Origin of the sequence: Pannonibacter anstelovis (assembly GCF_036881715.1) — a bacterium.
GTDB classification, from domain to species: domain Bacteria; phylum Pseudomonadota; class Alphaproteobacteria; order Rhizobiales; family Stappiaceae; genus Pannonibacter; species Pannonibacter anstelovis.
Window position 1 is genome coordinate 1 of record NZ_JBAKBF010000018.1, and the last position, 55,674, is coordinate 55,674.

55 protein-coding genes and 1 pseudogene (1 of these 56 only partly in view) are annotated in these 55,674 nt (G+C 67.3%); 41 read left to right on the top strand and 15 right to left on the bottom strand.

Annotation, left to right across the window (positions count from 1 at the left end):
* Positions 1 to 455: 455 nt before the first annotated feature.
* The 17 genes and pseudogenes from V6L75_RS19855 to V6L75_RS19935 all read left to right on the top strand — a co-directional run bounded on the left by V6L75_RS19855 (position 456) and on the right by V6L75_RS19935 (position 15,861).
* Positions 456 to 2,699: a hypothetical protein gene (locus V6L75_RS19855; protein ID WP_334253215.1), complete on the top strand. Its 2,244-nt coding sequence runs from the start codon at positions 456 to 458 to the stop codon at positions 2,697 to 2,699.
* Between the two features lie 76 nt (positions 2,700 to 2,775).
* Complete coding sequence (locus tag V6L75_RS19860) at positions 2,776 to 3,021, top strand: hypothetical protein (protein WP_334253216.1); 246 nt, start codon at positions 2,776 to 2,778, stop codon at positions 3,019 to 3,021.
* A 99-nt stretch (positions 3,022 to 3,120) separates the two neighbouring features.
* Positions 3,121 to 3,843: an RNA polymerase sigma factor gene (locus V6L75_RS19865; RefSeq protein ID WP_334253217.1), complete on the top strand. Its 723-nt coding sequence runs from the start codon at positions 3,121 to 3,123 to the stop codon at positions 3,841 to 3,843.
* Positions 3,844 to 3,927: 84 nt separating this feature from the next.
* Positions 3,928 to 4,122: a hypothetical protein gene (locus tag V6L75_RS19870; RefSeq protein ID WP_108220432.1), complete on the top strand. Its 195-nt coding sequence runs from the start codon at positions 3,928 to 3,930 to the stop codon at positions 4,120 to 4,122.
* Positions 4,123 to 4,160: 38 nt separating this feature from the next.
* Positions 4,161 to 4,457: a hypothetical protein gene (locus V6L75_RS19875; protein ID WP_334253218.1), complete on the top strand. Its 297-nt coding sequence runs from the start codon at positions 4,161 to 4,163 to the stop codon at positions 4,455 to 4,457.
* Positions 4,457 to 5,332, top strand: a complete 876-nt coding sequence (locus V6L75_RS19880; protein ID WP_334253219.1) for an ATP-binding protein — start codon at positions 4,457 to 4,459, stop codon at positions 5,330 to 5,332. The genes V6L75_RS19875 and V6L75_RS19880 overlap by 1 nt, the downstream gene beginning before the upstream one ends.
* Positions 5,333 to 5,433: 101 nt before the next feature.
* Positions 5,434 to 6,057, top strand: coding sequence for a hypothetical protein (locus V6L75_RS19885; protein ID WP_334253220.1), 624 nt, complete (start codon positions 5,434 to 5,436; stop codon positions 6,055 to 6,057).
* Between the two features lie 14 nt (positions 6,058 to 6,071).
* Positions 6,072 to 7,802: a DEAD/DEAH box helicase gene (locus V6L75_RS19890; RefSeq protein WP_334253221.1), complete on the top strand. Its 1,731-nt coding sequence runs from the start codon at positions 6,072 to 6,074 to the stop codon at positions 7,800 to 7,802.
* 204 nt (positions 7,803 to 8,006) lie between these two features.
* Positions 8,007 to 8,261, top strand: a complete 255-nt coding sequence (locus V6L75_RS19895; protein WP_334253222.1) for a DUF6511 domain-containing protein — start codon at positions 8,007 to 8,009, stop codon at positions 8,259 to 8,261.
* Positions 8,261 to 9,028, top strand: coding sequence for a hypothetical protein (locus tag V6L75_RS19900; protein ID WP_334253223.1), 768 nt, complete (start codon positions 8,261 to 8,263; stop codon positions 9,026 to 9,028). Before V6L75_RS19895 ends, V6L75_RS19900 begins: the two co-directional genes overlap by 1 nt.
* Complete coding sequence (locus tag V6L75_RS19905; protein ID WP_334253224.1) at positions 9,025 to 11,319, top strand: AAA family ATPase; 2,295 nt, start codon at positions 9,025 to 9,027, stop codon at positions 11,317 to 11,319. Before V6L75_RS19900 ends, V6L75_RS19905 begins: the two co-directional genes overlap by 4 nt.
* A 379-nt stretch (positions 11,320 to 11,698) precedes the next feature.
* On the top strand, positions 11,699 to 12,280 hold the full coding sequence (locus V6L75_RS19910) for a hypothetical protein (RefSeq protein WP_334253225.1): 582 nt from the start codon (positions 11,699 to 11,701) through the stop codon (positions 12,278 to 12,280).
* A complete protein-coding gene (locus tag V6L75_RS19915; protein WP_334253226.1) occupies positions 12,277 to 12,657 on the top strand; it encodes a DUF6362 family protein in 381 nt (126 codons plus the stop codon). The genes V6L75_RS19910 and V6L75_RS19915 overlap by 4 nt, the downstream gene beginning before the upstream one ends.
* A gap of 419 nt (positions 12,658 to 13,076) precedes the next feature.
* Complete coding sequence (locus V6L75_RS19920) at positions 13,077 to 14,453, top strand: site-specific DNA-methyltransferase (RefSeq protein ID WP_334253227.1); 1,377 nt, start codon at positions 13,077 to 13,079, stop codon at positions 14,451 to 14,453.
* Between the two features lies 1 nt (position 14,454).
* Positions 14,455 to 14,961, top strand: a pseudogene (locus tag V6L75_RS19925) (DNA cytosine methyltransferase); the annotation flags it as partial.
* 403 nt (positions 14,962 to 15,364) lie between these two features.
* Positions 15,365 to 15,649 (top strand): hypothetical protein, encoded by a 285-nt coding sequence (locus V6L75_RS19930; protein ID WP_334253262.1) that lies wholly within the window; start codon positions 15,365 to 15,367, stop codon positions 15,647 to 15,649.
* The gene (locus V6L75_RS19935; RefSeq protein WP_334253228.1) at positions 15,646 to 15,861 is read left to right on the top strand and encodes a DUF7220 family protein; all 216 of its coding nucleotides are present in this window, start codon (positions 15,646 to 15,648) and stop codon (positions 15,859 to 15,861) included. The genes V6L75_RS19930 and V6L75_RS19935 overlap by 4 nt, the downstream gene beginning before the upstream one ends.
* Positions 15,862 to 15,903: 42 nt before the next feature.
* On the opposite strand, the gene V6L75_RS19940 is transcribed toward V6L75_RS19935, so the two are convergent.
* From V6L75_RS19940 to V6L75_RS19950, 3 genes are all read right to left on the bottom strand, one after another.
* Entirely contained in the window at positions 15,904 to 16,572 is a 669-nt protein-coding gene (locus V6L75_RS19940) for a hypothetical protein (RefSeq protein WP_137457476.1), read from the bottom strand.
* A 204-nt stretch (positions 16,573 to 16,776) separates the two neighbouring features.
* Positions 16,777 to 17,349: a DUF3489 domain-containing protein gene (locus V6L75_RS19945; protein ID WP_334253229.1), complete on the bottom strand. Its 573-nt coding sequence runs from the start codon at positions 17,347 to 17,349 to the stop codon at positions 16,777 to 16,779.
* Between the two features lie 90 nt (positions 17,350 to 17,439).
* Positions 17,440 to 17,664 (bottom strand): hypothetical protein, encoded by a 225-nt coding sequence (locus V6L75_RS19950; protein ID WP_334253230.1) that lies wholly within the window; start codon positions 17,662 to 17,664, stop codon positions 17,440 to 17,442.
* A gap of 111 nt (positions 17,665 to 17,775) precedes the next feature.
* On the opposite strand from V6L75_RS19950, the gene V6L75_RS19955 reads away from it, so the two are divergent.
* From V6L75_RS19955 to V6L75_RS19990, 8 genes are all read left to right on the top strand, one after another.
* Positions 17,776 to 18,372: a hypothetical protein gene (locus tag V6L75_RS19955; protein ID WP_334253231.1), complete on the top strand. Its 597-nt coding sequence runs from the start codon at positions 17,776 to 17,778 to the stop codon at positions 18,370 to 18,372.
* Positions 18,320 to 20,326, top strand: a complete 2,007-nt coding sequence (locus tag V6L75_RS19960; RefSeq protein WP_334253232.1) for a phage terminase large subunit family protein — start codon at positions 18,320 to 18,322, stop codon at positions 20,324 to 20,326. The genes V6L75_RS19955 and V6L75_RS19960 overlap by 53 nt, the downstream gene beginning before the upstream one ends.
* Positions 20,317 to 20,538, top strand: coding sequence for a phage head-tail joining protein (locus V6L75_RS19965; protein WP_013654503.1), 222 nt, complete (start codon positions 20,317 to 20,319; stop codon positions 20,536 to 20,538). The genes V6L75_RS19960 and V6L75_RS19965 overlap by 10 nt, the downstream gene beginning before the upstream one ends.
* Entirely contained in the window at positions 20,538 to 22,079 is a 1,542-nt protein-coding gene (locus V6L75_RS19970) for a phage portal protein (protein ID WP_334253233.1), read from the top strand. The genes V6L75_RS19965 and V6L75_RS19970 overlap by 1 nt, the downstream gene beginning before the upstream one ends.
* A 5-nt stretch (positions 22,080 to 22,084) precedes the next feature.
* The gene (locus V6L75_RS19975) at positions 22,085 to 24,136 is read left to right on the top strand and encodes a prohead protease/major capsid protein fusion protein (protein ID WP_334253234.1); all 2,052 of its coding nucleotides are present in this window, start codon (positions 22,085 to 22,087) and stop codon (positions 24,134 to 24,136) included.
* Between the two features lie 78 nt (positions 24,137 to 24,214).
* Positions 24,215 to 24,550 carry a DUF2190 family protein gene (locus V6L75_RS19980; RefSeq protein WP_334253235.1) on the top strand — a complete coding sequence of 112 codons (336 nt, stop codon included), beginning with the start codon at positions 24,215 to 24,217 and terminating at the stop codon, positions 24,548 to 24,550.
* Complete coding sequence (locus V6L75_RS19985) at positions 24,550 to 24,861, top strand: head-tail joining protein (RefSeq protein WP_334253236.1); 312 nt, start codon at positions 24,550 to 24,552, stop codon at positions 24,859 to 24,861. Before V6L75_RS19980 ends, V6L75_RS19985 begins: the two co-directional genes overlap by 1 nt.
* Positions 24,862 to 24,866: 5 nt before the next feature.
* Positions 24,867 to 25,496, top strand: coding sequence for a DUF6441 family protein (locus V6L75_RS19990; protein ID WP_334253237.1), 630 nt, complete (start codon positions 24,867 to 24,869; stop codon positions 25,494 to 25,496).
* 23 nt (positions 25,497 to 25,519) lie between these two features.
* Here V6L75_RS19990 and chrA read toward each other — a convergent pair whose 3' ends face one another.
* Positions 25,520 to 26,887, bottom strand: coding sequence for a chromate efflux transporter (gene chrA / locus V6L75_RS19995; protein ID WP_164608642.1), 1,368 nt, complete (start codon positions 26,885 to 26,887; stop codon positions 25,520 to 25,522).
* On the bottom strand, positions 26,887 to 27,708 hold the full coding sequence (locus V6L75_RS20000) for a sulfurtransferase/chromate resistance protein (protein WP_334253238.1): 822 nt from the start codon (positions 27,706 to 27,708) through the stop codon (positions 26,887 to 26,889). Before V6L75_RS20000 ends, chrA begins: the two co-directional genes overlap by 1 nt.
* A gap of 170 nt (positions 27,709 to 27,878) precedes the next feature.
* Between V6L75_RS20000 and V6L75_RS20005 the strand changes: the two genes are divergently transcribed.
* Genes V6L75_RS20005 through V6L75_RS20070 form a run of 14 tightly spaced genes read left to right on the top strand, consistent with a single transcriptional unit; the run spans position 27,879 to position 41,533 of the window.
* Complete coding sequence (locus V6L75_RS20005) at positions 27,879 to 28,298, top strand: acyl-CoA transferase (protein WP_164608644.1); 420 nt, start codon at positions 27,879 to 27,881, stop codon at positions 28,296 to 28,298.
* 24 nt (positions 28,299 to 28,322) lie between these two features.
* A complete protein-coding gene (locus tag V6L75_RS20010) occupies positions 28,323 to 29,261 on the top strand; it encodes a phage tail tube protein (protein WP_334253239.1) in 939 nt (312 codons plus the stop codon).
* Positions 29,261 to 29,698 carry a hypothetical protein gene (locus V6L75_RS20015; protein ID WP_334253240.1) on the top strand — a complete coding sequence of 146 codons (438 nt, stop codon included), beginning with the start codon at positions 29,261 to 29,263 and terminating at the stop codon, positions 29,696 to 29,698. The genes V6L75_RS20010 and V6L75_RS20015 overlap by 1 nt, the downstream gene beginning before the upstream one ends.
* 8 nt (positions 29,699 to 29,706) lie before the next feature.
* The gene (locus V6L75_RS20020) at positions 29,707 to 29,925 is read left to right on the top strand and encodes a DUF7697 family protein (protein WP_334253241.1); all 219 of its coding nucleotides are present in this window, start codon (positions 29,707 to 29,709) and stop codon (positions 29,923 to 29,925) included.
* Positions 29,918 to 32,353, top strand: coding sequence for a phage tail tape measure C-terminal domain-containing protein (locus V6L75_RS20025; RefSeq protein ID WP_334253242.1), 2,436 nt, complete (start codon positions 29,918 to 29,920; stop codon positions 32,351 to 32,353). The genes V6L75_RS20020 and V6L75_RS20025 overlap by 8 nt, the downstream gene beginning before the upstream one ends.
* On the top strand, positions 32,353 to 32,979 hold the full coding sequence (locus V6L75_RS20030; protein WP_334253243.1) for a DUF2460 domain-containing protein: 627 nt from the start codon (positions 32,353 to 32,355) through the stop codon (positions 32,977 to 32,979). Before V6L75_RS20025 ends, V6L75_RS20030 begins: the two co-directional genes overlap by 1 nt.
* Complete coding sequence (locus tag V6L75_RS20035) at positions 32,976 to 33,326, top strand: hypothetical protein (RefSeq protein WP_334253244.1); 351 nt, start codon at positions 32,976 to 32,978, stop codon at positions 33,324 to 33,326. Before V6L75_RS20030 ends, V6L75_RS20035 begins: the two co-directional genes overlap by 4 nt.
* Positions 33,319 to 33,450 (top strand): hypothetical protein, encoded by a 132-nt coding sequence (locus V6L75_RS20040; RefSeq protein WP_334253245.1) that lies wholly within the window; start codon positions 33,319 to 33,321, stop codon positions 33,448 to 33,450. Before V6L75_RS20035 ends, V6L75_RS20040 begins: the two co-directional genes overlap by 8 nt.
* Before the next feature lie 5 nt (positions 33,451 to 33,455).
* Complete coding sequence (locus tag V6L75_RS20045; protein ID WP_334253246.1) at positions 33,456 to 34,100, top strand: lysozyme; 645 nt, start codon at positions 33,456 to 33,458, stop codon at positions 34,098 to 34,100.
* Positions 34,097 to 34,306: a hypothetical protein gene (locus V6L75_RS20050; RefSeq protein WP_334253247.1), complete on the top strand. Its 210-nt coding sequence runs from the start codon at positions 34,097 to 34,099 to the stop codon at positions 34,304 to 34,306. Before V6L75_RS20045 ends, V6L75_RS20050 begins: the two co-directional genes overlap by 4 nt.
* Positions 34,303 to 35,187, top strand: coding sequence for a DUF2163 domain-containing protein (locus V6L75_RS20055; RefSeq protein ID WP_334253248.1), 885 nt, complete (start codon positions 34,303 to 34,305; stop codon positions 35,185 to 35,187). Before V6L75_RS20050 ends, V6L75_RS20055 begins: the two co-directional genes overlap by 4 nt.
* A complete protein-coding gene (locus V6L75_RS20060) occupies positions 35,184 to 35,618 on the top strand; it encodes an NlpC/P60 family protein (protein WP_334253249.1) in 435 nt (144 codons plus the stop codon). The genes V6L75_RS20055 and V6L75_RS20060 overlap by 4 nt, the downstream gene beginning before the upstream one ends.
* Positions 35,619 to 35,627: 9 nt before the next feature.
* The gene (locus V6L75_RS20065; protein ID WP_334253250.1) at positions 35,628 to 39,599 is read left to right on the top strand and encodes a baseplate multidomain protein megatron; all 3,972 of its coding nucleotides are present in this window, start codon (positions 35,628 to 35,630) and stop codon (positions 39,597 to 39,599) included.
* Positions 39,600 to 39,610: 11 nt separating this feature from the next.
* Complete coding sequence (locus V6L75_RS20070; RefSeq protein ID WP_334253251.1) at positions 39,611 to 41,533, top strand: DUF2793 domain-containing protein; 1,923 nt, start codon at positions 39,611 to 39,613, stop codon at positions 41,531 to 41,533.
* 110 nt (positions 41,534 to 41,643) lie between these two features.
* Here the strand turns inward: V6L75_RS20070 and V6L75_RS20075 are convergent, their stop codons facing one another.
* The 7 genes from V6L75_RS20075 to V6L75_RS20105 form a co-directional block, all read right to left on the bottom strand.
* Positions 41,644 to 42,210 (bottom strand): ArsR/SmtB family transcription factor, encoded by a 567-nt coding sequence (locus V6L75_RS20075; protein WP_334253252.1) that lies wholly within the window; start codon positions 42,208 to 42,210, stop codon positions 41,644 to 41,646.
* A 7-nt stretch (positions 42,211 to 42,217) separates the two neighbouring features.
* Positions 42,218 to 43,579 (bottom strand): CopM family metallochaperone, encoded by a 1,362-nt coding sequence (gene copM / locus V6L75_RS20080; RefSeq protein WP_334253253.1) that lies wholly within the window; start codon positions 43,577 to 43,579, stop codon positions 42,218 to 42,220.
* A 325-nt stretch (positions 43,580 to 43,904) separates the two neighbouring features.
* Positions 43,905 to 44,315, bottom strand: a complete 411-nt coding sequence (locus V6L75_RS20085; protein WP_147273360.1) for a hypothetical protein — start codon at positions 44,313 to 44,315, stop codon at positions 43,905 to 43,907.
* A 163-nt stretch (positions 44,316 to 44,478) separates the two neighbouring features.
* Entirely contained in the window at positions 44,479 to 44,964 is a 486-nt protein-coding gene (locus tag V6L75_RS20090; protein WP_155044760.1) for a DUF411 domain-containing protein, read from the bottom strand.
* 100 nt (positions 44,965 to 45,064) lie between these two features.
* Complete coding sequence (locus V6L75_RS20095; protein WP_334253254.1) at positions 45,065 to 47,449, bottom strand: heavy metal translocating P-type ATPase; 2,385 nt, start codon at positions 47,447 to 47,449, stop codon at positions 45,065 to 45,067.
* 29 nt (positions 47,450 to 47,478) lie between these two features.
* On the bottom strand, positions 47,479 to 48,987 hold the full coding sequence (locus V6L75_RS20100; RefSeq protein ID WP_155044758.1) for a multicopper oxidase family protein: 1,509 nt from the start codon (positions 48,985 to 48,987) through the stop codon (positions 47,479 to 47,481).
* A gap of 75 nt (positions 48,988 to 49,062) precedes the next feature.
* Positions 49,063 to 49,443 (bottom strand): hypothetical protein, encoded by a 381-nt coding sequence (locus V6L75_RS20105; protein ID WP_334253255.1) that lies wholly within the window; start codon positions 49,441 to 49,443, stop codon positions 49,063 to 49,065.
* 151 nt (positions 49,444 to 49,594) lie between these two features.
* Between V6L75_RS20105 and V6L75_RS20110 the strand changes: the two genes are divergently transcribed.
* Both V6L75_RS20110 and V6L75_RS20115 read left to right on the top strand, forming a co-directional pair.
* A complete protein-coding gene (locus V6L75_RS20110; protein ID WP_052174987.1) occupies positions 49,595 to 49,999 on the top strand; it encodes a c-type cytochrome in 405 nt (134 codons plus the stop codon).
* 206 nt (positions 50,000 to 50,205) lie between these two features.
* Positions 50,206 to 51,483: an ATP-grasp domain-containing protein gene (locus tag V6L75_RS20115; RefSeq protein ID WP_036709829.1), complete on the top strand. Its 1,278-nt coding sequence runs from the start codon at positions 50,206 to 50,208 to the stop codon at positions 51,481 to 51,483.
* Between the two features lie 359 nt (positions 51,484 to 51,842).
* Here V6L75_RS20115 and V6L75_RS20120 read toward each other — a convergent pair whose 3' ends face one another.
* The 3 genes in view from V6L75_RS20120 to V6L75_RS20130 are tightly spaced (at most 32 nt apart) and all read right to left on the bottom strand, a layout consistent with a single transcriptional unit that may run on beyond the window.
* A complete protein-coding gene (locus V6L75_RS20120; RefSeq protein WP_334253256.1) occupies positions 51,843 to 52,556 on the bottom strand; it encodes a M48 family metallopeptidase in 714 nt (237 codons plus the stop codon).
* Positions 52,543 to 55,614, bottom strand: coding sequence for a type I restriction endonuclease subunit R (locus tag V6L75_RS20125; RefSeq protein WP_334253257.1), 3,072 nt, complete (start codon positions 55,612 to 55,614; stop codon positions 52,543 to 52,545). The genes V6L75_RS20120 and V6L75_RS20125 overlap by 14 nt, the downstream gene beginning before the upstream one ends.
* 32 nt (positions 55,615 to 55,646) lie before the next feature.
* A protein-coding gene (locus V6L75_RS20130; RefSeq protein WP_334253258.1) for a restriction endonuclease subunit S crosses the window boundary here: on the bottom strand, positions 55,647 to 55,674 show its end. The gene runs 1,187 nt beyond the window's last position; only the last 28 of its 1,215 coding nucleotides appear in the window; its start codon lies beyond the right edge, outside the window; the stop codon is at positions 55,647 to 55,649.

Consider the following 55,674-nt stretch of genomic DNA (forward strand, 5'->3'; position numbering starts at 1 on the left):
GTCAGGCGTCGGTGTGGTCTTCAGCGCGGCCAGGCGGGCGGGGATGGGGTCGTGCGTCGTCATGCTTTCTCCGTTGGCTTCCGGGTTGCATGACGGCATTGGTCGGCCTGATAGTGTAGGCGAATTTCTCCAGTATCGTCAGAAGGTTCGCCCCGATTGCGCCGCATCAGGCGGACCAGCCCGAGGGCGAGCAGGCCACACAGCTCAATGCGGCGTTCGGCGGGCGTCATCTGGGCGGGAGGCAGTGGATTGGGGCGTTTCATGCGGGGATCGGCCGTGTTCGGTAGAGTTGCTACCGATCAAAAGCCATCCGGCCGATGGAGACGGGACATCACAGCGCCACGAGCTTCCTCGATGCGAACAGGTTAAGAACATCGGGTCTTGCAGGGTGCGGTTTTGTCCACAATTATCGGAAGTGGAATCAATCAAGAGAATGTATTCGTTGAGGTGGTTTCATGGCGCGAAAGGCATCCCCGGTTGGCCCGCACATCCATAGCCTAATCGAGGATGCCCGCATTGATCTCGTCCGGGCTGTCCTCGCGGTGCGAGAGGGCGACAACGAACCCGATTTCGGCCTGCCCACTGCTATTCCAGATCCCTCGGACGAGGAAATGGCACACGGGTTTCGGCAAAACCTGTTGCAGATCCTGTCGAAATTCGATGCAGACGAGTTGCGGCCCGCCGAGCAGAGATCACGCCGCGTCCTGGCACTCGCCGAAGGCAAGGGTATCGACTCCCTGACGGCAATCACCGAACAACAACTCGACGATGAGCAATCGCTCGAGTTCGATCGACAACCCGATCCGCTCTGCAAGAGCATCTGGGCATTTCTGAATGTCCGCCAGACATTCGAGGACGCCGAGAGTTTTCACTTCGCCCGCAAATTCAGGGACTATGGCAAGCTTTACGATGCCTTCGAGGTGGAACTCGAAAAAGCGGTCAATCTCAATTCGGGGTCGATCGACGAAGCAGCTCTGGCCGCGAAGATTACGTCGGTGCTGCAACTCAAGACGGCCTGCACGGTGAAGGCGCTGGATCTTCCCGCCACTGCCGCGCACCCAGCCTCGATCATGCTGATCGTTCGCCATGGCGGGCCGCTGTCGAGCGTCCATGACCATCGTGACGACGGACGCCGGGGCACGATCTATTATCGCCCGCCGAACGAGGCCACTCTCATCTACACGCCCGCCATCCGACAGATCGAGGTCTGCGCAGACAGCCCGGTCGTGCGGCAGGGCGTTGCAGGGTCATTCGCTGAGGAGGCCTTGGGGCACGACGTTTCACAGAAACCGTTGACCTGGAAGCGCTACAACCTTTCGCGTTTCCGCAGTTCGCTGCGGCTCGATCTGCCGCGTATCTCGGGCTACGAGATCACTGATGCGCGCGTCCTTGAGGCCGAAATCCGCCTCGGTTCCTGGAGCCGGAAGCTTCTTCTTAAGGTTGCGGCTGACGACGATATCGAGGAGGTCGCCGACCGCTATCTGAAGCCCAACAACATCTTCCGCCGCGCCGATGGCTTCAGCCGCGTGGGGATCGCCGTCACCTACAACCGCATCGGTGACGACAAGGTGCGCACGCTCAACATTACCATCTCCGGCTCAAAGAGCTGCAACCTTCAGAGCAACAAGGATCCCGATGAACGCAATCTCGGGTTCGCGCTTCTCGACGCGTGGGGCATTCTCAGCGCCTTCAAGCAGATCGAGCCCACCGACCTGCGCGGAATATTCCCGCAACTGGTCATGCTTCACGACCGGACCGAGGACGATGTCAGCGGCGAGTATCTGCGCGAGCTCGGCCTCGATCCGGACCGCATGATCCAGGGCGGTCTTCTCGACCGGCGGGGGCGGCAGGACATCGTGCTCATCGACGATGACGACATGGGCGGGGAAGCCGAGGTCAAGCCGTCCAGCACTGAGGGCATGTCGCGCGTTGTCGGTGCTTTCGGAAAAGATGGGGGCCTGAGGCCGACATCGGATCTCGAGATGTACGAGATCAACCGCGAGTGGCTGCACGAAACCGTGGTCGGGCTTCTGAAGCCGATGTTGAACAAAACCGCAGCGCAGGTGCTCGATCCGGACCTATCGCTGCTCGGCTCCATGCGGATCGACGGTGCCGATGTTCCGATCTACTTCGCCCGTCGCCTTCACGACCTCAAGACGATTTCGCGCCTTGATCAGCTGATGCGCGCGCGCAACGCGGCCGGTGTCGGGATCGTGCTGTCGGCAGGCAATGACGGTCCCGGATACCTTGGGCCGAACCTCGTCGTCCCCGTTTCTGGCTGCATGTCAACGGGCGCCGACGATCTTCTTCTCTCGCGAGATGCGCTCGAGCTCGCCTACCGAACCAATCGTTCGCTGGCGAGGGGCGGTGCGACGCCGCAGGTCCTGCGATCGGGCACGCAATCGGCGACGTTGCACATTCCCGGCAAGACATCGCTCGCGCTGACGGGTGCGGATCAGATCACGATCTTCGAACGACTGGTCGCAGCCGAGAAGGCTGGCAGCCCCGATGTCCAGGTCAAGCAGCTGATGGACGGGCTTGGGTCGCGCAGCCCGCAGCAGGCCTTCCGGAAGGAAACCTGGGACAGCATCCGCGACGTCTACATCGGCGCGGGCGCGAAACGGGGATACTGGCGCCTGCTGGTGGACGCACAGCCAGCCGAAGACGTAGCCGAAGCCCCGGTCGAAGAACCCGTCTAACAACGGTCTAACATGCGACGGGGGACGGTCTAACAAACCGCTGATTATTGGAAGGGCTCCACAGAGGAGCACTCCCATGCCGACTCCCTTCCCTTCGCGCCAGGCAACCCCGACAAGCTGGTCCGGCGCCGCGACGACCAAGCCCACCACCTCCAACTCGGAATGGCGCTGCACGCGCTGTGACAAGCTGCTCGGCGTCTGCCGGGACGGCCGCATGCACCTGCGCTTCGCGCGGGGGCACGAGTATCTCGTGGGCTTCCCGGTGCAGGCCACCTGCCGCGGCTGCGGCACGCTGAACCACGCGACCGCACCCGCGCGCTGACGCGCGCATTCATCCACCCCCCTGAAATCGCAGAGACGCGCGACGTCCTGACCTGGCCACGAGAAGGCGCCGGACGCCTGGCCGCAAGGCAGGCGTCCGATGTCCTTCGCGTGGCACGAGATCCGTGATCACCTCATGCATTCGTCCTCCAACCTTCACTTCCAGCGCAGTTTCGACGCCGTCCGGCGTGCGCAGGCCGCTCTCGCGCCGTTCCGGGACCCGGCGGCTCTGCTGGACGGGCTGCACCGCACGACCGGCGATCCGGCCCGGAAGAACGTGATCCTCTCTGCGCTGGTCGGGGCGGCGCAGGGCGACGGGCCCGCGTCCGACTGCGCCCTGACTCTCCTGCTGTTGGCGCTCTGGCCCGGCCTCGACGCCATCCGGCGCCGGTCGCTCTGGCGCAGGCTCGGCAGCGCCGACGAAGTCGCGTCGGACGTACTGGCGCGCACCACCGAGGCTGTCCGCGGACTCGACCTCGGCCGCGTCAACTGGATCGCAGCCACGGTGCTGCGCAACGTCGAGCGCGACATGATCCGCGTGCGCCAGCGCGACCAGGCGCGCGAACATCTCGCCAGCGGCGCCGATCCCGACGAGGTGGCGGACAGCGGCGACAGCGGGATCGGCGAGACTGGGTACGCACGGCTGAACGGGGCCGTGCGGAAGCTGCTCGGCGACGACGCCCTGCTGGTGATCCGCGTGGCGATCGAAGGCTTCTCGCAGGCCGAGGTCGCGGTCGAACTGGGTCTGACCGAGGCCGCCGCCCGCAAGCGGTACCAGCGCGCGATGCGCCGGCTGCACGACGCCCTCGAGGAAATCCCCTGAACCGATGTCCCCATCCGGTCCCGCCGGTGGCTTTTCCCTTTCGAGCGCCCCGAGCGCCTTCCCTCCAACCGAAAGCAGACACGCATGAACCGCACTGCCGATCTGTCGCTCGAGGATTTCAGGCGTCTTCCGGGGCTCTATCGCCGCTGGGAGCTGACCGAGGTCTGCGAGCCCAACCGCAACTATCAGCTCGAGGACGCCGGCGCCCACGCCGACGGGACGCCGCTCTTGGCGATCTACGTCGCCGAGCCCGCGCCCGACGTCCGCGAGGCCGCGTGATGCGCCTCCTCGATCACATCATCCCACGGAGAACCGCCATGCCGGACCAGCCGGACGACATCACCCGTCTTCGCAAGGCGAGCTACGCCCTTGAAGACCTCCCCGAAACCATCGCCTTCCCGCAGCGCCCCGGCGACGAGCCGCGCGAGCCGCTGCCGGTCGTCGAGGCGACCGTCGACGAGATCGCCTTCGCGATCGTGGAGGCGGAGCGCGAGAGCTTGGCCGCCTACCGCCGCGCCGATGCGCTGAAGCGGCTCTACAAGCTCGCCCGCGAGGCGGGGTGCATCGGGGCAGATCGCGCCGCCAGTGCGGTGCTGAAGAAGGAGGGCCAGTGATGGCCCTTCCCATCATCGGCGCCGACGAACGGCTCGCGCAACGCAAGGGCATCAAGGGCGTCATCTTCGGCCGTTCCGGCATCGGCAAAACCAGCCTGCTGTGGACGCTGAACGCCTCGACCACGCTCTTCCTCGATCTCGAGGCCGGGGATCTCGCGGTCGAGGGGCTGGAGATCGACACGCTCCGGCCCCGCACCTGGAAGGAATGCCGTGACTTCGCGGTGTTCATCGGCGGGCCAAACCCGGCGCTGCGCGAGGACCAGCCCTACAGCCAGGCGCATTTCGACGAGGTCTGCGGGCGCTACGGCGATCCGGCGGTGATCGGGAAGTACGAGACCGTCTTCATCGACTCCATCACCGTCGCCGGGCGCCTCTGCTTCCAGTGGTGCCGCGGCCAGCCCGAGGCCTTCTCGGAGAAAACGGGCAAGCCCGACATCCGCGGTGCCTACGGACTGCATGGCCGCGAGATGATCGGCTGGCTGACCCACCTGCAGCACACACGCGGCAAGCATGTCTGGTTCGTGGGCATCCTCGACGAGCGGCTCGATGACTTCAATCGCAAGGTCTTCCAGCCGCAGATCGACGGCTCGAAGACCGGGCTCGAGCTGCCGGGAATCGTCGATCAGGTCATCACCATGGCCGACATCCCGGACCCGGGCGGCCAGTCGCAGCGCGCTTTCGTCTGCCAGACGCTGAACCCCTGGGGCTATCCGGCCAAGGATCGCTCCGGCCGCCTCGACAGGGTCGAGGCCCCGCATCTCGGCCGGCTGATGGAGAAGATCCAGCGCCCCGCAGCGCCTGCCTCCGAACGCCTGACCTGGCCGCTGGTGACCCCGGCCGATCCCGCGCCCGTCGAGGTGCCCGGCCATGGCTGAGCGCATCTCGCCGTACCCGGTGTCCCGATCCGGTCGCCGGGATGGCTTTTCCCCTCTGACGCCGCTGCGCGTTCCATCCTCAACCTGAAAGGAGCCGCACAATGTCCGGACCCTGGAACGACTTCAACTCTGCCCAATCCAACACCACCGTCATCCCGAAAGGCACGCTCGCCAAAGTGCGCCTGACCCTGCGCCCGGGCGGCTTTGACGACCTCTCACAAGGCTGGACCGGCGGCTGGGCGCGCCGCGCCACAACCGGCGCCGTCTACCTCGACGCCGAATACACCGTCGTCGAAGGGCCTTATGTCCGGCGCAAGATCTGGTCGCTGATTGGGCTTTACAGCCCGAAGGGCCAGGACTGGGCCAACATGGGGCGCGGCCTAATTCGCGGAATCCTCAACTCGGCGCGCGGCGTATCGGACAAGGACAACTCGCCGGAGGCGCAGGTCCGCCGCCGGATCAACAGTTTCGGCGATCTCGACGGAATCGAATTCATCGCCCGCATCGATATCGGCACAGACACCAACGGCGAGGACAAGAACGAGATCCGCGCTGCCGTCACCCCTGACCATCGCGACTACGTCACGCTGATGGGTACGGTTGCGCCACAGCTCTCCGCCGCCCCCGCTAAGGGCCAGGCCCCGCAGCAGCCCACCACAGCCACCCAGCCCAGCCAGCCCGCGTCCGCCCCCGGCGCCGCCGGTCGGCCGAGCTGGGCGCAGTAAGGGGGGGACCGGCCATGCGCCTGCGCCCCCGCCAAAAAACCTTCGTCGAGCGCAGCGTGGCTGCGCTCGCCTCCCGCGGCAACACGCTGGGCGTGGCGCCCACCGGAGCGGGCAAGACCATCATGCTCTCTGCGGTCACCGGCGAGATGATCGCAGACGGCGCCAAGGCCTGCGTCCTGGCCCATCGTGACGAGTTGACGGCGCAGAACCGCGCCAAGTTCCAGCGCGTGGTACCGGGCGTCGCCACATCGGTCATCGACGCCACGGAGAAATCCTGGGGTGGCCAGGTCGCCTTCGCCATGGTGCCAACGCTGGCGCGGGCGTCGAACCTCGCCGACATGCCGCGCCTTGACCTGCTGGTCGTAGATGAGGCGCACCATGCCGTCGCCGACAGCTACCGCCGCATCATTGACCGGGTGCGCGGGGCCAATCCGGACGCTCGCATCTTCGGGGTCACGGCGACGCCGAACCGGGGCGACAGGAAGGGCCTGCGCGAGGTTTTCGACAACGTTGCGGATCAGGTGCGGCTGGGCGAGCTGATCGCCTCGGGCCACCTGGTGCCGCCGCGCACCTTCGTCATCGATGTGGGTGTCCAGGACGAGTTGCGCTCGGTCCGCAAGACCATGTCGGATTTCGACATGGCGGAGGTGGCAGGCATCATGGACCGCGCTCCCGTCACGGACGAGGTGATCCGGCACTGGAAGGAGAAGGCGCAAGAGGCGGGGAGCGGCGGAGCCGCGACAGGGAACGGAGGAAACTACCGGCAGACCGTGGTGTTCTGCTCCACCGTCGCGCACGCCGAACACGTCACCGACGCCTTCAGGGCGGCGGGCGTTTCCGCCGCGCTGATCCATGGCGACCTGGCGGCCGAGACCCGCAAGGCGATCCTCGCCGACTATGCCGCCGGGGACATCCGCGTTGTCGTCAACGTGGCGGTGCTGACCGAAGGCTGGGACCATCCGCCCACCTCCTGCGTCGTGCTGCTGCGCCCCAGCTCCTACAAATCCACGATGATCCAGATGGTTGGGCGCGGCCTGCGCACCGTCGACCCCGAGGAACATCCCGGCATCGTCAAGACCGACTGCGTCGTGCTGGATTTCGGGACGTCGAGCCTGATCCACGGCACGCTGGAACAGGATGTCGATCTCGACTGCAAGACTGAGATTGGTGAGGCGCCGACGAAGACCTGCCCGGCCTGCGAGGCGGAGATCCCGCTGGCCGCCACCGAATGCCCGCTCTGCGGCGAGGCGTTCCCGCGCGAGGATATGGATGCGGGCGAAGTCGGGGACGCCGCGCCGCTTTCGGGCTTCATGATGACCGAGATCGACCTCCTGAAGCGGTCCAGCTTCGCGTGGGTCGACCTCTACGGCACGGACGACGCGCTGATGGCCACGGGCTTCGCCGCCTGGGGCGGCATCTTCTGGCTGGACGGAGTCTGGTACGCCATCGGCGGGGCGAAGGGCGAACGCCCGCATCTGCTGGGCGTGGGCGAACGGACCGTCTGCCTCGCGCAGGCCGACGACTGGCTGAACACGCACGAGACCGACGAAAGCGCCTTCAAGACGCGCTCCTGGCTGCGCCAGCCGCCGACCGAGAAGCAGTTGCAATACCTGCCGCCCGAGTGCCGCCACGACTTCGGCCTGACGCGCTACCGCGCCTCGGCGCTGATGACCTTCGGCTTCAACAAGCGCGCCATCCGGCAGCTGATCGACAGCGCGGCCAGCCCCGAACGGAGGGCGGCATGACCCATGGACACCATCACCCCCATCACCGCCGAGGACCGGCGGCGGCTCTGGCATCCGCGTGGGACGCTCTGTGCTGTCTGCCGGCAACCCACCCGTGGCTTTGGCTGGTTCGATCCGCACCGCCCGGCGGCTTCGCCGCCAAAGTCATCGAAATGTGCGCGTCCGCGCACGGGGCGGCCCCGGCCATCGGTCTGGTTCTGCTCGATGCCCTGCCAGTCCTTCTGGACGCGCTTGGCCAGGGAGCGTTTCGCCATGGTTGACCTGACCGAGGAAGAGCGCGCCGCGATCAACGCCACCATGAAGCGCGTGGCGCTGCTGATGGACGAGATCGGCTGGACCACCCCGCTCGGCGAACTGACCGAGGCGCAGGTGCGCGCGCTGATCGAGGAAGCCGTCGAGGGCTTCCGCGAGGCCATGTCCGACATCGCCCGGGCGCAGACGCCGGAGGTGCCGTTCTGATGCTGGACTACAACCATCGCCCCAGCTTCGCCGACCGGGTCAACGCTGCCGTCGATCGAGCGCTCACCGCCGATCAGGCCACGCGGCCGTCCCGCGACTATCTCGGCGGCTCGCGCCTCGGCCATGCCTGCGAACGCGCCCTGCAGTTCGAATTCACGGCAACGCCGAAGGACGAAGGCCAGGACTTTTCGGGCCAATCGCTGCGCATTTTCGCCATCGGCCATGCGCTCGAGGATCTGGCCGTCGCCTGGCTGCGCGGCGCGGGCTTCGATCTCTACACCCGCAAGGGCAACCGGCCCGATGGCGGCCAGTTCGGCTTCTCGGTCGCGGGCGGGCGCATCCGCGGTCATGTCGACGGGATCGTCGCCGCCGGGCCCGAGGGCTTCGGTCTTGCCGTTCCCGCGCTCTGGGAATGCAAGACGATGAACGCGAAGAACTGGCGCGCCTGCGTCAAGGACGGCGTGACCAAGTCGAAGCCGGTCTACGCCGCCCAGATCGCGGTCTATCAGGCCTACATGGAAGGGACGGTCCCCGGCATCTCGGCCGCGCCCGCCGTGTTCACCGCGATCAACAAAGACACGGCCGAGATGCACCACGAACTGGTACCCTTCGACGCGGATCTCGCGCAGCGCATGTCCGACCGGGGCGTGCGGATCCTGCAGGCGACCGACGCAGGCGAGTTGCTGCCGCGCGTCGCCACCACGCCCGACTTCTTCGAATGCCGCTTCTGCCCGTGGTCCGCGCGCTGCTGGAGGCTTCCCGCATGAGCGACGACGGCATCCTGCACTTCAACCCGTGGATGGACTTCAACGACGGGCCGCCGTCCGAGAACCCCTTCGGCTGCGACCCCGACCCCGCGCAGATCGCCGTCTTCCTCGACACCGTGTTCAGCTGGTGCGAGGGGCTGATCCCGCTCCGCGGCTTCGTGGACAAGGGTCAGGGCCGGGACGGCAAGCCGCACAACATCTGGATCCCCGCCGACGAGACCGCGACCGAGAAGCTCGCGACCTTCGCCGCGTGGGCGAACCGCGAAGGTGCCGCCGTATATGTCATTCCCGGCACGGTCGAGGAACAGGGCCAGGCCCGCGCCGCCGATGTGCTGCAGATGCAGGCCATCGTCGTCGATCTCGACGCAGGCGATATCCCGGCCAAGCTGGACCATGTCACCCGCCACCTAGGCCCGCCCACGCTCATCATCGAAAGCGGCGGGCGCACGCCCGAGGGTGCTGCAAAGCTCCATGTCTGGTGGCAACTGACCGAACCCGCCGAGGGCAAGGATCTGGCCACCCTCTGCCGCCTGCGGGGCGAGATCGCCGTGAAGGTCGGCGGCGACACGCATTTCCGCTCGGCGCACCAGCCGATCCGGGTGCCGGGCACCGTCTATCACAAACACGGCCATCAACGCCTCGTGCAGATCCGCGAACATCGCTCAGTGGAGGTGGACCTCGCGGACTTCGCCGAACGGGTCGCCGGGATGCCGCCGCTGCCGGGCGTGGGCTTCGCCAGCGATCATGCCGCGCCATGCGCAAAGCCCGGCATCGACGCAGTGCTCACCACACCGGTGCGGGAGGGCGCGGTCGACGACTGGTCGCGCTTCCAGGGAGCCAGCGCCGCCATCGGCCATTACATCCGCCTCGTCCACGAAGGCCGCCTCGACCCGTTCGCGGGCTGGGAGGCGATCTGCGGCTACAACGCCGCCATGCTGCGCCCGTCCTGGCCGCTCGATCGGCTGCAGGCCGAGTCAGAACGGCTCTGGGCGCTGCATGTGAAGCGCAACGGCCCGCCGCTCCTGCGCGCGGCCCACGCCAATGCCCCGGCGAGCCCGCTGCCGACCTTCACCCTCGGCGCGCTCCTCGACGACACGAGCCCCATGCCCGAGGACATCATCGGGCCGCGCGTGCTGACGCCGGGCGGGCTCCTGGTGCTGGGTGGCGCGCCCAAGGTCGGCAAGAGCGATTTCCTGATCTGCTGGCTCGTCCATATGGCGGCCGGCGTGCCGTTCCTCGGCTTCACGCCACCCCGGCCGCTGCGCGTGTTCTATCTGCAGGCCGAGATCCAGTATCACTACCTGCGCGAACGCATGCAGCAGATCGCGCTGCCCGCCGCCGTGATCGCCGCCGCGCGCGACACCTTCATCGCCACGCCGAAGCTGAAGATCCTGCTCGACGCGGAAGGCGTCGCCCGCGTGGCCGAGGCGATCCGGACCGCATTACCCGATGCGCCGCCCGACATCCTCGTCATCGACCCGATCCGGAACCTCTTCGACGGCGGCCCCGAGGGCGGCGGCGAGAACGACAACACCGCCATGATGTTCTTCCTGAAGGACCGGGTGGAGCCGCTGCGGGAGGCGGTCAATCCGGACGCCGGCGTCATCCTCGCCCACCACACCCGCAAGGCCAGCAAGCAGCAGGTGAAGGACGATCCCTTCCTCGCCCTCTCCGGCGCCAGCGCGCTGCGCGGCTTCTACACCTCGGGGCTGCTCATGCACCGGCCCGACGAGGACAGCACCGTCCGCAGGCTGGAGATCGAGCTTCGGAACGGCCCCGCCCTGCCAGGCAAGCTCATCGACAAGGTGAAGGGCGAATGGGTCGAGCTGAACCCGCTGAACGAGCGCCTGGTGCGCAAGGAAGCGGGCGCCAGGCTCGATGCCGAACGGCTGCGCAAGGGCGACGTGATCCTCACCATCCTGCACGAGGAAGCGGCGGCCGGCCGGCTCTACACCACCACTCAGTTCGGCGAGGCCTTCGAGAACAAGGCCGGTCTCGGCAGCAAGTACACGATCCGCGACCGGATCGGCGTGCTGACGACCAAGGGGCAGATCAAGTTCCTCCGTGATGGCCGTCCCTTCGGCATGGCCGTGGTGCGCTCCCGCTTCGGCTATCTCGTGGTCGACGGCATGCGCTTCGGGACGGAGACGCAGATCGATCCCGATACCGGCGAGGTGCTGGGCGACGGCCTGCCGGTGCTCCCGAGCCACTACAAATGCGCCAGCACCGGCGCCTGCCTGCAGGTCGAGAACCCCGCCATCTGGGTCTATCCGGAGGGTCTCGATGACTGACTTCGTCCTCCCCGAAATCTTCCTCGTCCTCAGGACGAAGTTGTCGGTCCTCGTCCTCACCTCGTCCTCAGTCAACAAAATCAATGACTTGCGGAGGACGAGGACAAACAACCCCGTCCTCCTTCCTCGTCCTCCGAAATGGCGAAAAGTCGTTTTTTCTCAGCTGCTTGCGTGGATGGGAGGAATGATAAGGAAACCCCCATACTACGTATGGGGCGGCCACCCGTCAGGGTGGGCCTCGCCCCCATACGCAGCGGGCCCTCGCGCGCCGCCTGTCCTGGTCTTCCCCAGCCGATCCGACGACGGCGGTCCCGCACCGCCAGGCACCAGACCGCCGTCGTCTTCCACCACCACAGGCCACCGGCAAAGGAGACCCGTCATGGCTCGGCCGACTCTGATCCCGAATTCCGACGGCGCAAGCTTCGACACGCCGCCGCTCGTCACCCCCCGGAACCACGTGAGGCCGACTTACGCGGCCCCACAGGGGCCACGGTTCTGCGCCACCCTGGCGCTCGATCTCGGTACTACCACCGGCTGGGCCTTGCGCAGCCACGACGGGCTGATCACCAGCGGCACCGCCAGTTTCCGGCCCGGGCGCTATGACGGCGGTGGCATGCGCTATCTGCGCTTCACCAACTGGCTGACCGAGCTGGATCGCCTGTCGGGGCCTATCGCCGCGATCTGGTTCGAGGAGGTCCGCCGCCACGCCGGCACCGACGCGAGCCATATCTACGGCGGGCTCATGGCCACACTGACCGCATGGGCCGAGTTGCGCGGCGTGCCCTATGAGGGCGTGCCGGTTGGCACCATCAAGCGTCACGCCACCGGCAAGGGCAATGCCGACAAGGCCGCCATGATCGCTGCGGCCCGCACCCGCGGCTTTTCACCCGCCGATGACAACGAGGCCGACGCCATCGCGATCCTGCTCTGGGCGCTGGAGACGAAGGGAGGTGTCGCATGAGATGGCAGGAGCCCTGGACCGCCAATGACGTCGCTGATCACTTCGAGGAAGCCTTCCGCACCCTGCGCAAGCTCCCGCCGGTAAAAGCGCAGGGCTACTTCAACACCTGGCCCGACATCGTGCGGACCAGCCGCGAGATTGCCGCGATGGAGCCGCAGCCGATGCGGGTCTGGCCCTCGGCCGCCGCGATCACCCGGCTCGAGCAGACCTTCGACTGGGTGCTCTGGATCGAGGAGGCGGAGCGCAAGCTGGTCTGGTCGCGCGCCGCCCGCGTGCCGTGGAAGCAGATCAGCGGTGAGCTCGGCTGCGACCGCACGACCGCATGGCGTCGCTGGCAACTGGCGCTGACCAAGATCGCCGCGCGGCTGAATGCGTGAGCGACTCCAATGTGTTGCAACACTTTTTCCTTCGACATCTGCAACATGATCGTGCTATTCCGAAGGCAAGATGGGGAGAGTGCGCTGGAATGCTCGCTCTCCCCTTTGCGTTGACGGGGGCCACCTGGACCCCGGTATCCAGCGAGGGTCCGGCCGGGGTCCATCCCACGGCAGTTTCCGGTTCCTTCCTGGGCGTTTTCGTATGCTGGCGGGCGAAGCGCGGGACATCGCCAGCGACAGGGCCGGATTTTTGGGAAGCCACCCGGAAGCCGGATCCACGCGCGCCCGCGCAAACACCAACGAACGCTTGCCTTTCGACCGGACACGACTGGTGCCCGCTGGACCCCGCTTGGAGTCCAGCCCGGCATCCGGAGTCCGGAAGCCACCGGCATCCACCCGACCGAGGAACCTTGCCCACCATGACGCTGAGCTTCGCCCCGGACGCGATCGAGACGTGGCCGCTGTCGCGCCTGCAGCCATACGCGAAGAACGCGAAGGCGCATGGCGCGGACCAGGTCGCGAAGATCGCCGCCAGCATGGCCGAGTTCGGCTGGACCGTGCCCTGCCTCGTCGCCGAGGACGGAGAGCTGATCGCGGGGCACGGGCGCGTGCTGGCCGCCACGCAGCTGGGGCTGACCGAAGCGCCGGTGATCGTGCTCGGGCATCTGACCGAGGCCCAGCGGCGTGCCTACCGGATCGCGGACAACAAGCTGACGGAACTCGGGACGTGGGACGAGGCGCTGCTGTCGGCGGAACTGAACGACCTACTGGCCGAGGATTTCGACCTGTCGCTGGTCGGGTTTTCCGACGGTGAACTCGACAAGCTCCTCGCGCTCGACCCGGACGCAGACGGTGAAGACAGCGGGGCTGGCGGCTCGGTTCCGCCCGTGACCATCCCCGAGCCGCCGCGCAATCCGGCCTCGCGCAAGGGTGATCTATGGATCCTCGGCGACCACCGGCTGCTCTGCGGCGACAGCACCAGCGCGGCCGACGTGCGCCGCCTGATGAACGGCGAGCGCGCGATCCTGTTCGCCACCGACCCGCCGTATCTGGTGGACTACGACGGCTCGAACCACCCGACGCGGAACAAGGACTGGTCGGCGTCCTACGGCACCACCTGGGACGACAGCTCGCAGGGCGCGGAACTCTACGACGGCTTCATCGCCGCCGCTGTTGCCGAGGCGATCACCGAGGACGCCGCCTGGTACTGCTGGCACGCATCGCGCCGCCAGGCGATGCTGGAAGCCTGCTGGGAAAAGGCGGGCGCCTTCGTCCACCAGCAAATCATCTGGGTGAAGGACCGCGGCGTCCTGACCCGCTCGCACTACCTCTGGAAGCACGAGCCCTGCTTCATGGGTTGGCGCCGTCCGAATCGTCCGCCGAAGGTCGCCGAGCAGACGCTGCCCTCGACGTGGGAGATGCCGTCCTTCGCCAGGGAAGAGCGCCCCGACCACCCGACGCCGAAACCGCTCGACGCCTTCGGCATCCCGATGCGCCAGCACGTCGCGCGAGGCGGGCTCTGCTACGAGCCGTTCTCGGGGTCCGGCTCGCAGATCATGGCGGGCGAAGCCAACGGCCGCCGCGTCTTCGCGTTGGAGATCAGTCCGGCCTATGTCGATGTCGCCGTGGAGCGCTGGCAGGCTGAGACTGGCCGCGAAGCAATACTCGACGGCGACGGACGGACCTTCGCGCAGCTGAGGACCGAGCGGCTGGGCGACGATGCCGTACCCCCGGCCGATGCGCCAGAAACGGACGCCGCCCCCGAACCCGCGCGAAAGCGCAAGACCGCTGCGTGACATGCATGACCTGGCTTTACCTTCCTCCGGAAGCGCTTCCGGAGCCGGAGACGCATGCCTCTTCGGCCTCTCCCTCTGCTCCGGCGCGGGCGGGCTCGACCTCGGGCTCGCCATCGCCATCCCCGGATATCGTGCTGTGGGCCATGTCGAACGGGAAACCTACGCCGCAGCTACTCTCGTGGCGCGGATGGAAGACGCGTCCCTGGATCAGGCTGTTGTCTGGGACGATGTTGCCACCTTCGACGGCCGCCCGTGGCGCGGCGCGGTGGACATCGTCACTGCGAGCTATCCGTGCCAGCCGTTCTCGGTCGCGGGCAAGCGCCGGGGCGCGGACGACCCGCGCCACCTCTGGCCGCATGTCGCCCGCATTATCGGCGAGGTTGAGCCGCCCTTCGTCTTCCTCGAGAACGTCGCCCATCATCTCCGCCTCGGCTTCCCCGAAGTCGCCAACGGACTGGTCGGCATGGGCTACCGCCTTGCGGCAGGCCTCTTTACGGCGGCGGAAGTCGGCGCGCCCCACAGGCGCGAGCGGCTGTTCATCCTCGCCATCCGCGACGGGGACGACCTGGCCGACCCCGCGCGCCTGCTCCGGCACCCGCTCGAGTGGCGGGAACCGGACGGAACTGCTGCGCCTGTGGCCGACGCCGAGGGCCAGCGCCAACGAGAACCGGCAGACGAAGCCGACACCCTCGCAGGAAGCGGGACAGCACGGGATGAACCTGGCGACGACGGCAGCGCTGTGGCCGACGCCCCAGATCGACAGCTTCCGCAGTCGGGGCGGCGAACGGCGCGACGAGAAGGGTTTGGACCGGATGGCGCGCGACTGGCCGACGCCGATGGCGAACGACGGCTGCAAGCCGAGCGCGGGCAACCGGAGGACGGCCGACCTGACCCATGCGGCGGGGATGTGGATGACGCCGACAGCGCGGGATCACAAGGATGGGGCGACGACCTTGGCGAACACACCGGTGAACGGACTGCTTGGCCGCCAGGTCCTGGTGACGCCGATGGCTGGGAGCGATACCTCCGAGCCGCGCCGGACCTTGAACCCGCTGTTCGTCGAGGCGCTGATGGGCTGGCCCACCGGGTGGACCGGCTTCGCCTCTGTGGCAACGGCGTGGTCCCGCTGGTTGCGGCGCATGCGCTGCGAACTCTCGCGGCTGAGCTGCTGGCCGATGGATGAGGTGGCGGCATGAAGCAGACGCGCCTCATGTCGCTGGCCGAGTCCGTCGCCAACGTGATTGTCGGCTACAGCGTCGCGGTCATGACGCAGATCCTGATCTTCCCGGTCTTCGGGCTGCACACAACGCTGGCCCAGAACCTGAAGATGGGGGCGGTGTTCACGGTCGTTAGCATCGCGCGGTCCTACGTCCTGCGGCGACTGTTCGAGGCAATACGGGTGCGATAGCCACGAACATCGAGCGCGCGAGCCGTGAGGCTGAACGCCGCGTCAGTCCAAATGAAGCGGCCCGAACATGCCCGACTCCACCATCGCCGTGTAAACGCGTTTCATCGCCATCGCAGTTTCTTGGGTCACGAACAGCGATGAGCGTGAGCCATATGGGTCACCAAGGAGATATGGGCGCATCGTGTCCCAGCGCTCGCCGACCTCAGCTCGGTGCCACATCCGCATCTCCTGCTGGATCATCAGAGGCACGGCGAGCTTCTTTGGCACCATGTGCCTCTCTGGAAAAACGTCGTGCCAGTCGCAGCGAACGAGGATCGGCGTGGTGCCCGAATTGTAGAAGGGTACATCCAGCCGTTCGGCTGTGATCGTAGCGCAGGGATGCGATTTCATCGCCTCGACCGACTCGATGATCTTCGATCCATCTCCGTAGGGACACGAAACGAACGCGTGTGCGAAATGGACGGTGTGATCCAGCCCATGATAGCCGCAACGGTCGCTGGGATGCGTCACCGGCATCTGGGGGTTTTCCTGCGGCACCAACGGGTGCCACGTCGGATATCCACGTATGACAGGACCGTGCGCGTCGATCAGGTCTTGCAGCGCTTCGTCCGCCTTCTGGCGCTGGTCGGCATCGACCCCGGGTGACAGGACCAAAGTCCGTCGCGCCCGCTCGTAGCCGTCGTGTGCCGCTTCGTCTGCTCGAAATGCCATGGGTGTCTGCCTTTCATCCGGTTTACACGGAAGATAGGGAGCGCGCATGAAAATGCAATATCGTGCGTGAAATATCATCTTCGCGCGAGCGATGTGGATATCGCGGGTGAAATCGGTCGTTTCACGTTGGCCGGAGGCGCCGCTGCACGAAGATACCGCCGCCCCGGCGGGACGGCGGCCATCAACTTGTCGGGGTCTGGTGCGTCAGGCGGCAGGGAGCTTGTACACACGCCCCCGGTTCTCGACCTTCTCCGAGGTCACTTCGAGCCCAAGCTTCTTCTTCAGCGCCCCGGCCATCGCGCCGCGCACCGTGTGCGACTGCCAGCCGGTCGCGGCCATGATCTCCTCGATGGTTGCGCCGTCCGGCGCGCGCAGCATGGCGATCAGGGTGGCCTGCTTGGTGCCCTCGCGCGGCGTGCGCGCCTTGGGCGCGGTCTCGGTCTCGGTGAGGGTGTCCGGCGCGGACTGCTCGGTCGGCGCGTCCGTCGCGCCCGCAGGCGCGGGGTTCGCGTCCTCGGGTTCGATGCCGATGGCGGCGAGGCCTGCGTCGGTGGCGCTCAGCGTGACGCCGTGGCCGTCGCCGGTCTCGCGCCAGACGGGCTCGCCCTTGCGCATGTCGGCGTCGACCTCCTGCAGGAACCCCTTCGCGAGCATCGCGCCGACCACCTTGGCGGCGGCCCCGCCGCGCAGGCTCTCGGGCAGCGGCAGGGCGATGTGCTCGGGCCGCTGTGCGGCAGCGCTCAGGATCAGGGCTTGGGTGTCGGAAAGTTGGGGCATCGTCGTCTCCCGTATCGGGGCGCGCGGGATGCGGGCCCTTCTACGAGGTCGAGCCCGCCAGTCGGCGGGCGGGACCGGGAGCGGGTCGTCTCACTCGGCGTGCTCGCCTTCGTTGAAAGCCATGTCGGAGATCTCGCGCAGCTTGGCGCGGTAGTGGTTCAGGGTGCCGACATGGCCCCAGTTGATCTCGTCGGGGCTGGTCGCGAAATGGTCCGCGCTCAGGGCGGCGAGCCGCTCCAGCGTCGCGTCGATCTCGGTCTTGGCGGCGATAAAGGCGTCAAGGGCTTTCGTGTTGTCGGTCGCGCGGCGGGTCATCGTGGTGGCTCCGTGGTGAGTTGCATCGTCCTACTGGAGACACGTTCCCTCTGTCCGCCCTGCTTATCAACTCGATAAGCACATGATTTAGAATGATAATCGGAGCCGTCGATGCAGGGCATGAGCGAGCGCCAGTACGCCGCCCATGTCGGGCTGTCGCGGGGCGCGATCCAGAAGGCAAAGTCCGCCGAACGGCTGGTCCTCTATCCCGACGGCAGCATCAACGCGGCCGCCAGCGACGCCCGGCGTGCCGAGACGACGGACCCGTCGAAGACGAGGAAGCCGCCCGCGCCAAAGCTGAAACCCGTCCCCGAGGCGGCGGTGGCCGCTGTCGGCGACACGCTGCGCGAACAGGGTCTGGCGGTTCCGGCAGTCGGCGGCGGCACGACCTTCCTGCAGGCGAAGACGGCGAACGAGGTGCTGAAGGCGCAGGAGCGGCGCATCCGGCTCCAGAAGCTGAAGGGGGAGTTGATCGAGCGGGCCCGGGCGCTGGCGCTGGTGTTCCGGCTGGCGCGGGAGGAACGGGACGCGTGGGTGAACTGGCCCGCGCGCGCGGCGGCGCTGATGGCGGCCGAGCTCTCGGCCTCGTGCAGCGACGCGACGGGCCAGCAGATCACCCTGGAGCCAGCCGCGATGCAGAAGGTCCTCGAGAAACATGTACGCGCCCACCTCGACGAACTCGCCGAGGTCCGGCCCGACTTCCGGTGAGAGCGGCGATGGCCTGACGGACTTCGACGGCGCGGGCGAGATCCTGCGCGCCTGGGGCAACGGGCTGCGGCCCGACCCGGACCTGACGGTCTCGGAATGGGCGGACCGGCACCGGATGCTCTCGGGCCGCGCCTCGGCCGAGCCCGGGCGATACCGCACGGTGCGCACGCCCTACATGCGCGAGATCATGGACCGCCTGTCGCCGGGCGATCCCACGCAGCGGATCGTGTTCATGAAGGCCGCGCAGGTCGGGGCGACCGAGGCAGGCAACAACTGGATCGGCTTCGCCATCCACCAGGCGCCGGGCCCGATGCTGGCCGTCCAGCCAACCGTGGAACTGGCCAAGCGCAACTCGCGCCAGCGGATCGACCCGCTGATCGACGAAAGCCCCGAGCTGCGGGAGCGGGTCAAACCGGCCCGGTCCCGTGACGCGGGCAACACGATGCTGTCGAAGGAGTTCGCGGGCGGCATCCTGATCATGACCGGGGCGAACTCGGCGGTCGGGCTTCGCTCGACCCCGGCGCGGTACATCTTCCTCGACGAGGTCGACGCCTATCCGGCTTCGGCAGACGAGGAAGGCGACCCGGTCACGCTGGCCGAGGCGCGGTCGCTGACCTTCGCCCACCGGCGCAAGGTCTTCCTGGTCTCGACCCCAACGATCCGGGGTCTGTCGCGCATCGAGCGTGAATACGAGGCGAGTGACCAGCGCCGGTTCTTCGTGCCGTGCCCGCATTGCGGCGCGATGCAGTGGCTGAAGTTCGACCGGCTGCGCTGGCAGAAGGGCCGCCCGGAGACGGCGGAGTATCACTGCGAGGGCTGCGAGACGCCCATCGCGGAGCACCACAAGACGGCGATGCTGGAGCGCGGGGAATGGCGGGCGACCGCCACGGCCGCCGATCCGACCACGGTCGGGTATCACCTCTCGGCGCTTTACTCGCCGATCGGCTGGCTGAGCTGGGAGCGGATCGTGCGGGCTTGGGACGCGGCACAGGGGTCGGACGAGGCGATCAAGGCGTTCCGCAACACCATCCTCGGCGAGACATGGGTCGAGACCGGGGAAGCGCCCGACTGGCAGCGGCTCTATGACCGCCGCGAGCGCTGGAAATCCGGCACTGTGCCTGCGGGCGGGCTGTTCCTGACCGCCGGGGCCGACGTGCAGAAGGACCGGATCGAGGTCGATGTCTGGGCATGGGGTCGCGGGTTGGAAAGCTGGCTCGTCGATCATGTCGTCATCGAGGGCGGGCCAGATCGACACGACGCCTGGTCGGAGCTGACCGCGCTGCTCGACCGGTCCTGGCCGCACGAGCGCGGCGCGCATCTCAGGATCGCGCGGCTGGCGATCGACACGGGCTACGAGGCCCCGGCGGTCTATTCCTGGTCGCGGGCGCAAGGCTTCGCGCAGGTGTCGCCGGTGAAGGGCGTAGAGGGGTTCAACCGCTCGAGCCCGGTGTCGGGGCCGACCTTCGTCGACGCGACCGAGGGTGGCAAACGCCTGCGGCGCGGAGCCCGGCTCTGGACCGTGGCGGTGTCGACCTTCAAGGCCGAGACCTACCGCTTCCTGCGGCTGGCGCGGCCGACAGAGGAGGATATGGCCGATGGGGCGGCATTCCCGCCCGGCTCGGTGCACCTGCCGCATTGGGTCGAGAACGAATGGCTGAAGCAGTTCGTGGCCGAGCAGCTGGTGACGGTGCGCACCAAGCGGGGTTTCGCCCGGCTGGAATGGCAGAAGCTGCGCGAGCGCAACGAGGCGCTGGATTGCCGGGTCTACGCCCGCGCCGCCGCCTGGATCGCCGGCGCGGACCGCTGGCCCGACGAGAAATGGCGTGATCTCGAGGATCAGCTCGGGGCGGCCCCCACCGACACCGATCCCGCCGGGCAGATCAACCGGCCGGGACAGGCCCCACAGGGCAAACGCCGCTCCGACTGGCTCGGACGGCGCGGAGGATGGTTCTGAAGATGACCGACTGGACGGAAACCGAGCTCTCGGCGCTGCGCCGGGCCTATGCCAGCGGCACGACCCGGGTCAGCTATGACGGGAAGTCGGTGGATTACGGCTCGGCCGAAGACCTGCTGGCCCGCATCCGTACCATCGAGCGCGCCATCGCGGGCACGACCCGGCCACTGCCGGTGGCCGGGCTGGCTGGCTTCTCGCGCGGGGATCGCTGATGTCTGCGACCTGGTTCGATCACGCCATCGCCACCGTGGCGCCGCGCATGGCCGCCCGCCGCGTGATGGCGCGTCAGGCCTTCGAGACCCTGACGCGGGGCTATGACGGGGCCGCGCGCGGGCGGCGAACGGAGGGCTGGCGCGCGCCGGGATCCTCGGCCGACACCGAGATCGGCGTGGCCGGGGCGCTGCTGCGCGACCGGATGCGGGATCTCGTGCGCAACAACCCGCACGCGGCCAAGGCCGTCGCGGTGCTGGTCAACAACATCATCGGCGCGGGGATCATGCCGCGCGCCGCCAGCGGCGACGACACGCTCGACCGCAAGGTCGATGCGCTCTTCGAGCGCTGGACGGCGGAGTGCGACGCCGATGGCCAGCTCGACTTCTACGGGCTGCAGACGCTGATCTGCCGGGAGATGGTCGAGGCGGGCGAAGTTCTGGTGCGCCGCCGTCTGCGACGCGCGAGCGACGGCCTTCCTGTGCCGCTGCAATTGCAGGTGCTCGAGGCCGACGTTCTCGATGCCACGAAATCCGGCGTCCTCGGCGCGGGGCGGCTGGTGCAGGGGATCGAGTTCGATCCGGTCGGCAAGCGCCGGGCCTATTGGCTCCATGCCGAACATCCGGGCGATGCCTGGGGCGCGCTGCAGAACGGGCTGCAGAGCCGCCCGGTCCCCGCGACCGAGATCGCTCATGTCTACGAGAAGCAGCGCACGCAGGCGCGCGGCGTCCCCTGGGGTGCGCCGGTGATCCGCAGCTTGCGCGATCTCGACGACTACGAGGTGGCGGAACTGGTCCGCAAGAAGACCGAGGCCTGCGTCACCGCCATCGTCTTCGGCGATGACGAGGCGCAGCAGGGCATCGCACCCTCGGTGGTCGACGCCGATGGCAACCGCGTCGAGCAGTTCGAACCGGGGCTCATCGCCTATGCGCGCGGCGGCAAGGACATCCGGTTCAACCAGCCCTCGGCCACGGGCGGCTATGGCGAATACAAGCGCGCCAGCCTGCACACGATCTCGGCCGGGTTCCGGGTGCCCTACGAGTTGCTGACCGGGGACCTGTCCCAGGTGAACTATTCCTCGATCCGCGCGGGGCTCGTGGAGTTCCGCCGCCAGATCGACGCCGTGCAGTGGCAGCTCTTCATTCCGATGTTCTGCGCGCCCGTGTGGCGCTGGTTCACGGAAGCGGCATGGGCGGCAGGGCAGATCCCGTCGCCGATTGTGCCGGTCGAATGGTCGCCGCCGAAGTTCGAGGCGGTCGATCCGCAGAAGGATGCGATGGCGAACCTGCTGTCGATCCGCTCCGGCACCATGACGCTGGCCGAGGTGATCGCCCGGCAAGGCCGCAATCCCGACGCGGTGCTGGCCGAGATCGCAGCGACCAATGCCAAGCTCGACGCGCTGGGGCTGGTGCTCGACAGCGACCCGCGCCGCGTCACAAAGACCGGCAGCGCCCAGACCGGCGATCCGACAGCCGATCCCGCCGCTGACGACACCACCGCCGACGCGGAAACCGACCCGGCGCAGGCCGACCAACAGGACTGACCTACATGGACACGATGATCGAACTGCCGGCCATGCGCCGGTCGGCGGAGCTTGCGCCGAACACGGCCGATGCCGACACCCGCACCGTCGAGGTGGTCTGGTCGGCCGGGGCCCGCGTCCGGCGCGCCACCTTCTTCGGCGAGCCCTATGACGAGGAGCTGAGCCTCGACCCCGCCCATGTCCGGCTCGACCGGCTGAACGCGGGCGCGCCGTTCCTGAAGGTGCACGAGCTCGACACGCTCGATGCGGTCATCGGCTCGGTCGTGCCGGGCTCGGCCCGGATCGAGAACGGCCGGGGCATCGCGTTGGTGCGGATCAGCGAGCGTGCCGATGTCGAGCCGATCTGGCGCGATATCCAGGCCGGGCACATCCGCGCGGTCTCCATCGGCTACCAGGTTCACCGCTTCGAGGTCTCGAAGCCCGAGGCCGCGCGCGAACTCTGGCGCGCCGTCGACTGGACGCCGTTCGAGGTGTCCGCCGTCGCGGTCGGCGCCGATCCCGCCGCCGGTTTCCGCGCCCAGCATCCTCTTCACGACTGCGTCCTTCACCGCCGGGACGCCGCTTCCAGCCCGAAAGGATCCATCCCGATGACGGACAAGACCGAAACCCCGGCGAGTAACGCCGCAACCCCCGCAACCCCCGCCACCACCGAGCCGACCGAGCCGGTCGAAACCGAGGATACCACCATGACCGACGAGAAGACCGGCGCGGCCGAGGCGCAGACGCGCAACCAGCCGAAGCCCCAGAAGCCCGAGGTCTCCGAAACCGACGCCATCGCCACCCGCGCTCGCGAGGCCGAGCGCGACCGCGTCTCCACCATCTACGATCTGGCCGGGCGGCTGAACCTCGAGCGCGGCTTCGCCGAGGATCTGGTCAAGCGCGGCGTCAGCGTCGACGAGTCCCGCCGCCTGATCCTGGACCAAGTCGCGGCAAAGTCGGACGACACCCGGACCTTCCCCCATGTCTCTGTCCCCCTCGGCGGCCGGGACGAGCGCATCACCCGCCGCGACGCCGTGGCAAACGCGCTGCTGCACCGCTACAGCCCGACGCTGTTCCAGCTGGAAGACGCCGCACGGCAGTACCGCGGAATGACCCTGCTGGAACTGGCCCGCGAAAGCCTCGGCAATGCCGGGGTCAACACCCGGGGCCTGTCGCGCGACGAGGTGGCGACCCGCGCCCTGCACTCGACCTCGGACTTCCCCGAGATCCTCTCGGCGGTCACCAACAAGACCCTCCGGCAGGCCTACGAGGCCTATCCCCGCACCTTCATGCTGTTCTGCCGCCAGGTTCTGGCCACCGACTTCAAGGCCATGCACCGGGTGCAACTCGGTGAAGCGCCGCAGCTGCTCGAGGTCGGCGAGAGCGGCGAGTTCAAGCGCGGGACGCTCGGCGAGAGCAAGGAGAGCTACAAGGTCAAGACCTATGGCCGGGTGGTCGCGATCACCCGCCAGACGCTGATCAACGACGATCTCGACGCCTTCACCCGGATCCCGGCGATGTATGGCAACTCCATCGCCCAGCTGGAGTCGGACGTGGTCTGGGGGATCATCACCGCCAACCCGGCGATGGCCGACGGCAACGCGCTGTTCCACACCACGCACAAGAACCTCGCCGGGACTGGCGCGGCGCTCGATGTCGGCAGCGTCGGCGCGGCACGGGCGGCGATGGCCAAGCAGACGGGCCTCGACAAGAAGACGGTGCTGAACGTCCGCCCCGCCTTCCTGATCGTGCCCGCCTCGCTGGAACTGAAGGCCGAGCAGTTGGTCGCGCAGAACCTCGTGCCCGCCGCGACGTCCAGCGTGGTGCCGCAGTCGATCCGCACGCTCGCGCCGATCAGCGAGCCCCGCCTCGACGCCGCCAGCGAGACCGCCTGGTATCTGGCGGCCAGCCCGAACCAGATCGACACCATCGAGTACGCCTATCTCGAGGGTCAGCAGGGCGCCTACATCGAGACGCGCAACGGCTTCGACGTTGACGGCGTCGAGATCAAGTGCCGCCTCGACTTCGGCGCCAAGGCCATCGACTGGCGCGGCCTCTACAAGAATCCGGGCGCGTAACCCCGCACCCCATGCTGAACCCTGACACACGGGCGGTCCTCAAGGGCCGCCCTTCGTCTTTCCACGAGGATCACCCCCATGAAAAACTACGTCCAGCCCGGCAACACCATCACCCTGACCGCGCCCTATGCCGTCGCCTCCGGCGATGGCCTGCTCGTCGGCTCCATCTTCGGCGTCGCCTCCGGAGCGGTAGCCCTCGGCGAGCCCGTCGAGACCGCGCTCGTCGGCGTCTTCGACATCACCAAGGTCGGCTCTCAGGCCTGGACCGTCGGCGCGAAGGTCTATTGGGACGACACCAACAAGCGCTGCACCACGGTCGCGACCGACAACACGCTGATCGGCGTGGCCGTCGAGGCGGTGGCGAGCGGCGCGGGCGACACCATCGGCCGGGTGCGGCTGAACGCGACGTTCTGATGAGCGCCTTCGCCGCCGCCGTCGGCGCGCTCTTCGCCGATCCGAACATCGGCCGGGATGCGATCTACATCGCCGACGGCGGCGCGCCCATGCTCGTGCGCGTGGTCGCCCGGCGTGCCGATGCGATCACCGACTTCGGCGACGCGCGGCTCTGGTCCGAGACCACCCGGATCGACCTGCGCGTCGCCGAGGTGGCGAACCCGCGCCCCGGTGACAGGATCGAGATCGACGGCGACGCCTTCCTCATTCAGGGCGAACCGGTCCGTGACCGGGAGCGGCTCGTCTGGACCATCGACCTGCGCCCGGCGTGACCGCGATGAAACTGAAGCTCGACATCGATCCCGACATCGTCGCGATGATGGCGACCGAGGTCGCGGCTGGGGAACGCGCAGTGACGGCCGCCATGCGCGAGGCCGGAACCGGGTTGAAGACGGCGTGGCGGCTGCAGATCACCGGCGCGGGGCTCGGGCCCCGGCTCGCCAATTCGATCCGGAGCCAGAACTTCCCGAGGTCGGGCGAGAGCCTCGACGCGGCAGCGCTGGTCTGGTCGAAGGCCCCGGTCATCGTGGGCGCCCATGACACGGGGCCGCTGATCCGCTCGAAAAACGGGTTCTGGCTGGCGATCCCGCTGCCCGCCGCAGGCAAGTCCCTGCGTGGCGGCAGGATCACGCCCGGTGAATGGGAGCGGCGACGCGGCCTCCGCTTGCGCTTCGTCTATCGCCGGACGGGCCCGAGCCTGCTGGTCGCCGAGGGGCGGCTGAACACGAAGGGACAGGCGGTCGTATCGCGCTCCAAGACCGGGCGCGGCAAGGTCACCGCGCCGATCTTCCTGCTCGTGCCGCAGGTCAAGTTGCCGAAGCGGCTGGACTTGGCGCGGGATGCGGACCGGGCATTGGACGGAGTGCCGGGGTTGATCGTGGCGAATTGGGTGGACGCGAAGCTATGACTAGCGCCCAAACAAGAGCAGCCTCAGGTCAAGCCCATGGACGCCAGCGCGACACCGGCCAGCGCGCAGCCCGCAAGGACCGTCACGGCGCCCAGCCTGAAGCGGAACACCGCCACAAGCGCGGCAAGCACCAGTGCCGCAGCCGCGAGGTTCACCGTCGACCAGACGGGCACATCCAGATCGAGGCCGTACGCTGTAACGGTCCGCACCTCGTCGAAGACGACATGCAGACCGAACCAGACGGCAAGGTTCAGGATGACGCCCACCACGGCCGCGGTGATGGCGGTCAGGGCGGCGGTCAGCACCGCGTTGTCGCGCAGACGCTCGATGAAGGGCGCGCCGAGGAAGATCCACAGGAAGCAGGGAACGAAGGTCACCCACGTCGTCAGCAGCCCGCCGAGCGTTGCCGCCATCAGGGGCGACAGGCCGCTCGCCTCGCGGAAGGCACCCATGAAGCCCACGAACTGCGTCACCATGATGAGCGGGCCGGGCGTGGTCTCCGCCATGCCGAGCCCGTCCAGCATCTCGCCGGGAGCAAGCCAGCCGTAGTACTGCACCGCCTCCTGCGCGACATAAGCCAGCACCGCATAGGCGCCGCCGAAGGTCACCACGGCCATGACGCTGAAGAAGCCCGCGATCTGCGAAAACACGTTCTCCGGCCCGAGGGCCGCGAACAACAGCGCCACAGGGGCAAGCCAGAGGACGAGGAAGACGCCGGAAATCCGAAAGGCCCACCCCCGGTTGACCTGCGTGTGAACCGGCGATTCCTCACCCAGCAGGGTGTCGGCGTCGTCGACCTGGACCGTGCCGACCTTGCCGTGTCCGTCGCCACCATGGAATGCGGGCAGGCCCGCACGCGCGCCGAAGAACCCGATCAGGCCAGCAACGAGGATGATGAGCGGAAACGGAATGGCGAAGCCGAAGATCGCCACGAAGGAGGCGGCGGCGATGGCGACCATCGCCCCGTTCTTGAGCGCGCGCGATCCGATGCGGATCACCGCCTGCACCACGATGGCCAGCACCGCCGCCTTGAGCCCGAAGAACAGTGCCTCGACCGGGCCGACATTGCCGTAGAGCGCATAGATCCAGCTGAGCGCCATGATCGCCACGACGCCGGGCAGCACGAACAGGACGCCCGCGATGATGCCGCCGAGCGTGCGGTGCATCAGCCAGCCGATATAGACGGCGAGCTGCATTGCCTCCGGCCCCGGCAGGAGCATGCAGTAGTTGAGCGCATGGAGGAACCGTTTCTCGCCCAGCCAGCGCTGCTCCTCGACGAGGATCCGGTGCATGAGCGCGATCTGTCCGGCCGGACCGCCGAAGCTCAACAGGCCGATGCGGGCCCAGATGCGGGTGGCCGCGGCCAGCGTGGGGTATGCGCGGTCCTGCATCAGTCTGCCTTCGGCTTGTTGGTGGGCCAGTTGTGGGTCTCGTCGGTGGCGTCCCGCGCCCAACGAAAGAAGGCGTCGTAAAGCAGCATCCCGGCCTCCAGCTGCTCCAGATCGTCGGAATACATCCGCGACAGGCCGAGCGACGCGGCAAGCAGACCGGCCGCCTCGGGCGCGAGGTCGAGCCGGGCGGTATCGGCGCCGCGCACGATTGTGGCGAGCCGGTCGAGGGCGGGAATGCTCAGGCCGAACTCGGCCAGCATCACGTCGAAGGTGCAGAGGTCGTCCCGGTGGCTCCAGAACACGCCTTCGATGTCGAAGGGCGATGCGTTGTAGCGTTCGGCGACGCCGATCACCTCGGCGGGCGCCACGAACAGGATGATCGCCCGGGGATCGAGAAAGCGCCGGATCAACCAGGGACACGCGATGCGGTCGATCTTGGGGCGCGAGCGGGTGACCCAGATGGTGCGGCCCTGCGCGTCGCGCGCGGGCAGCTTCACCGGATCGATCAGCGGCAGGCCGGCGGAGCGCCATGCCTCGAACCCACCCTGGAGATACTCGGACGGGCAACCTTCGGCGCGAAGCAAGGCGGCAGTGCCCTGACTGCGCCGGTGACCGGCCTGACAAACGGCGATCGAAGGCTGGCTGCCGAGCTGTGGCGCGAGGGCGGCGAGCGCCTGGTCGTCGATCCGGACAGAACCTGGGAGCAATCGTGGATCGGCGGCGAAATCTTCCTCGGACCGCACGTCGAGCAAAAGCGGTGCGCGGGGGGTTCCGATGATGCGGGTGAGCTTGTCGAACGAAATGGCATTGGGCGCAGGCATGTGCGTTCCTCCGTCGCCGGGGTTGAACAGGAACGCGATCTTCAGCTGGCGCCTCGTGGGGAGCTCGCAATCCCCATGGGTCCAGTTACCGGAAGTGCTCTGAAACTGTCAAGAATTGCAAAGGTCAAGCTGCCCATGTTCGGGCGCTTCGGACATCGAAGAGACCCTCCATGCCCACCCCTCGTGAAACCATCCTCGCCGCGCTGCATGCGCGGCTCTCCGCGCTGCCCGCCACTGTCCTGCGCGGCGAGGTGCTGCCCGAGCGCGTGCCGGCCGAGGGCCTGCTGATCCTGCGCGACGGCGAGCCGGGGGAGCCCGAAGTTACTCTGTCGCCGCTCGCCTACCACTACCAGCACCGCGCCGAAATCGAGGCGGTCGTGCAGGGCGCCGCCCGTGACATTGCCTTCGACACGCTGACCGCCAGCATCGGCGCGGCACTCGCCGCCGACCGCACGCTGGGCGGGCTCTGCGACTGGGTCGAGGCGGAGGCTCCGCGCCCGGTCGATCTGCCGGTCGAGGGCGCGGCCAGCCTGAAGGCCGCGGTGATCCCGGTCGTGCTGCACTATTCCACGGCCGACCCGCTCGGCTGACCCCGACAACCCGAGGAGAACACCATGGCACGAGCCCAAGGGGCGCGGGCGCAGATGGCGCTTGCGTTCGAAACGACCTATGGCACTCCGCCGGCAGGCGGCTTCACGAAGATGCCCTTCGCCAGCACCACGCTCGGCGCGGAGCAGCCGCTCTTGAACTCGGAACTGCTCGGCTACGGCCGCGACCCACTGGCACCGATCAAGGACGCGGTCACGGCCGACGGCGACGTCGTCGTGCCGCTCGACGCGGAGGCCTTCGGCTTCTGGCTGAAGGCGGCCTTCGGCGCGCCGACGACGACGGGCACCGGTCCCTGGACGCACGAGTTCCGGTCCGGCGCCTGGACTCTACCGAGTCTCTCCATCGAGACCGGCATGCCGGAGGTGCCGCGCTACGCCATGTATTCCGGCTGCGTGCTCGACCAGATCACCTGGCAAATGCAGCGCTCGGGGCTGCTGACCGCCACGGCGCGCTTGGTTGCGCAGGGCGAAACGGTCGGCACGACCACCAGCGCCGGCACGCCCGCCGCGCTGGAGCTGAAGCGCTTCGGCCATTTCAACGGGTCGATCACTCGGAACGGCACTGCCCTCGGCAATGTGGTCTCTGCCGACATCACCTACGCCAACAACCTCGACCGGATCGAAACCATCCGCTCGGACGGGCGCATCGATGGCGCAGACCCGTCCATCGCGGCTCTGACCGGCTCCATCGAGGTCCGCTTCGCCGACAGCACGCTGGTCACGCAGGCGATCAATGGCGATCCTTGCGAGCTCGAGTTCGCCTACGTCCTGCCGTCCGGCGAGAGCTTCACCTTCACCGTGCATGCCGTCTACCTGCCGCGCCCCCGGATCGAGATTTCCGGGCCGCAGGGCGTGCAGGCCACCTTCGACTGGCAGGCCGCCCGCGACAGCGTCGTCGGGCGGATGTGCACTGCTACCCTTGTGAACGATGTGGAGACGTATTGATGCTGACGCTCGACCTGACCAACGCGCCCCGCTGGCATGACCTCGCCCCTGGCGTCCGCGTGCAGCTGCGCCCGCTGACCACGGCGCTGATGGTGATGACCCGCAGCGACCCGGCCGTCGAGGCGGTGCCGGACGAGGCTTCAGACGAGGAACGCGCCGTCGCCTTCGCCAAGGCGCTGGCGCGGCGGGCGGTGCTCGCCTGGGAGGGCATCGGCGATGCGGACGGCAATCCCATCGAGCCGAGCCCCGAGGCCATCGACGCGCTGCTCGACATCTGGCCGATCTTCGAGGCCTTCCAGCTGACCTACGTTTCCAAAGGCCTGTTGCTGGAGCAGGAAAAAAACGCCTCCGCGCTCTCGCCGAATGGTCCTTCGGCGGGGGCGACCGATATTGCGACGCCTGCCAAGCGGCGTGCGAAGACTGCCCGACGCGGCTAAACCGACCGATGACCCACGAGGGCTGGCAGGTCTGGGATCTGGTCGGCCGCCTCGGGGGGCAGCTGCGGGTGCTGCCCGGCGCGGTGATCGGCTGGGACATGTCGGCGGCGCTGGCGCTCGGTGACGCGCTCGGCGTGCCGCCGCTCGCCATGGCCGAACTGCTGCCCGTGATCGAGGCGGTGATGGTCACCAAACTCAACGAACAGATGGATCACTCCCGTGGCTGAGAAGAGAGTCAGCGTCCGCCTCGCGGCCGTGGGCGGACGGCAGGTGCGCGCCGAACTGGAAGGTGTCGGTGAGGCCGGGTCGCGCGGCTTCGGAAGGCTGGGCCGGGAGATGGAGGCCGCGAATACCCGGCTGGCGGCCTTCTCGCGGCGTGTTGCTGTCGCGGCCGCCGCCGCCGTAGCAGCTGCCGCCGCCGCTGGTGTGGCGATGATCCGCTCCGGCCTCCAGACGGTCGATGCGCAGGCCAAGCTCGCGCAGTCCCTCGGCACCACCGTCGCCTCGATCCAGACGCTCGAGCGTGCGGGCGAGCTGGCGGGCGTGTCGATGTCCGGGATCGAACAGGCCACCAAGGACCTGACGCGCCGTCTCAGCCAGGCGGCGGCTGGGACAGGCCCCGCCGCCGATGCGCTCGACCGGCTGGGCCTTTCCGCCACCGACCTGATCGCCCTGCCGCTGGACCAGCGTGTCGGCGCGATCAACGCCGCCATCGAGAACTTCGTGCCCGCGGCCGAGCGCGCAGCCGTCGCGGGACAGCTTTTCGGCGAGGAAGGCTCCATCGCGATGAGCCGGATCGACACGGCGACGCTGCGCCAGGCAACGGAGGACGTGCTTGCCTTCGGCGTTGTCGTCTCCGAGCAGGATGCCGACCAGATCGAGCGGACGAACGACGCGATCTCGCGCCTCGGGCTGATCTGGCGCGGGCTGTCGAACCAGCTGGCCGTTGCTGCCGCCCCGGCCCTTGAGGCGGTCGCCAATGCCATGGCGGCCATCGCCAGCCGCACCGGGCCGCTCGGCATCGCCATTCGCGGCCTCTTCGACAATATCGGCCGCCTGACCACCTATGCCGTGACCTTCGCGACCTTCCTCGCGGGCCGCTGGGTCGTCGGGCTGGCCGCCGCCGCGCTGTCGGTCCGCGGGTTCGCAACCGCGCTCGTCGTGCTGCGCGGGGCACTGATCCGCACAGGCATCGGTGCGCTGATCGTCGGCGTCGGCGAGCTGATCTATCAGCTGTCCCAATTCGTTGCCCGTGTGGGCGGCGTCGGCGAAGCTTTCCGGCTGCTCTCCGATCTGGCCTCCGAGGTCTGGTCGCGCATCGGGCTCGCGCTCGACGCCGCGCTGGCCCGCATGGCGGCGGGATGGGAAGGGCTGAAGGCCGCCGCGCTCTCGGCGCTCGACGGAACCGTCGCGGGCGTCGTGGGGTTCGGGGACCGCACTGTCGCGATCTTCCAGGGCGCCTATGACAGCGCCGTGGCGATCTGGGGCAGCCTGCCGGGCGCCATCGGCGATTTCGCCTACCAGGCCGCCAACGGGCTGATCGGCGGGGTGGAGGCGATGTTGAACGGCGTCGTCACCCGCATCAACAGCTTCATCGAGACGCTGAACGCCGCGCTGGCCCTGCTGCCGGAATGGGCCACCGGCGAAGGCGGCGTGCGGATCGGCACGCTCGACGCGGTGGACCTGAGCCGGATCGACAACCCGTTCGAGGGCGCAGCAACGGCGGCGGGCACGGCGGCAGCCGATGCGTTCTCCGCCGCACTTGCCCGGACCTATATCGCACCGCCCGATCTCGGTCTCGGCGCGATGGCGGAAGACGCGCGCGCCCGGGCCGATGCCTATCGCGAAGCCGCGGGCATGCTGACCGATGCCGCGACCCGGCCGCTCGCCGCCTGGCAGGCGCTGAAGGATGCCGTGTCGGCTTCCGGCACGGAGGCTGAAACCGCGCTGGCGGATGCCGCGACCTCCGCCGATGAGCTGGCGGCGGGGCTAGATGACACCGCCGCCGCGGCCAATGGCGCCGGAGGTGCTGCCCGCGATGCCGGAACCGCCGCTGGCGAAGGGGCCGAGCGTGCGCTGACCGGATGGCAGGCCGTGACGGCGGCACTCTCGGACTATGCCAGCCGGGCGCGAGAGATCGGCGGCGATATCGGCCAGAGCCTCGTCGGCGCCTTCCAGTCCGCCGAGGACGCGGTCGGGGAGTTCGTGAAGACCGGCAAGCTGAACTTTCGCGATCTGGTGACCTCACTCATCGCGGATCTCGCCAAGCTCGCGGCGCGGCGCTTCATCCTCGGTCCCATCGCCAACGCGCTCTCGGGCGCGCTCGGCGGCGCGGGCGGGATTTTCGCCAATATCCTGCACGCGGGCGGCATGGTCGGATCGGCAGGTCCCTCGCGGATGGTGCCTGCCATGGCCTTCGCCGCCGCGCCCCAGATGCATTCGGGCGGCGCGGTGGGGCTTCGGCACGACGAGGTTCCGGTAATCCTGCAGCGCGGCGAGCGGGTGCTCTCGCGCCGCGAAGCGCAGAGCTACGGCGCTGGCGGCGGGATCAACGTCACCATCATGGCCCGCGACGCCGAAAGCTTCCGGCAGTCCCGCACACAGGTCGCGGCGGATATCGCCCGGGCGGTTTCGCTGGGGCGGAGGGGCATGTGATGGCGTTCCATGAGGTCCGGTTTCCGGACAACATAAGCCGCGGCGCGCGCGGCGGGCCGGAGCGGCGCACGCAAATCGTCGAGCTCGCCTCCGGCGACGAGGAGCGCAACGCCAGCTGGGCCAATTCGCGCCGCCGTTACGATGTGGCCTACGGCATCCGCCGCGCCGACGATCTGGCGGCGGTCGTGGCCTTCTTCGAGGCACGCAACGGCCGCCTCCATGGCTTCCGGTTCAAGGATTGGGGCGATTACAAGTCCTGTCTGCCCTCTGGCACGGCGTCGCCCACCGACCAGGCAATCGGCACCGGCGACGGTGCGACGACCGCGTTCCAACTCGTGAAGCGCTACTCCTCGGGCGCGCAATCCTGGACGCGCGCCATCGCCAAGCCGGTGGCGGGCAGTGTGCGCATCGCGCTCGCCGGGGCTGAGCAGCCCTCCGGTTGGTCGGTCGACACCACGACCGGCGTCGTCACCTTCACCGCGGCGCCGGGCTCCGGCCTCGCGATCACGGCGGGATTCGAGTTCGATGTCCCGGTCCGCTTCGACACCGACGTGCTCGACGTGACGCTCGACCTCGAACGGCTGGGCTCGATCACCTCCATCCCGCTTCTGGAGATCCGACGATGAATGATGAAACCGGATTTCTGGCGGCGGCGCTGAAGGAACTGATCGCCTCCACGGCGGTGATCCTCGCCGCCTGGGGTGCGCTCGGGGGCGCGACCAACGCACTGACCACGAAAATGCGGCTGCGCGACGCGCTGCGCCACATCCTGCTTGGCGGTCTGATCGCGGCCGGGATGGGGAGCCTTTCGATGGCGATCATTACTCGCTGGCTCGGTCTGCCGCCCGAGGCGATCCCGGCCGGGGGCGCAGCGGGGTCGGCCGCCTATCTCGTCGGCGTCTTCGGTCCGGCCTTCATCGAGGTGCTGCTCGCCCGCCTGCGCCATGCCGGGAAAGGCGATGGCGATGCATGACCTTCTCCGCCTCGCGCGCTCCCTGCGCTGCGAACCGGCCGATCCCGGCCAGGCCTTCCGCCACCGCCTGGGCGTCGGCCTCGCCATCGCCGCGCTGATCCTGATCCTCTCGCTTCTGGGGTAACTTTCATGCAGATGACTGACCGGGGCCTTCTGACCCTCGTCCGGCACGAAGGGATCGTGCCCGGACCCTACCGTGATGTGAAACAGGTCTGGACCTTCGGCATCGGCCACACGGCCGCTGCCGGGGCACCCGATCCCGCCACCATGCCGCACGGCATGCCCGAAGATCTCGATGCAGGGATCCGCGAGGCGTTCCGGGTCTTCCGCGCCGACCTCGCGCGTTACGAGGTTGCTGTTTTGCGCGCCGTGAAGGTGCCGCTCGAGCCGCACGAATTCGATGCGCTGGTGTCCTTCCACTACAACACAGGCAGCATCGCCAAGGCGGTGCTGACCCGGCACCTGAACGCGGACGACCGGGCTGCCGCGGCAGCAGCCTTCATGGGGTGGCTCAAGCCCGCCGCGATCCGGCCGCGCCGCGAGGCCGAGCGCGATCTCTTCGCCACGGGCCGCTATCCCGCCGGAACGATCCCCATCTGGTCGGTCGACCGCATCGGCCAGGTCGATTTCTCGCGACCAATCCGGCGCCTGACCGAGGACGAGGCGCTGGCGCTGCTGCGTCCCGAAAGCCCGCCGGTGCCGACGCAAACCATTGTTGCCCCGTCTTGGTGGCGGAGGCTGTTGGACCATTTCAAAGGAAAGGCAACATCATGAACTGGAACCTCGCGCGTGGGCTGATCTACCTTGCCTGTCTGGCGGCCTCCGGTCTGGCGATGGCCGGGCTGGCGGATTTCGATCTGGCGACCGGCACCTTCGACCTGAGGCCCTTCAACCTCTACGCGCTGACCGGCGCTGGCGGCGGTGTCATCTCGTCCGCACTGGCCTCTCTGGCGTTGCTTCGCGGCTGGGGGCGGAAGTGAAATCCCTCTCGCCCGCTCTGCAGGCCCATCTCGACGAGGGCACGACAACGCTCGCCTGGTGCTGGCGGATCACCCGCGCCGATGGGGTCACCTTCGGCTTTACCGACCATGACCGCACGCTGAACTTCGACAGCACGGATTTTGAGCCCGAGAGTGGGCTGACGGCGTCCGAGGTTCGCTCGGGCTCGGACCTGTCGGTCGATGCGCAGGACGCCGAGGGCGTGCTGACCTCGGACCGCATCACCGAGACCGACATCCTCGATGGCCGCTGGGACAACGCGGCGGTCGAGGTCTGGCGGGTGAATTGGGCCGACACCGCGCAGCGCGTGCTGATGCGGCGCGGAGCCATCGGCCAGATCCGGCGCGGGCGACTGGCCTTCGTCGCCGAGGTGCGCTCGCTCGCCCACGTCCTCGGCCAGACGGTGGGGCGGACCTTTCAAGCGAGTTGCGACGCGGCGCTCGGCGATGCGCGCTGCGGCGTCGATCTAGAGGACCCCGCCTACAAGGGGACTGGCGCGGTCATCGATCTCGTGCGCGACCGCGCCTTCACTGCCTCCGGCCTCGGCGGCTTCGAGGCGGGCTGGTTCATCTTCGGCACGCTGGACTGGACGAGCGGCGCGAACGCGGGACGTCAGACGGAAGTGCTGGGCCACGACGTCACGGACGGCATCGCTGTGCTGACCCTGCTCGAGGCGCCGGTGCGCGCGATCGCCGAGGGCGACGCCTTCACCATCCGCGCGGGCTGCGACAAGCGGATCGAGACCTGCGGAGCGAAATTCGCCAATACCGCCAGTTTCCGAGGCTTTCCGCATATCCCCGGCCAGGACGCCGTGCTGCGCTATGCGACGAAGGACGGTGGCCACGATGGGGGCCTGCTGTGAAGCACGCCGATCCGGTTAGGGTTATCGTGGCGGCACGCTCCTGGCTTGGCACGCCGTATCACAACCAGGCGAGCCTGCGCGGCGTCGGCTGCGACTGTCTCGGGCTGGCGCGTGGCGTCTGGCGCGAGGTTGTCGGTCCCGAGCCGTTTCCGATCCCGCCCTACAGCCGGGACTGGGGCGAGACTGGTCCGCACGAGGTGCTGGCCGAGGGCGCGCGGCGCATGATGCCGGAGATCGCCCCAGCCGATGTCACTCCCGGTTCGCTGGTCCTCTTTCGGATGATGCCGCGCGCCATCGCCAAGCATGTCGGGATCCTGACCGGCCCCGCCACTTTCCTCCATGCCTACGAGCGGCTCGGCGTGATCGAGGAGCCGCTGACCCCAGCCTGGCGGCGGCGCATCGCCTTCGCCTTCCTGTTCCCGCAACGCTGAGACCCCGACATGGCCACCCTCATTCTCGGCGCTGCCGGTGCTGCCATCGGCGGCGGTTTCGGCGGCGCGATCCTCGGCGTCAGCGCGGCGACCATCGGCGGCTTCATCGGATCCACCATCGGCTCGGTCGTCGACAGCTGGATCGTGTCCTCGCTCGCGCCGACACAGCGGATCGAAGGAGCACGGCTCGACAGCTTGCGCATCACCTCCTCGACCGAGGGGGCGGTGATCCCGCGGCTCTACGGCCGGATGCGGATCGGTGGCAACATCATCTGGGCCACCGATTTCCGCGAGGAGACGAAGACCACCACGCAGGGTGGCGGCAAGGGCGGCGGGGGCGGCAAGGTCAAGACGACCGAGTATCTTTACTACGCCAGCTTCGCCGTCGCGCTCTGCGAGGGACCGATCACCGGCATCGGGCGCGTCTGGGCGGACGGCAAGCCGATGGACCTCTCCGGCGTCACCTGGCGCTGGTATCCGGGCGACGAGGCGCAGGCGGCCGATCCGTTCATCGCGGCGAAGATGGGCGCGGCCAACACCCCGGCCTATCGCGGGACCGCCTATGTCGTCTTCGAGGAGCTGCCGCTTGCGACCTACGGCAACCGCCTGCCGCAGCTGTCGTTCGAGGTATTCCGGCCGCTCGCTGACCCGGACACCGCCGAGGGGTTGGTCAAGGCGGTGACGATGATCCCGGCCTCGGGCGAATTCAGCTATGCCACCGCGCCTGTCAAGAAGACCACCGGCGCTGGCGGCGCGACTGTGGCCGAGAACCTGAACGCGATCACCGACACCGCTGACATCGTCGTGGCCCTTGATCGGCTGCAGGCCATGGCCCCGGCTGTCGAAAGCGTCAGCCTCGTCGTGGCCTGGTTTGGCGATGATCTGCGCGCCGGAAACTGCAAGGTGCGGCCGGGCGTCGAGGTTGCGGCCAAGACCACGACACCGTCGGCATGGGTCGTGAACGGCGTCAGCCGTGCTGACGCGTTTCTGGTCAGCCGAGATGCCGAGGATCGTCCGGTCTACGGCGGCACCCCTTCGGATTTCGCGGTGGTGCAGGCGATCCAGGAGATGAAGGCACGCGGGTTGCGGGTGACCTTCTATCCCTTCCTGCTGCTGGACGTCCCACCCGGCAACATGAAGCCCAATCCCTACAGCGCCAATGCCGCGGCCTTGGGCCAGCCGACATTCCCCTGGCGGGGGCGGATCACCTGTTCCCCGGCTGCGGGTTTTGCAGGGTCGGTGGACAAGACCGCCCCCGCTGCCACGCAGGTGTCGGCACTGTTCGGCACGGCGACACCCGCGAACTTCAGCGTGTCAGGCACCAATATCAACTGGACCGGGCCGGTCGGGGAATGGTCGTTGCGCCGGATGATCCTGCACTACGCGCATCTGTGCAAAGCGGCCGGGGGCGTCGATGCCTTCCTGATCGGTTCCGAAATGCCGGGGCTGACCACCATCCGCTCGGGCGCCAGCAGCTATCCGGCGGTGCAGGCCTATCGGGATCTGGCCACCGATGTCCGGTCCATCCTCGGGGGAGGCACCAAGCTCGGCTACGCCGCCGACTGGTCGGAATATTTCGGGCACCATCCGAATGATGCCAGCGGCGACGTCTTCTTCCACCTCGACCCGCTCTGGGCCGATCCCGAGATCGACTTCGTCGGCATCGACAACTACATGCCGCTCTCCGACTGGCGCGACGGGTTCGACCATGCGGATGCCGCCGAGGGTTGGCCCGCGATCTACGACCGGGCCTATCTGCAGGCGAACATCGCCGGCGGCGAAGGGTTTGAGTGGTTCTACGCCTCGGCCGCCGACCGCTCTGCGCAAATCCGCACGCCCATCACCGACGGCGCAGCAGGCAAGCCTTGGGTCTTCCGTTACAAGGATCTGCGCGCCTGGTGGTCGAACCCGCATTTCAACCGCCCGGGCGGGGTCGAAAGCGGCACGCCGACGGCATGGGTGCCGCAGTCGAAACCGATCTGGTTCACCGAGCTTGGCTGCCCGGCCATCGACCGCGGCACCAACCAGCCCAATGTCTTCTTCGACCCGAAATCGTCCGAGAGCTTCACGCCGCATTTCTCGCGCGGCTGGCGGGACGACGCGATCCAGCGCGCCTATCTGGAAGCCACCTGGCTCTGGTGGGGCGAAGCCGCGAACAACCCGCTGTCCTCGGTCTACGGCGGCCGGATGGTGCATGTCCCCGAATGCGCCGCCTGGACCTGGGACGCGCGGCCTTATCCGTTCTTTCCGGCGCTGACCGACGTCTGGACCGACGGCGCGAACTGGCGGCTCGGGCACTGGCTGACCGGGCGGCTTGGGGCGGTGTCGCTGGCGGCCCTCGTGCGCCACCTCTGCCTGCGCGCTGGGCTCGATGAGGCGTTGATCGACGTCTCTGGCCTCTGGGGCGCGGTCGAGGGCTATGTGATCGGCGCGCTGGAAAGCCCGCGCGCCTCGATTTCCACGCTGGCGCGGCATTTCGGCTTCGACGCGGCGGAGACCGAGGGCGTGATCCGCTTCGTGATGCGCGGCCGGGCCTCCGTCGCCACACTGGCCATCGACAATCTTGTCGCCAGCCGCGAGGGCGAGGCGCTGGAACTGACCCGCGGCCAGGAGACCGAACTGCCGCAAGCCCTGAAGTGGCAGGTCGCCCGCGCCGACGAGGACTACGACGCCGCCCTCGTCGAGGCGCGGCGCATCACGGTCGACACGACGCGCATCGCCTCCGAGAGCTTCCCGATGGCGATCCCGCCCGAGGAGGTCGAACGCCGCTGCCGCCGGGCGCTGATGGAGGCATGGATCGGTCGGGAAAGCGCCACCTTTCGCCTGCCGCCCTCGTGTCTCGCCCTTGATCCCGCCGACGTGATCCGGCTGGCGCATGACGGACGTGAGGTCGAATTCCGCCTCGTCTCGGTCGCCGATGCCGAGGCGCGCGGGATCGAGGCTGTCCGCCAGGACCGCGCCGCCTACGACCTGCCGCCCGGCGATCCCCGAGCGGCCTCTCTGACGCGAGCAGTAGTATTCGGCGCGCCGGAGGCGCTGCTGCTGGACCTGCCGCAGCTCTCCGAGAACCAGCCCGCGCATCGGCCGCTCATCGCCGCCCATGCCGTGCCATGGCCCGGCGAGATGGCGGTGTTCCGCAGCCCCTCGACCGACGGCTTCGAGCTGCTGGCCACGTTCGGCGCGCGCGCCCGGATCGGCACGCTGATCTCGGATTTCTACGCCGGGCCCACCTCGCGCTTCGACCTCGGCAACGCGCTGGTGGTCGACTTGCTGACCGGCACGGTGGAGAGCGTCACGGATCTGGCGCTGTTCGGCGGCGCCAACGCGCTCGCCATCGAGAGCGCACCGAGTGTCTGGGAGATCGTGCAGGCGGGCGTGGCCGAACTGCTGGCCCCCGGTCGCTATCGCCTGACCCGGCTCCTGCGCGGCCAGCGCGGGACCGAGGCCGCCATCGGCAACCCGGCGCCCGCCGGTGCCCGCGTCGTGGTGCTGGACGCCTCGTTGGCACCACTGCCGATCGCTGAGGCCGATCTCGGGCTCCCCTGGAACTGGCGCATCGGCCCGGCGAGCCGCCCGGTCAGCGACGAGACCTATGTGGCGCAGAGCTTCACGCCGACCGGGCGCGGCCTTGTGCCCTTTGCCCCGGTTCATGTCGAACAACCATGGCGCGCGGCGCGCAACCCGGGCGATCTGATCCTCCGCTGGACGCGGCGGTCGCGCGCGCTGGTGGCCGATGCCTGGGAACAGGTCGAGGTGCCGCTGGCTGAGGATTCTGAGAGCTACGACATCCAGATCATCGACGGGGCCTTGGTCAAGAGGACGCTCACCAGCATCACGACCTCCGTCCTCTACACCGCCGCCCAGCAGACCGCCGATTGGGGCACGCCGCTTGGCCCCGGTCAGACGCTGGCGATCCGCATCTACCAGCTCTCGAACCGCCTCGGCCGCGGCACGCCCGCGACTGTGACCCTCTTGTTCTGAAGGGACGACCCATGTCCGACACCACGACCCATCTGGGACTGCCGTATCTGCTGGCGGCTCAGGCGCAGAAGCATGTCACCCACAATGAGGCCCTGCGCCTCTTGGACGCCATGGTGCAGCTGTCGGTGCTCGACCGCACGCGCACCGCGCCGCCAGCGAGCCCCGCCGATGGGGACCGGCATCTGGTGGCCTCGGGAGCCACCGGCCTCTGGGCCGGTTGGGACCTGAACATCGCCTTCTGGATCGATGGCGCGTGGATCCGCCTCGTGCCGCGCCCCGGTTGGATCACTTGGATCGCGGCCGAGGGGCTGTTCCTCGTCTGGACCGGCGCGGCCTGGGAGGTGGTGGGCGAGCCCCGCGACGTGTCCGATGCGGTGTTCAGCCTGGTGAACGATGCGGATCCCACGAAGAAGGCCACCTTCTCGCTGGCAGGGATCAGCGCCGGGACGACGCGCAGCTTCACGCTGCCCAATACCTCGTCCGAACTGGCGATCCTCGCTGGCACCCAGACCTTCACCGGCAACAAGACGTTTTCGGGGACGCTGACCGCTTCGGGCACGGTTACGGTCTCGGCGGCGTCGGCCAGTATTGGGACGGCAACGACGACCGCGACCTATGGCATGGGCACCGGCGCCACGACCACGGGCGTGACCAAGACCGTGAACCTCGGCACTGGCGGCGCGTCCGGATCGACCACCGTCGTCAACATCGGCTCGGCCACCTCGGGCGCAAACGGTACGACGGTCATCAATACGCCGACCGTGACCTTCGCCAATGCCGTGACGCAGGTCGGCATGCCCCAGGCCAACCTCAGCGCGCAGCTGCTGGGCCTCGGCGGGGCGACGGCCGACAGCTATAACCGGCTGTCCGTGAACACCCCCGCAGTGCTTCTGAACAACGCCGGCGCGGGTATCGAGGCGACAGTGAACAAGGCCGCCCCGGCGAACGACGCCGCCTTCGCCTTCAAGACCGGGTTTTCGGCCCGAGCGTTGATCGGTCTCCTCGGCAATGACGACTTCAGCTTCAAGGTCAGCCCCGATGGCTCGGCCTTCTATGACGCCATCCGCGTCGACCGCAGCAGCGGCCAAGTGGAACTGCCGCAGCCCACGGTCCTGCCCGGCCTCAATGCAGCGCCGACCCCACCTTCCGCAGGCAAGGCGGCGATCTATGCCCGCAACCGGGCCGGAGCGCCGTGGATCGATGTCATGCGTCCGTCCGGCCGCGACTTCGCGCTGCAGCCGCATTTCGGGGTGAACCGGATCGCCAACTGGTCACCCTCGACCGGCACCACGATCAACAGCGAGGGCCTGCCCATCACGTCCGTCGGCACCGTCTCGCACCCGACGCTGGCCGCCACGAACCTCGCCGCCTCGATGCGCCGCTGGCGCCTGACTTCGGCGGCGGTGGTGGATTCGGCCGCCGACCAGCGATCAGCAGGCTGGGCCTGCTGGCGCGGCAATGCGGCGGGGCTGGGCGGCTGGACTTTCGTCACGCGGATTTCGCTGACGACGCTGCAGGCGACCGGCATGGGCTTCTTCGGCCTCTACGGCTCTACCGCTGCGTTGGCCACCACCCTGACTCTGGCCGCCGCCATCAACTGCATCGGTATCGGCTTCCAGCGCGGCACCCACACACGCTGGCAACTCGTGGCCAACGACGGCACGGGCGCGCCGACGCTGACCGACGTGGGCGCGAGCTTTACCATCACCACCGGCGGCGTGTTGACCCTCTACATAGCCGCCCCGCCGAACGGCAGTTCCGTATGGGTTCGCGTGGTGGACGAGGTGGCCGGCGCGATCTTCGAACAGGAGATCACCGCCGATCTGCCTGCCGCGACACAGTTCCTGTCGCCCCGGCTATTCATGAACACCGGCGCCACGGCTGCTGCCGTCGCCTATGACTGCGCCGGGGTCTATGTCGAGACGGATTTCTGATCTGTAGATATGGACTGCCGTGTGCATGCCGGGCCGGGCAACACCATCGAGGCAACCGCCGAATGCCTCGACCGGAGCAATACGCCCGGCCCGGTTCACCTATTCACGTTTCAGAAAGCGGAAGGGGATTCGCTGCAGGTTGGAGATAACACAGTGGCCCGGCATGTCGTGTCAGGCAATGGGAACAATTCTGCCCCCCTGTCAGGGCTGTTTTCGGCGCTTTGGAATTGTGATGCCGGACGGTTTTCTACTTGAAATCTACGCTTTCCCGACACCGGTCGCCCGGGTCGCAGACCGCTGTGCCGACCGCGCAGTCGCTGGTATCGCCGCCGCAGCAGTTCTCTGTGAGATAGGCCATCAGCCCGTTCATCGCCGCACAGTTGGCGGTGTAGATCAAAGGATCGCCCCTCGCGGCGGAACGTCACCAGGCCGGCATGCTTCAGTTGGCTCAGATGAAACGAGAGGGTGGTCGAGTGCAGGCCGAGCCTCTCGCCGATATGCCCGACAGCGCGCCCTTCGCTCCCGGCCTGCACCAGCATCCGAAAGATATCGAGACGGGTCTCCTGCGCGAGCGCGGCCAAGGCCGCTATGGTGCCCATTTTCTCCATATCTCCAGAATCGTGTAAATGTTTCTGTGCCACGAATAAGAGCGGCGCCGGAACTGCCTCCGGCGCCATTCACTACCTACCGGCTCGATCCGCCGTAGACGATGCCGTTCGGGCGATCACCAACCGGTAGGGTCTTGACGACGTGCTGGCTCCCCACTTCGATGATCGACACGGTATCGTCGGCGATGTTGGTCACGAACACGAATGCCCCGTCGGTCGATACCGAGACCCCATGGGCGCCGCCGCCGGTGGCGAGGGTCTTCACGACCTGACCGGTCGCGGTGTCGATCACGGACACGGTGTTGTTAGGCTCCGCGTCGGTGCCCTGGTTTGCCACATAGACGTAGGCTCCATCGGGGGTCGCAACCATCTGGATCGGGTTCGGCCCGACGTCGATCCTGTTCATCACCTCGCGGGAGGCGGTGTCGATGACGGCCATCCGGTTCTCGTCCCGGAGAGAGACGTAGACCTGATCGCCAGACGGGGTAAACCCGACCTGAACGGGCGCTGCGCCCACCGGAATGCGCGCAACTTCCGTCAGATCCTGCGTGTCGATGACGGAAACCGAGCCATCCTCGACATTAGCCACATAGAGTTGGCTCTCATCGGGGCTGAGGCGAAGGCCGTGCGGATAATCCCCCGTCGCGATGCGCCCGATGACCTCTCCCTTTGCGAGGTCGACCACGGCGATCTCGTCGCCGCCGGCCAGCGAGACAAATGCGCGCCCCTGCCGGTCAGCGACCACATGGGCCGGATGCGAGCCTACCGTCACGGTCGCCGTGGGCGCCGAGAGGTTCCGCGGATCGAGAATGACCAGCAGACCCTCGGCCGCGCCCTCCGCGCCATGCCCATGGCCGTCCGAGCCGTGATCCCCCTCGGCGGCAGGATCTCCGACCGCCAGCAGAAGCTTGCCATCCGGCGTCAGATCGACGTTGTGAGGCGCGACCGGGATCGTAACCGTGTCGACCGCCCCCGTGCCGAGATCGAAGGCGCTGATGGAATTGCCGCCCTCGTTGGCGGAGTAGACCGTTCCGCCGGTCTGAGCAAAGGGCGACGGCGCGTCGCCGGCCTTCGCCTCCAGCCATGCCTGCATCTCGGCGATCTCGGCTTCCTGCGCCGCGATGATCTGGTCCGCCCATGCCCTGGTCTGCGGGTCGTTTCCGTATTGCTGGACGATCCGGGCCATGTCGATCGCGCCCTGATGATGGGGGATCATGCCCCGGACGAAGGCGACATCCGGATCATCCGCCATGACGCCGTCCATCATCGGCCCGTGCATTTCATTCATCGCTTCGACGTAGGCCCGGGTGAACTCCGGAAGGCTTTCGTTGGCCGGGGCGGCACCCTCGTTCGGCGCGCCCATCATCCCCTGCATCATTCCGCCCTGCATCATCTGGTGCATCGCGCTCATGCATTCCGGGGCCATCGCCTGCATCATGGCTTGGCACTGCTCTGGCATCATCCCTTGCATACCAGCCATCTGGCCTGAGGGAGGCGTCGGCACGGGAGCCTGCTGCACTTGCGCGGGCGGGGTTCCCGGGTGGTGGGCGTCATGCCCGGCCTGAGCGAGGGCAGCGCCAGGCAGGCCTGCCAGGACGCCGAGGGAAAGGGCTATTGTGGTTCGGTTCATTGATTTCATCCTTTGGATCCAGAGCGCTGACCCGGGGTTTCGGGTCGCGGTTCTCCGTTCTGTTCGCTGGTCTTTCGGGTTTGCACAGGAGCGGCCGGAGACAACATTCGTTCTCGCGGCCATCCCCTGCGCATCACGCAGCGATAGGACGTGGTGGCCTCAGGATGCCTTCGGGGAAACGGTCGTGCGGATCAGGGCGCACAACCGTGAAAGCCTCACCGCTCGTGGGCGGGCCGAACTCCGGCGGCGCGACGGGAACTGCGGCGGTCAGGCAGGTCTGACAGCAATCCGCAAGGTTTGGGCTACCGTCCGTGTTCACGCAGCTTGGCGATTGATTGGCGCCATGGTCGTCCGACGCGTGATGCTGGGTGCAGTGGCTTGCCTGGGCAGCGGCCTGTTGCTGGTGGATGGCGTGTCCAGTCGGGCTCGCATGGACTGGGACCTGCAGAACCAGTGCGCCGATGGCAAGCAGCAGGATGCAGATCGCAAACCGGCGCAGTCGGCCGCAACTCGCCCGAAATTTGACCCCGGCCCGTTTGGTCATGCGCCACCTTCCTTGCCGGCGGCACGCCGGCCCTGCGCGATGTCGCGTTCATGTCGCGCGCCACCCGACGTGGGGCGCCAGCCCCGCGGACGGAGGCAGGCCGCCACAGCGAGGTGCTGTTTGAGATCATCCGCGAGCCTGGCGTTCATGTCGGCGGCGCCTTTCAGATTTCCCGCGAACCGAGGAAGCGCCCGAAGCTCCGGGTGGTCGGGCCGAACAGGAACGCTTCATACGGCTCGGGATCGACGCCCGGGAAATCCATGCCGGGCGAGCCGGCAGGCATGCCGGGAACGGCCAGCCCCGTCACGTCAGGCCGCTCGGCCAGCAGGCGGCGGATCGCTGCGGCAGGCACATGACCCTCGATCACATAGCCGTCCACCTCGGCAGTGTGGCACGATGCCAGTTCGGCCGGCACGCCGAGGCGCTGCTTGAAGCTGTCCATGTCGGTGGATTCCACCACCCGCACCGGGAATCCCGCATCCTCGATGTGCGCGATCCAGCCATCGCAGCAGCCGCAGGACGGATCCTTGGTAACGCTCACCAGCGGCAGCGTTTCGGCATGTCCCCAGCCGGCCGTGGACATCAGCAGGGGCAGCGCGCCGGCAGCGGCCAGGATGGCGCGCCGGCTGATGTTGCTGTCGTTTCTCATAGTCACACCTTTTTCCATGGATTCATTGTCTCGCCGTCACGGTCCGCATCCGGCTCACAAGGGAGTGATGGGCAAACCGAGGGCCTTGGCACCGGCATCGTCATAGCTTCACCCTCCGCAGCCGAGCGGCATTGGTGATGACGCTGACCGATGAGAGCGCCATGGCGGCGGCCGCAATGATCGGCGACAGCAGGATGCCGAAGAACGGATAGAGGACTCCGGCTGCGACCGGCACGCCGAGCGCGTTGTAGATGAAAGCGAAGAACAGGTTCTGGCGGATGTTGCCCATCACCGCCTGCGACAGCCGGCGGGCGCGGACGATGCCGTTCAGATCGCCCTTCAGCAGCGTGACACCGGCGCTTTCCATCGCCACATCGGTGCCTGTGCCCATGGCGATGCCGACATCGGCGGCCGCCAGCGCCGGCGCGTCGTTCACCCCATCGCCCGCCATCGCCACAACTTCGCCCGCCGCCTTGTGCCGCTGCACCACCGCGCTTTTCTGATCGGGCAGAACCTCGGCCTCGACCTCGTCGATGCCGAGATGGCGCGCGACGGCCTTCGCTGTGGTCCAGTTGTCGCCGGTGAGCATGACCACGCGGATGCCTTGTTCCTTGAGCGCGGCCAGCGCCTCCGGCGTCGATGGCTTGACCGGATCGGCAATGGCGAAGATCGCGGCGACGCGGCCATCCACCCCCATGAAGATCGCGGTCGCCCCGTCCTCGCGCAGCCGGTCGGCCTCATCGGCGAGCGGAGCGACATCGACGCCTTGCTCGGCGAGGAACTTCGCATTGCCAAGCGGAATGCGCTTGCCTTCGACCACCCCGAGCGCGCCCTTCCCGGTCGGCGAGTCGAAATCCGCAACCGGCGCCGTCGCGATCCCGCGCTCCTCGGCGGCGCGGACGATGGCCAGCGCCAGCGGATGCTCGCTGGCCCGCTCCACACTGGCGGCAAGCCGCAGCGCCTCGTCCTCGCTGAAGCCAGCAGCCGGAACGATGGCGGTCACAGCGGGCCGGCCCTCGGTCAGAGTGCCGGTCTTGTCGACGATGATGGTGTTGACCTTCTCCATATTCTCCAGCGCCTCGGCGTTCTTGATCAGCACGCCCGCCTGCGCGCCACGGCCGACGCCGACCATGATCGACATCGGCGTCGCCAACCCCAACGCGCAGGGACAGGCGATGATCAGCACCGACACGGCAGCGATCAGACCGAAGGAGAAACGCGGCTCCGGGCCCCCGATCGACCAGGCGATGAAGGCAAGGATCGCGATCACGATCACCGCCGGCACGAACCAGCCCGACACTTGGTCGGCGAGGCGCTGGATCGGCGCGCGGCTCCGCTGCGCCTCGGCGACAAGCTGGACGATCTGCGACAACATGGTGTCGCGGCCAACTTTCCGCGCCTCGATCACCAGCGCGCCGGACTGGTTCATGGTGCCGCCGATGGCCGATGCACCGGCCTCCTTGGTCACAGGCATCGATTCACCCGTCACCATCGATTCATCGACGGCGCTGCGGCCTTCCAGCACTTCGCCATCGACCGGCACCTTCTCGCCGGGACGCACACGCAGGCGGTCGCCGACATGCACGCTGTCGAGCGGAACCTCCTCCTCCATGCCATCGTCGCGAATGATCCGGGCGGTCTTGGGGGCGAGGTCGAGCAGCGCGCGGATGGCGCCGCTGGTGCTCTCTCGCGCCCGCAGTTCCAACACCTGCCCGAGCAGCACCAGCACGGTGATGACCGCCGCCGCCTCGAAATAGACCGCGACGGAACCGTCATGCTGGCGAAACGCATCGGGAAAGATACCGGGCGCAACTGTGGCGACGACGCTGTAGATCCAGGCGGTCCCGGTGCCCATGGCGATCAGGGTGAACATGTTGAGGCTGCGGTTGACCAGCGACTGCCAGCCGCGCTGAAAGAATGGCCAGCCGGCCCAGAGAACGACCGGCGTTGCGAGGATCAGTTGCAGCCAGTTCGAGGTCAGCTGGCCGACATAATGGCTCAAGCCAAGAAAATGGCCGCCCATTTCGAGGACGACCACTGGTATCGTCAGCGCCAGTCCGATCCAGAACCGACGTGTCATGTCGATCAGTTCCTCGTTGGGTCCGGCCTCGAGACTGACCAGCACCGGCTCCAGCGCCATGCCGCAGATCGGGCAGGAGCCGGGGCCGACCTGCCGGATCTCCGGGTGCATCGGGCAGGTATAGATCGTCCCCTCGGGCACCGGCTCTGCCGTGGCCGCCGCGGTCGCCGGATCGAGGTAACGTTCCGGCTCTGCCAGGAACTTGGCCCGGCAGCCGGCGGAGCAGAAGTAATACGGCCGGCCGGCATGCTCGGCCTTGTGCTCGGTCGTGTGCGGGTCGACCATCATGCCGCAGACAGGGTCCTTGACCTTGTGCGTGTCGTCCCGCGCGACGGCGGCGTGGTCATGCGCGTGATCGTGCACATGGCCGTGGTTGTGGTGATGGTGATCTGTCTTGCTGGCCATTTCTCACGCCTCCTTGGCGGTTTGCCCGATCATGCGTTGACTGCGAATTCGGTCATCATGCCGGTCTCGAGATGCGGCATGTGGTGGCAATGCAGCATCCAGCGCGCGACCTCGCCGGCGTCGAGCGCGATATCGACCATCGACATCGGCGGCACGTATACCGTGTCGCGCAGCGCGCCTCGGACCGCACGCCCGTTCAACCCGACGACTTGGAACACATGTCCGTGCAGATGCATCGGGTGGCCCATCATCGACATGTTGTGGAAGGACAGCACGACCCGCTCGCCGCTCTGTGCGGCAAGCGGGCGATGCTGGCCCCAGACGGCCCCGTTGATCGTCCACACATAGGGCTGCATCGAGCCGCCCAGCATCACCATGTGGCTGCGGTCCACCGGCCGATCCGGCAAAGCGCCCGCGGCGATCAGACGCGTCTCCTGCGCAAGGTCGCTGTCGAAGGCAGGCGCTTCGGCCTCCGCCATGGTGTCGATGCGCCGTATTTCGGCGCCCTGCGTGGTAAGGATCAGCCCGGTCCGCTCTCGCGCGCCTTCCCGCAGCGCGAGGATCGGCCAGGCGCCGCCCTCCTGCGGCAGGTCGATCTCGAGGTCTAGCCGTTGGCCCATGGCCAAGCCGAACCGCGTGCCGGGGACGGGCTGAACGGCATGGCCATCGACCGCGACGAGCCGGGCCTGCGCTTCGCCAGTCTCGATCCAGAACACCGTTGCCGCGGCGGCGTTGATCACCCGCAGGCGGATGCGCCCGCCGCGCTCGACCTGCACCACCTCGGGATCCGAAAGCGTGCGGTCGTTGGCGAGATAGGCGTCCCAGTCGTAGTCGTTGAGGTCCATCGCCATGCCGTCCATGGCGCCCATTCCCGTCATGCCACCCATGGCGCCGTGATCCATGCCACCCATCGGCATGTTCCCCATCGCGCCGTGGTCCATGGCCGCCATGCCGCCCATGACCGCGCCGTGGCCGCCTCCATGACCGCCGGCGGTCCCGTGGCCGCCAAGGATCTCGGCCATCACCTCCTCGGGTGCCTTGAACGAGAAATCATGCAGGAACAGCACCACCTCCTGCCGGTCGGCGGCGACATCCTCGGCGCTGCGCACGATCAGCGGCGCGGCCAGAAGGCGCATCTCGTGCAGCGGCACATGCGCGTGCATCCAGTAGGTGCCGGGCAGCGGCGCGAAGTCATAGGCGCGAGTCTCGCCAGGGGCGAGCATCGGCAAAGGCATGTCGGGCACGCCATCCTGTGCGTTGGGCGGGATCTGGCCGTGCCAGTGGATCAGCGTGTCAGTATCGAGATCGTTGCGCAGATCCACCCGGAACCGCGCGCCGGGATCGAGTGTCAGCCCCTGTCCGGCTGGCCCGGCAAGACCCCAGACGGTGGCGGCGCGACCGTCGATGTCGAGCGTCCGGGTGGCGGCGTGCAGCGACAGCGGGGCGGCGCCCTGCGCTGCCGCGATCCGGGGCAGATGCGCATAGGCCAGCATGGCGGCGCCAGCGGCAAGAAAGCCGCGTCGTGAAAGGGTATTCATGGTCGTCTCCTCGGGACAGCTCGTCCCGTTCATCAAAACCGACAAGACGCCGCGGGCCTCGGCCCGGACGCGCGATCAGAGGAGACGGTGCTTGGGAGGTCGTTCGTTCAGTCCAGGTGCCCGACCGGCAAGCACTGCACCGGTGGGCAGGTCATGGCTGGCAGGCGCGTAAACGCTGGGCGAGTCTTCCCTCGGAAATGTCAGAAAGACCAAAAGACCTGAACAAAACAACTCACAGCTTCCAGCATCCATCGATCCGCAGTGCTGTTCGCCGTCACAGGAACGGTCGCTGCCGGCCGCAACCTGCATCATCTCGCCGACATGCACCGAGTGATCCGGCTCTGCGCTCAAGCGCGCCGCATGCGCGGAGGTCACCGTCGTCATGACGGCGATCGCGAGTACGGCAAGCATGGTGACGAGGCGCGAGAACATGCCGGAAAGATAGGCGCTGGTCACGGGAATGTCCATTGCCTCCGGCGTCGCGCCTCTGGCAGAAATTCATCCTCGGCATATAGCCAATAGAAATTCCTCGCCACCAATCATGCAACTCATGCGAAAAGAACTCCGTAATATCTTGTGGCCCGGGTTGCTCGTCGGAGGCCTGGTCATGGCGGTCTTCGCTGGCAGGCACTATGCCCAGACCGCATCCAACGCCGCGTCATCTGCAGAAGTCATCGAACAGGGCCGGCAGATCTATGCGGACCAATGTGCGTCCTGCCACGGTGCGCAGCTCGAGGGGCAGCCGGACTGGAAGACGCCCCTTCCGTCCGGGCGTCTCCCGGCGCCACCGCACGATGCCGGCGGCCACACGTGGCACCATCCCGATGACATCCTGTTCCGCATCGTCAGGGAAGGCACGGCCGCCATCGTCGGGGGCGGCTATGAGAGCGACATGCCGGGGTTTGCCGATCTTCTCAGCGACGCCGAGATCCGGGCTGTCCTCGCCTATATCAAGAGCACCTGGCCAGAGCGCGAGCGGACCTACCAGGAGAATGTGTCGCAACCACACTGATGGCACCTTCGGGATGGAGCTGCCCCTGCGACCGGCAGTGCAATTTCCCGAGGCCCACCGGTCACAGTTGATGCCGCCGAACAGAAGCGGCATGTTTGGATCGACCTGATGGCGAAACCTTTGGGAGGGATGTTCGTGGGATTATTCATGGCTTACTTGGCATTTGAAGCGCGCTCGATCTTGGCGCCGCCTCGGGTTTTCCCTCGATGAACAATCCCGGCTCCAGTTCATCGAAGCGGGTTCAGGACCGCACGGACCGACTCAACAAGAACTGCTTCTGCGTTACACTGGACCTTCCATCGCTGCGCGAAGCGATGGAGCGCGAGGCCGGTGAGCCGGCATTCTTCGAGACGTTCATCCGCCCCAAGGCCCATCTGTTCTCGCACGTACCGGTGTTCCTTTCGGCCACCACCGTGGATGAGATGCGCGCCATCGCAGCGGCTGTGGAGACCACCGCCCAACTCGCGGCATACAAAGCCGCGGTCCTTTCCTGGGCGCCGGAAATCGCGCGGGCGGATCACGGTCCGATCGGGGCATTGATGGGCTACGACTTTCATCTTGGCGAAGACGGCCCCCGGCTGATCGAGATCAATACCAACGCCGGCGGGGCATTTCTCAATGCCTTTCTTGCAAGGGCGCAGCGCGCGTGTTGTGCCGAAATGGACATCCCCCCGACGCTGCTATCCTTTGAGGACGCGGCGTTCCGCATGTTCCAGAACGAATGGATTCGGCAGCGTGGAACGGGCGCGCCAGAACGCATCGCCATCGTCGACGACAATCCGCCGGAACAGTATCTTTATCCCGAATTCGTGCTCGCGCGGCAAGTTTTGGCGGCACGAGGGGTAGACGCGGTCATCGCCGACGCCGGTCACCTTAGCTACGACGATGGTCAGCTCAGCGTCGACGGAAAGACGATCGATCTCGTTTACAACCGGGTCACCGATTTCGCCTTTGATCAGCCCGAGCACAAGGCATTGCAGGAATCCTACCGTGATGGCGCGGTTGTCGTAACGCCGAATCCGCACAACCACGCGCTCCTTGCCGACAAGCGCAACCTTTCGCTTCTTTCGAATTCCGCGACACTTGAGGCATGGGGAGTCGACCCGGGGATTCGGGCCGGGCTTGCTGCCGTTCCACGCACCGTTCTGGTCAATCCCGACAACGCTGATGCACTTTGGAAATCCCGCAAGGACCTGTTCTTCAAGCCGACAGGAGGACATGGTGGCAAGGCGGTATATCGTGGCGACAAGCTGACGAAAGGAGTCTGGGCGGAGATCGCGGGAGGCGGATACGTTGCCCAGACGCTGGTCCGCCCCAGCGAGCGCATGATCAAGATCGACGAGACACCCCAGAGGCGCAAAATGGACGTGCGACTGTATACCTATGATGGGCAGGTGCTTCTGGTGGCCGCGCGCCTTTATCAAGGCCAGACCACAAATTTCAGGACGCTAGGGGGTGGGTTCGCGCCGGTGTTCGTGATCTGAAGCGAGAGCTGTTGGGATCTTGTATAATGAAATCAATCCCTTAAGGTGGAGAAGGTTGGACGTCAGACCCATCCCCTCCGCCACTTCCCTTCAAGGAATCGTTCTCCCGATCCCGCCTCGGCCGGATTTTCCCGTTGCTTTCGAGGGTTATACGCGGTTGGCTTTGCACTGGCGTCCTCGCTGCAGCAGCCGGAATGGTTCTCTGAAGCCCGATATTCTCCGGACCTCTCGACTGCGAGCATCCGGTGTAGAGCCCGTAACCGATTGAAAATATAGGGGCAGATCCTCGCGCCACCTGAACACTTCGACGCCGGTGGCGTTCGTGAGATGGAACAGAAATCGAACTCCTGCAGCGAGCTTCAATCCGACAGGGGAAGCGCGTTGAGGTCTGACCGGATTTGTCGCCACCCCGGCATGTTTCGATCGAGGGTGTTCAAGAAGAGCTCGTCGTGTCGCGGTGATACGAAATGGGCCATTTCATGCAGGATGACGTAGTCGAGGGCGGCCAGAGGCTTCTTCGCCAGGTCGAGGTTCAGCCACACGAGCCCCTTTTCGGGATTGCAGCTGCCCCACTTCGTCTTCATCAACCTGATGCCCCACCGCGGTACCGGTACGCCCAGCCGATCCGACCACTTGACAATACGGGGAGCGGCCTTTTCCCGCAGCTGCGATCGGTACCACGTCGCCATCCTGCGTGCATTCTGATCGGGCGTTGAGCCTGCTGGCACCAACATCGTCAGGCGATCCGAAGCGTCTGGACGGATTGCGCAGCGGTTCTTGTCGGTCGGCTGGACCAGAAGCCTGAGCGGTTTCCCGAAGACAAAATGGGTTTCGCCTGAGACATACCGGCGTTCGGATTGGCGGGCCTGACCCTCGAACTCGCGCTGCTTTTTCTTGATCCAGCCGAGCCGGGTCACAACCGCCACCCGGACAGCGTCTTCGCTGATGGCTGAAGGGGCAGCGACCCGCACGCGACCGGCCGGAGGATAGACCCCGATATGCAGGTTCTTGATCGGTTTGCGGACCAGTTCTACCGACAGCCCGGCGATCTCGATCACTTCAGTATTCATCATGGGACCGAATGATCTCGATGATGCTGTCCACGGCGTCCTCCGCATCGAGTATCTCCAGCAGTTTTCGCCGCAGCATCCGCTCCTTCATCTTGTTGCCGCGCCATCCCGTCTGGGCGGTGCTTCGGATTGCCTCATCAACCGCCATGGTCGCGGCTTCATCCTGAGCGAGATTGTCATAGAGCGCCTTGCGCCCTGTCGTGGTCATGGTCGGCGGGTATTCGCTGCCGTGCCCGGCCTTTACCGCCCTGACCAGTTCCGCGATCTTTTCCAGGTATTCCGCGTAGGCGATGGCGTCGTCCTTACGTTTCTTGACTAGGTCGGTCAGCAGCTCGGACATTCGTTCGTAGAACTTCGGGTTCACCGGCGTTTCATCGATGATCAGCCTGCGCACGTTGTTCTCGATGGCTTCGGCCACGTTCTCACGCTTCGTCTTCAGAGAACTCGGCAACTCCCCCTCGGCTGCCGCCCCTTTGCTCGCCACCAGGTCGATCAGGCTGATATCGTCCAGATGCGAGATTACCTCGGATTCGTCGGCCTTGATATAGGTGTCGATTAGGTGCCGCATCGCGGGTTCGAACTGTTTCATGTCCACGGCATCGCCGCTGTGCAGGCGCACAGCATCCCGTAGCGAAATCGCCCGTTCCACCTCGTTGCGGTACTGCGCCAACTGCAGGTCATTGACCCCGGAGGCTGCGGGATCATCCGCCACCGATGCGAAGGCACGGGCATAGGCCCCTGCCAGCTTGTAGAGAGCCTGACGCCGCCGCGCCTTTTCATCGGCCTGCGGATCGGCCTCCCATCCTCCGGGACTGGAGAAATAGGCAAGCATCTGGTCGTCGCCTTTGGGCTGCTCAACCGGATCAAGAAGCCCGAACCACGCATCGCGCGCGGCCATCAGATCCTCGCCCGCCTTTTCGGCCCGCGAAGAAATCAGCCCCTCGACATCGGCAGCATCGAAGGCGTCGAAGGCGCCCGAGGTATAATCCTCGACGGCCGTTTCGATGTTCTTGAACAGGTCCTTGTAGTCGACGACATAGCCGTAATCCTTGTCGTCACCGTCCAGGCGGTTCACCCGGCAGATCGCCTGGAACAGGCCATGGTCGCGCATCTGCTTGTCGATGTAGATGTAGGTCGCCGTCGGCGCATCGAAGCCGGTCAGCAGGCGGCTGACGACGATCAGCAGCTTCATCTGCGCCGGTTCCTTGCGGAACTTCCGCAGCGCCTCGGTCTCGTAGGCCTCTTCATCCGTGCCCAGATCGGTCATCAGTCGGTCATAAACGCGATAGACGTACTGCTTTTCCGTCTCGCCCATCCCGGCCTCTTCGCCGGTCAGTTCCGAGGCGTTGCGGGTGTACGACGTGACGATGGCGCATTTCCCGGCAAGGTCAGAACCGGAATTGCGGAAGATCTCGAACAGCCTGCACGCCTCGGGGATCGAGCCCGCGACCAGCATGGCGTTCCCACGGCCTGCCTTCAGGCGCGGCTTCAGCTCCATGTCCATGATGATGTCGTTGGCGATCTGTTCCAGGCGATCCTTCGAGGACAGCACGCGCTGCAACGTGCCCCATCGCTGTTTCAGGGTCGCCTTGGCCACCGGGGTCAGGCCCTTCGTTTTGGCCTCGAACCATTCGTCGATCTTTTTGGGAGAGGCCACGCGCTGGTCGATATCGCGCGCCTCGTATCGCAGATCCAGCACGACGCCATCCTCGACGGCCTCGTTGAAGCGGTAGGGTGTCCCGATATAGGGGCCGAAAACCTCGAGCGAGGTCTGCTTGTCCGACCGCAGAAGCGGCGTGCCTGTGAAGCCGAAGAACACCGAACCCGGCAGGATCGACCGCATCGCGCGGGCCAGCTTGCCCGATTGGGTCCGGTGCGCCTCGTCGATGAAGACGAAAAACTCGCCAACCGGCGCGCCGATCTGGCCGCGCTGGATGTCGGCGATCATCGCACCCAGCTCGTCCTCTTCGCGCCGCCCGAACTTGTGGACCAGCGAGGAAACGACGCGGTCCTTCGGGTCGGCCAGTGCCGCCAACAGATCGGCGCCGGATTTCGCGCGGCGCACCTTGTCGCCGGTGTTGCCAAAGACCGCCTCGATCTGGTCGTCCAGTTCCTTGCGGTCTGTCACAACGAGGATCCGCGCATCGGGGCGGGCCTCGCGGATCCAGCGGGCCAGCATCACCATGATCAGGCTTTTCCCCGAGCCTTGGGTCTGCCAAATGATCCCGCCCTTCTTCGCCGCCACGGCCTCTTGCGCGGCCTTCACGGCGAAATACTGGTTGGGGCGGGCGACCTTCTTGATGCCGGCATCGAACAGGATGAAATCGTTGATCAGCTCCAGGAACCGCGCGGGCGCCAGCATCTGCGCCACATCGCGGTCGAGCGGGTTGGTGATCGCGCTCTCCTCCTTCCAGGCCAGCCAATAGGGCTGCGGGGTCTGGATCGCGGCATAGCGCAGGCCCTGCATGTCGTTGCCGGCAAAGGTGATCTGCACCGTGGTGAAGAAGTGGCGGATGAACTCGGGGCGCTGGTTGTCCAGCGTCTGGCGGATGCCCTCGCCGAGGCCCACGGTGGATTTCTTCAGCTCCACCACACCCAGCGCGATGCCGTTCACATACATCACCAGGTCGGGGCGCTTGTTGTAGGCCTTGGGGTTCTTGGCGGCGACCGCCACCTCTTCGGCGACGCCCAGATCATTGGCGGCGGGGGTGTCCCAATCGACGAAGCGCACGGTGACCGGGGCCTCGCCGGGGCCGGGGGTGACCTGCACGCCATAGCGCAGCATGTCATAGGTGGCGCGGTTCGCCTCATAAAGCTTCAGCCCGTCCATCCGGGCGGTGCGTTGCAACTCGGCGATGGCCTTGGTCGCCACCTCGGGGTCATGGCCACGGGCCAGCAGCCAGGGGCGCAACAGGGAGGGTTCGATATTGGCGTTGCCTTCACGCTTCTGCCAGTCGCCGAGGTAACGCCAGCCGAGTCCGCCGGTCTGCCCGGAGGTATCGCCGCACAGCTGCGCGATCATGCGGTTCTGCGTGGCGCGTTCCGGATCGCCGATGGCCATGAAAAAACCTCCTTAAAACACTGGTACATGAGTCAGACCAGCCTGACGCGCCCTGTCAAA

What these genes read in the sequence shown, in the direction of transcription:
- V6L75_RS19855 (WP_334253215.1), top strand. Translation starts at nt 456, where the DNA reads ATGGCGCGAAAGGCATCCCCGGTTGGCCCGCACATCCATAGCCTAATC.
- V6L75_RS19860 (WP_334253216.1), top strand. Translation starts at nt 2,776, where the DNA reads ATGCCGACTCCCTTCCCTTCGCGCCAGGCAACCCCGACAAGCTGGTCC.
- V6L75_RS19865 (WP_334253217.1), top strand. Translation starts at nt 3,121, where the DNA reads ATGTCCTTCGCGTGGCACGAGATCCGTGATCACCTCATGCATTCGTCC.
- V6L75_RS19870 (WP_108220432.1), top strand. Translation starts at nt 3,928, where the DNA reads ATGAACCGCACTGCCGATCTGTCGCTCGAGGATTTCAGGCGTCTTCCG.
- V6L75_RS19875 (WP_334253218.1), top strand. Translation starts at nt 4,161, where the DNA reads ATGCCGGACCAGCCGGACGACATCACCCGTCTTCGCAAGGCGAGCTAC.
- V6L75_RS19880 (WP_334253219.1), top strand. Translation starts at nt 4,457, where the DNA reads ATGGCCCTTCCCATCATCGGCGCCGACGAACGGCTCGCGCAACGCAAG.
- V6L75_RS19885 (WP_334253220.1), top strand. Translation starts at nt 5,434, where the DNA reads ATGTCCGGACCCTGGAACGACTTCAACTCTGCCCAATCCAACACCACC.
- V6L75_RS19890 (WP_334253221.1), top strand. Translation starts at nt 6,072, where the DNA reads ATGCGCCTGCGCCCCCGCCAAAAAACCTTCGTCGAGCGCAGCGTGGCT.
- V6L75_RS19895 (WP_334253222.1), top strand. Translation starts at nt 8,007, where the DNA reads ATGCCCTGCCAGTCCTTCTGGACGCGCTTGGCCAGGGAGCGTTTCGCC.
- V6L75_RS19900 (WP_334253223.1), top strand. Translation starts at nt 8,261, where the DNA reads ATGCTGGACTACAACCATCGCCCCAGCTTCGCCGACCGGGTCAACGCT.
- V6L75_RS19905 (WP_334253224.1), top strand. Translation starts at nt 9,025, where the DNA reads ATGAGCGACGACGGCATCCTGCACTTCAACCCGTGGATGGACTTCAAC.
- V6L75_RS19910 (WP_334253225.1), top strand. Translation starts at nt 11,699, where the DNA reads ATGGCTCGGCCGACTCTGATCCCGAATTCCGACGGCGCAAGCTTCGAC.
- V6L75_RS19915 (WP_334253226.1), top strand. Translation starts at nt 12,277, where the DNA reads ATGAGATGGCAGGAGCCCTGGACCGCCAATGACGTCGCTGATCACTTC.
- V6L75_RS19920 (WP_334253227.1), top strand. Translation starts at nt 13,077, where the DNA reads ATGACGCTGAGCTTCGCCCCGGACGCGATCGAGACGTGGCCGCTGTCG.
- V6L75_RS19930 (WP_334253262.1), top strand. Translation starts at nt 15,365, where the DNA reads ATGACGCCGACAGCGCGGGATCACAAGGATGGGGCGACGACCTTGGCG.
- V6L75_RS19935 (WP_334253228.1), top strand. Translation starts at nt 15,646, where the DNA reads ATGAAGCAGACGCGCCTCATGTCGCTGGCCGAGTCCGTCGCCAACGTG.
- V6L75_RS19940 (WP_137457476.1), bottom strand. Translation starts at nt 16,572, where the DNA reads ATGGCATTTCGAGCAGACGAAGCGGCACACGACGGCTACGAGCGGGCG.
- V6L75_RS19945 (WP_334253229.1), bottom strand. Translation starts at nt 17,349, where the DNA reads ATGCCCCAACTTTCCGACACCCAAGCCCTGATCCTGAGCGCTGCCGCA.
- V6L75_RS19950 (WP_334253230.1), bottom strand. Translation starts at nt 17,664, where the DNA reads ATGACCCGCCGCGCGACCGACAACACGAAAGCCCTTGACGCCTTTATC.
- V6L75_RS19955 (WP_334253231.1), top strand. Translation starts at nt 17,776, where the DNA reads ATGCAGGGCATGAGCGAGCGCCAGTACGCCGCCCATGTCGGGCTGTCG.
- V6L75_RS19960 (WP_334253232.1), top strand. Translation starts at nt 18,320, where the DNA reads ATGTACGCGCCCACCTCGACGAACTCGCCGAGGTCCGGCCCGACTTCC.
- V6L75_RS19965 (WP_013654503.1), top strand. Translation starts at nt 20,317, where the DNA reads ATGGTTCTGAAGATGACCGACTGGACGGAAACCGAGCTCTCGGCGCTG.
- V6L75_RS19970 (WP_334253233.1), top strand. Translation starts at nt 20,538, where the DNA reads ATGTCTGCGACCTGGTTCGATCACGCCATCGCCACCGTGGCGCCGCGC.
- V6L75_RS19975 (WP_334253234.1), top strand. Translation starts at nt 22,085, where the DNA reads ATGGACACGATGATCGAACTGCCGGCCATGCGCCGGTCGGCGGAGCTT.
- V6L75_RS19980 (WP_334253235.1), top strand. Translation starts at nt 24,215, where the DNA reads ATGAAAAACTACGTCCAGCCCGGCAACACCATCACCCTGACCGCGCCC.
- V6L75_RS19985 (WP_334253236.1), top strand. Translation starts at nt 24,550, where the DNA reads ATGAGCGCCTTCGCCGCCGCCGTCGGCGCGCTCTTCGCCGATCCGAAC.
- V6L75_RS19990 (WP_334253237.1), top strand. Translation starts at nt 24,867, where the DNA reads ATGAAACTGAAGCTCGACATCGATCCCGACATCGTCGCGATGATGGCG.
- chrA (WP_164608642.1), bottom strand. Translation starts at nt 26,887, where the DNA reads ATGCAGGACCGCGCATACCCCACGCTGGCCGCGGCCACCCGCATCTGG.
- V6L75_RS20000 (WP_334253238.1), bottom strand. Translation starts at nt 27,708, where the DNA reads ATGCCTGCGCCCAATGCCATTTCGTTCGACAAGCTCACCCGCATCATC.
- V6L75_RS20005 (WP_164608644.1), top strand. Translation starts at nt 27,879, where the DNA reads ATGCCCACCCCTCGTGAAACCATCCTCGCCGCGCTGCATGCGCGGCTC.
- V6L75_RS20010 (WP_334253239.1), top strand. Translation starts at nt 28,323, where the DNA reads ATGGCACGAGCCCAAGGGGCGCGGGCGCAGATGGCGCTTGCGTTCGAA.
- V6L75_RS20015 (WP_334253240.1), top strand. Translation starts at nt 29,261, where the DNA reads ATGCTGACGCTCGACCTGACCAACGCGCCCCGCTGGCATGACCTCGCC.
- V6L75_RS20020 (WP_334253241.1), top strand. Translation starts at nt 29,707, where the DNA reads ATGACCCACGAGGGCTGGCAGGTCTGGGATCTGGTCGGCCGCCTCGGG.
- V6L75_RS20030 (WP_334253243.1), top strand. Translation starts at nt 32,353, where the DNA reads ATGGCGTTCCATGAGGTCCGGTTTCCGGACAACATAAGCCGCGGCGCG.
- V6L75_RS20035 (WP_334253244.1), top strand. Translation starts at nt 32,976, where the DNA reads ATGAATGATGAAACCGGATTTCTGGCGGCGGCGCTGAAGGAACTGATC.
- V6L75_RS20040 (WP_334253245.1), top strand. Translation starts at nt 33,319, where the DNA reads ATGCATGACCTTCTCCGCCTCGCGCGCTCCCTGCGCTGCGAACCGGCC.
- V6L75_RS20045 (WP_334253246.1), top strand. Translation starts at nt 33,456, where the DNA reads ATGCAGATGACTGACCGGGGCCTTCTGACCCTCGTCCGGCACGAAGGG.
- V6L75_RS20050 (WP_334253247.1), top strand. Translation starts at nt 34,097, where the DNA reads ATGAACTGGAACCTCGCGCGTGGGCTGATCTACCTTGCCTGTCTGGCG.
- V6L75_RS20065 (WP_334253250.1), top strand. Translation starts at nt 35,628, where the DNA reads ATGGCCACCCTCATTCTCGGCGCTGCCGGTGCTGCCATCGGCGGCGGT.
- V6L75_RS20070 (WP_334253251.1), top strand. Translation starts at nt 39,611, where the DNA reads ATGTCCGACACCACGACCCATCTGGGACTGCCGTATCTGCTGGCGGCT.
- V6L75_RS20075 (WP_334253252.1), bottom strand. Translation starts at nt 42,210, where the DNA reads ATGGCGCCGGAGGCAGTTCCGGCGCCGCTCTTATTCGTGGCACAGAAA.
- copM (WP_334253253.1), bottom strand. Translation starts at nt 43,579, where the DNA reads ATGATGCAGGCGATGGCCCCGGAATGCATGAGCGCGATGCACCAGATG.
- V6L75_RS20085 (WP_147273360.1), bottom strand. Translation starts at nt 44,315, where the DNA reads ATGACCAAACGGGCCGGGGTCAAATTTCGGGCGAGTTGCGGCCGACTG.
- V6L75_RS20090 (WP_155044760.1), bottom strand. Translation starts at nt 44,964, where the DNA reads ATGAGAAACGACAGCAACATCAGCCGGCGCGCCATCCTGGCCGCTGCC.
- V6L75_RS20095 (WP_334253254.1), bottom strand. Translation starts at nt 47,449, where the DNA reads ATGGCCAGCAAGACAGATCACCATCACCACAACCACGGCCATGTGCAC.
- V6L75_RS20100 (WP_155044758.1), bottom strand. Translation starts at nt 48,987, where the DNA reads ATGAATACCCTTTCACGACGCGGCTTTCTTGCCGCTGGCGCCGCCATG.
- V6L75_RS20110 (WP_052174987.1), top strand. Translation starts at nt 49,595, where the DNA reads ATGGCGGTCTTCGCTGGCAGGCACTATGCCCAGACCGCATCCAACGCC.
- V6L75_RS20115 (WP_036709829.1), top strand. Translation starts at nt 50,206, where the DNA reads ATGAACAATCCCGGCTCCAGTTCATCGAAGCGGGTTCAGGACCGCACG.
- V6L75_RS20120 (WP_334253256.1), bottom strand. Translation starts at nt 52,556, where the DNA reads ATGATGAATACTGAAGTGATCGAGATCGCCGGGCTGTCGGTAGAACTG.
- V6L75_RS20125 (WP_334253257.1), bottom strand. Translation starts at nt 55,614, where the DNA reads ATGGCCATCGGCGATCCGGAACGCGCCACGCAGAACCGCATGATCGCG.